Raw genomic sequence first — 55,621 nt, 5'->3', positions numbered from 1 at the left:
AGGGCCTGCTCGCGCTGCTCGGCCCGCTGGCGCCCAACCTGGCGGTCAACAACGGGCTGAACCCGGCCTGGGTGTCGCGCGATCCGGCGGTGGTTGCCGCCTATGTCGAGGACCCGCTGGTGCACGACCGCGTGACGCCGCGCCTGGCACGCTTCATCGTCGATGGCGGCGAGGTCGTGCGCGCGGCCGCACCCCGCTGGACGCTGCCGACGGCACTGCTGTACGCCGGCGCCGACCGTTGCGTCGCGCCGCGCGGCAGCGATGCCTTCGCCGCCGCCGCGCCGCGCGACGTGGTGTTCAGCAAGCGCTACGACGGCTTCTCGCACGAGATCTTCAACGAGCCCGAGCAACGCGAGGTGCTCGCCACGCTGTCGCGCTGGCTTGTCCCGCACGGTGCGCTCAATTCGTAGCCGGCCTAAACTCCGCGGTCCCCCGCCCAGTGGAGCCACAAGCACCATGAACGCCCGCGATCCGCAGCTGCCACTGCAGCCCGACGAAGCCCAGGCCCTCGGCCGATTCACAGAACGCCGCTGGGACGAAGCCATCGTCCCGGCGCTGACCGAGTACATCGGCATTCCGGCCAAGAGCCCGATGTTCGACAAGGAATGGCAGACCCGCGGCTACATCGACCGCGTGGTGCGCGACGCCGCCGCCTGGGTCGAGAGCCGCAAGGTGCCCGGCCTGACGCTCGAGGTCATCCGCCTCGAAGGCCGCACGCCGGTGATCTATTTCGAAGTGCCGGCGACCAAGGCCGGCTCGACCGACACGGTGGTGATGTACGGCCACCTCGACAAGCAGCCCGAATTCAACGGCTGGCGCAACGACCTCGGCCCCTGGACGCCGAAGTACGAGAACGGCCTGCTCTACGGCCGCGGCGGCGCCGACGACGGCTACGCGATCTATGCCGCGGTGACGGCGATCGAGGCGCTCGATGCGCAGGGCCTGCCGCGGCCGCGCATCGTCGGCCTGATCGAGAGCTGCGAGGAAAGCGGCTCGTTCGACCTGCCGGCCTACCTGGGCACGCTCAAAGCCCGGCTGGGCAATGTCAGCCTGGTCGTCTGCCTCGATTCGGGCGCCGGCAATTACGACCAGCTGTGGCTGACCACCAGCCTGCGCGGCATGGTCTCGGGCGTGCTGAAGGTCGAGATCCTGACCGAGGGCATCCACTCGGGCGACGCCAGCGGCGTCGTGCCGTCGAGCTTCCGCATCCTGCGCCAGGTGCTCGACCGGCTGGAAGACAGCCGCACCGGCCGGCTGCTGCCCGAGGGCTTCCATTGCCAGGTGCCGACCGAGCGGGTCGATCAGGCGCGCGCCGCGGCCGAGACGTTGGGCACCGAGGTCTGGAAGCGCTTCCCCTGGGCCTGCGGTGCCGACGGCGCCAGCGCGCTGCCGACGACGACCGATCCGGTCGAGGTGCTGCTGAACCGCACCTGGCGGCCGACGCTGTCGGTGGTCGGCGTGGACGGCTTCCCGGAGCTCGGCAACGCCGGCAACGTGCTGCGGCCGTACACCGCGTTCAAGCTCTCGCTGCGCCTGCCGCCGCTGGTCGACGGCCACGAGGCCTCGCTCAAGCTGAAGGCGCTGCTCGAAGACAACGCGCCGTACAACGCCAAGGTGGTGTTCCAGCCGGACGGCCGCGCCGGGGCGCTGGGCGCCACCGGCTGGAACGCGCCGTCACTGGCGCCGTGGCTCGAGGGCGCGCTGAATGCCGCGTCGAATGCGCACTACGGCGCGCCGGTCGGCTACATCGGCCAGGGCGGCACGATCCCGCTGATGAGCATGCTGCAGCAGGGCTTCCCGCAGGCGCAGATGATGGTCTGCGGCGTGCTCGGGCCGAAGAGCAATGCCCACGGCCCGAACGAATTCCTGCATGTGCCCTACGGCAAGCGGCTGACCGCGGCGGTCGCGCAGGTCATCGCGGCGCATCCCTGACGGTTTAGCGGCGCGCCAGGGTCGTCGTGTCGGCGGCGCGGCGCGACGAGGCGCGCGCCGCGCCATCGGCCGCTTCGCCCGCCGGCAGCAGCCCGCCTTCGGCGCGTGCGGTGAGCACGTCGGCCTTCACCGCGGAGCGCGCCAGCGCGAAGACCGGCCGTGCCGACGGCGACTTCGGCGCGCCTTCGCTCATGCCGGCGGGCAGCAGCTGGTGGTTGGCGCGGGCGATCAGCACCTCGGCCTTCACGTCGGCGCGGCTGTGCGTCGAGGCGGGAATCGAATACAGCGTCGGGTCGTCGGCCAGCGCGGCGCCGGAAGCCAGGGCGACGGCGGTGGCGATCAGCAGGGAGCGGGTGGTGGTCATGGTGAAACTCCTGTCGGTGGGGGCCGGGCGGGTTGCTTGCGTCGGCCTGGGTGCACTGTAGAAATCGGTCCCTGTTGCGACGAGTGAGTGCTCCGCTCTGTGCGGGTGACTTCGATCACTGTCTCGGATCGCGCCGGGGGGCCGGCATGGGTTGAACTGTAGGCATTCGCGTAACGCGAATAAATGCCTCCGCCAGCAACGCGCCATTGCCAATCCGCGAATAATCGGCCCATGGACCAGCTCAAGGCAATGCGGGTGTTCGCCCGCGTGATCGACGAAGGCGGCTTTGCCGCCGCGGCCCGTGCGCTCGACCTGGCGCCGGCGGTGGTCACCCGCCTGGTGGCCGACCTGGAGGCGCACCTGGGTGCGCGGCTGCTGAACCGCACCACGCGGCGCATCGCGCTGACCGAGGTCGGCGAGGCCTTCCTCGAGCGCACGCGCCGCATCCTCGGCGAGATCGAGGAAGCCGAGGCCCTGGCCGGTGCCGCGACCACCGACCCGCGCGGCCACCTGCGCGTGCTGGTGCCGCCCGCGCTGGCCGTGCACCAGCTCGCCAAGCACCTGCCGCGCTTTCACAGGCAGTACCCGCAGGTGACGGTCGAGCTGCATTCGCCGGGGCCGGTCGAGACGCTCGACGAGGCCTTCGACCTGACCCTCTTCAGCGCGCGTCAGCCGCTCGAAAGCGGTGATTTCGTCGCCCGCCGGCTGGCCCGCACCGAGGTGATCCTGTGCGCATCGCCCGAGTACCTCGACCGCCGTGGCCGGCCGCAGCATCCGAGCGAGCTGGCGCAGCACGACACGCTGCTGCCGCCGATTTCCGAGCTGCAGCGCGGCATCAGTTTTCACCGCGGCCATTGGGGCGACGACGAGCCGGCCGGCGAGATCGTCACGCTGGTGCCGCAGCGGCCGCTGCTGTCGACCTCGCACACCGACACGATGTACGCCGCCGCGCTGCACGGGCTGGGCATCGCCGGCTTGCCGTCGTTCCTGATCGAGGACGCGCTGCTCGAGCATGCGCTGGAGCGCATCCTGCCCGAATGGGGGCTGTTCTCGATGACGCTGTGGGCAGCGATGCCGACACGCAAGCACGTGCCGGCGCGCACGCGGGCGTTTCTCGATTTCCTGATTGGCGTCTTCGGCGGCGAGGACCGCGATCCGTGGCTGGCCGCGGCCGGCTGCGAGACGCGTTCCTGCGCCGGCTGCCCGATCGAGCAGGCCGCCGCCGTGCAGCCTCAGCCAGCGCCGCTCAACGCATCGTGAACCCGGTCGCCGTCAGCGGTCCGGTCATCGGCTCGAGCAGCGCAATCAACGGCTTGAGTTCCCGGTAGCGCAGTGCGACGCGCGTCGCATAGGCGAAGAAGCGGCCGAGGTCGGCGCTGTAGCGCGGCTTGCCGTCGCGGTGCTTCAGGCGGCAGAAGATGCCCAGCACCTTCAGGTGGCGCTGCAGGCCCATCCATTCGAGCGCGCGCCAGCACTCGCCGAAGTCATCGGCCATCGGGTGCTCGCCGAACACGCCCGCTGAGCGCGCCTGCTGCCACCAGCGCGCCGCCCAGTCGATCTCGCGCTCCTCGTCCCACGAGACGAAGGCATCGCGCAGCAGCGAGGCGATGTCGTAGGTCACCGGGCCGCGCACGGCGTCCTGGAAGTCGAGGATGCCCGGGTTCGGCTCGGCGACCATCAGGTTGCGCGGCATCCAGTCGCGGTGCACGGCGACCTGCGGCTGCGCCAGTGCGCTGCGCACCAGCAGCCCCGTCAGCCGGTTCCACTGCGCGCGTTGTGCGTCGTTCCAGGTGATGCCGTATTCGCGCTCGACGCACCAGTCGGGGAACAGCGCCATCTCGCGCTGCAGCAGCGCTTCGTCGTAGGCCGGCAGGCCGCCCGGGTCGACCTGGCGCTGGAACTGCACCAGCGCGGCCACGGCGCCGCGCATCAGCTGGTCCGCGGCCGGGGCATCGGCCTGTTGCAGCGCATCGAGGTAGAGCGTGCGGCCGAGGTCGGCCAGCAGCAGGAAGCCGGCGTCTGCGTCGCAGGCCAGCACAACGGGCGCATGCAGCCCGGCCGCGAGGATGCGCTGGGCGATGTCGACGAAGGGCCGCACGTCTTCCAGCGGCGGCGGGGCGTCCATCACGATCAGCGAGCGCTCGGGCCCGTGCAACCGGAAATAGCGGCGGAAGCTGGCATCCGCCGAGGCCGGCTCGAGGCTCGTGAGCTCGAGCCGGTGCTCGGCGCACAGCGGCGTGATCCAGCGCTGAAAGGCGGCTTCGCGGTCGGCGCTCGGCCAGGAAATCGGTGCAGGGGAAGCGGACATGCGGGGCACAACCGAGCGCTGAGGCCCTCGTGGATAATCGATCGATTCTACGAATCGGCCGCGCTGGGCCGCGCCGGGGCCACCCCCGACGCCCGCCGTCCGCCATCCCCCAACGCGCACTTTCACACGCGCAACTGCCGCGCCTTCCGGATCGTCTTGCCCGCCCGCATCCGTCCCTCGTTGCGCCGTTCCTGCCGCCTGAGCCTGCACGCCGTGCCGCTGGCGGTGCTGGCGCTGGCCGCCGCGGGCGCGCGCGCGCAAGCGCCGGTTCCGGTGCCGGCCCCATCGGCGCCGCTGGCGCCGATGGCGCTGAAGCCCTCGACTCAGCTCACACCGACACCGCGCGGCGACCAGGTGCGCCAGCGGCCGATCCTCCTGCAGGCCGACGAGCTGCGCGCCCGGCCCGACCTCGACGCCGTCGCCGAAGGCGACGTTCAGTTCCGCCGCGCCGGCACCTTCATCCGCGCCGACCGGCTGACCTACGACAGCCCGGAGGACCTGGCGGTCGCCCGCGGGCAGGTGCGCATCGAGCGCGAAGGCAGCATCTACCGCGGTCCCGAGCTGCAGCTGAAGGTGCAGCGCTTCGAAGGCTTTTTCCTGCAGCCGGAGTTCGAATTCCTGCAGCTCGGCTCGGGCGGGCGTGCCGATCGCGTCGACTTCATCGATTCGTCGCGCTCGCGGCTGACCAACGCGCTGTACTCGAGCTGCCCGCGCGACGGCTCGCAGGATCCCGACTGGCTGTTGACGACCAGCCGGATCCGGCTCGACATGGAGGCCAACGAGGGCCTGGCCGAAGGCGCGGTGCTGCGCTTCCTCGGCGTGCCGATCCTCGGCGCGCCGGTGCTGAGCTTTCCGCTCAGCGACGACCGCAAGACCGGCTGGCTGCCGCCCGACATCGGGCTGTCGAGCCGCAGCGGCTTCGAGTTCGGCGTGCCGTACTACTGGAACATCGCGCCCAACCGCGACGCCACCTTCACGCCGACGCTGCTGACCCGGCGTGGCCTCGCCGGCACGGCGCAGTTCCGCTACCTCGAGCTGCATGACAGCGGGCAGCTGCAGCTGCACCTGCTGCCGCGCGACCGCGTGGCAGAGCGCTCGCGGCACGCGTGGACCTTCGAACACGACGGCAACCGCGCCGACTGGCGCTACAAGGCCTTTCTGTTCCGCGTCTCCGACGACGCCTACTGGGAAGACTTCCCGAAGCAGATCCACAGCTTCACGCCGCGCCTGCTGCCACTGGACGTGCAGGGCGAGCGCGTGCTGCAGACGCCTTTCGGCCCGGGCCTGGCCTACGCGCGGCTGTTGAACTGGCAGGTGCTGACCGCCAAGGACCCCACCGCGGCGATCGTCGCGCCCTACCAGCGCAGCCCGCAGCTCGGGCTGCGGCTCGAGCCGACGCTGCCGGGTCGGCTGCACGGCGTGCTCGAAACCGAGCTCAACCGCTTCACCCGCCCGAGCGTCGGTGGCGTCAAGGACGATGCGCTGACCGGCTGGCGCGCGCATGCGCTGGGGCAGGTGAGCCGCCGCTTCGGCAGCGCCGGCTGGTGGCTGACGCCGAAGCTGACGCTGAACGCCGCGAGCTACGCGACCGACCAGCCGATGAGCGACGGCGCGAGACACGCGAGCCGCGTCATCCCGACCTACAGCACCGAGGGTGGCATGGTCTTCGAGCGGCCCAGCCGCTGGTTCGGTCAGGCGATGCGGCAGACGCTGGAGCCGCGGCTGCTGTACGCCAACACGCCCTACCGCGACCAGAGCCGGCTGCCGAACTTCGATTCCGCCGACCGCGACTTCAACGTCGTCACGCTGTTCGACGACAAGACCTTCTCCGGCATCGACCGTGTCGCCGATGCGCACCAGCTGACCGCAGGCGTCGTCACGCGCCTGGTGCATGCGGCCAGCGGCGCCGAGCTGCTGCGGCTCGGCCTGGCGCAGCGGCTGCTGTTCCGCGACCAGCGCGTCACCGTGCCGCCGGCCGGCCAGCCGCTGACGAGCCGCGTCTCGAACCTGCTGCTCGACGGCGCAACCTCGCTGCTGCCCGGTTGGACGCTCGATGCGGCGTTCGAATACAACCCCGATACGCGCCGCACCGTGCGTTCGAATGCCACGGTGCTGTACCAGCCGGGGCCGTTCCGCACGATCAGCGCGAACTACCTGCTGACGCGCGGGCTGTCCGAGCAGCTGGGCGTCGGCTGGCAATGGCCGATCTACCGCGGCACGGCGCGGCCGGTCGGTGCGTCCGGCGGCTGCGGCGGAACGCTGTATGCGGTCGGCCGCTTGAACTACAGCCTGCAGGACAGCCGCATGACGGGGCTGATCGCCGGTGTCGAGTACGACGCCGGCTGCTGGATCGGCCGCCTCGTCGCCGAACGGCAGTCGACCGCCCGCAACCGCGCAACCACGCAACTGTCCTTGCAACTCGAGCTGGTCGGGCTCTCCCGGCTGGGCTCCAATGCGCTGCAGGTGTTGAAGGACAATATCCCCGGGTACCGGCTGCTGCGCGATCCGCACGGCGTGCCGCCCCCGATCGCCGACCCGAGTGGTCCGTAAGGTATGAAACTGCATTCCCTTCTTCGAGCCGGGAGCCGCATCACGCTGGTCCTGGCCGCCGCCGCCGCGATGTTGCCGGCGCTGGCGCAGAGCGCGCGCGGCGCTTCCGCCCAGCGCAACGGCGATTACATCGTCGCAGTCATCAACTCCGAGCTGGTGACCGCCTTCGAGCTCGAGCAGCGCCTCGCGCGCACCCGCGCCGACGCCCAGCGCAGCGGCGCGCGGCTGCCGCCCGACGCCGAGCTGCGCCAGCAGGTGCTCGATGCGCTGATCGACGAGCGTGTGCAAAGCACCTACGCGCGCGAAAACGGGCCGAAGATCGACGACCAGGAGCTCGAACGTGCGGTGGTCAACGTCGCCTCCCAGAACCAGCTGACCCTGCCGCAGCTGCGCGAACGCATCCGCACCGAGGGCATGGACTTCACGCGCTTTCGCAACAATCTGCGCGACCAGATGCTGGTCGAGCGGGTGCGCGAGCGCGAGGTCACCGCGCGCATCCGCGTCTCGGATGCCGACATCGACCGTGCCGTCGACCAGCAGCGCAGCGAAGCGGCCGCCGACGTCGAGCTGAACCTGGCGCAGATCCTCGTCACGGTGCCCGAAGGCGCCAGCGAGGCGGTGGTCGCCGAACGGCGCGCGCGCATCGACCAGGCGGCCGCCCGCGTGCGCGCCGGCGAAGATTTCGCCAAGGTCGCGCGCGAGGTCTCCGAAGACAGCAACCGCGCCACTGGCGGCGTGATCGGCCGCCGCCCGGGGCGCCGGCTGCCGGACCTGTTCGTCGAGGCGACCAAGGGCGTGGCGGTCGGCCAGGTGACCGCGCAGCCAGTTCGCAGCGGCGCCGGTTTCCACCTGCTGAAGGTCATCGAGCGCTCGGAGGGCAACGCCTTCAAGGTCACGCAGACGCACGCTCGCCACATCCTGATGCGGGTCTCCGACCGCTCGTCGGCGCAGGCCGTCGCCAACCGGCTCGAACAGCTGCGGCGCCAGATCGAGCGCGGCGAGCGCAAGTTCGAGGACATCGCCAAGGAGCTCTCCGAGGACGGCAGCGCAGCGAACGGCGGCGATCTGGGCTGGACCTCGCCGGGCAACTTCGTGCCGGAGTTCGAGGAGGCGATGAACCGGCTGGCGATCAACGGACTGTCGGCGCCGGTCGTCTCGCGCTTCGGGGTGCACCTGATCCAGGTCGTCGCGCGCCGCGATGTCACGCTCGATCCGAAGGACGTTCGCGAGCAGGCCCGCAACATGCTGCGCGAACAGCGCTTCGAGCAGGCGTACCTCGATTGGACCAAGGACCTGCGGCTGCGGGCGTACATCGAAATGCGGGAACCTCCCCAGTGAGCGGTCCGACGCGCTGATGGCGCACCTGCCGCGCAAGCGTTTCGGCCAGCATTTCCTGGTCGATCACGGGTTGATCGACGCGATCGTGCGGGAGATCGCGCCGCGGCCCGGCCAGCCGCTGATCGAGATCGGCCCCGGCCTGGGCGCGTTGACTCAGCCGGTGCTGGAGCGCTGCGGCGCGCTGACGGTGATCGAGCTCGACCGCGATCTGGCAGCCCGCTGGCGGCAGCGCCAGGGCATCACCGTGATCGAGGCCGACGTGCTGACGGTCGACTTCGAGGCCCTGGCTGCAACGGCTGGCGCGCCGCTGCGGCTGGTCGGCAACCTGCCCTACAACATCTCGACGCCGATCCTGTTCCACCTGCTGCCCGTGGCCGGCCGCGTGCTCGACCAGCACTTCATGCTGCAGAAGGAAGTCGTCGAGCGCATGGCAGCGTCGCCCGGCGGCAAGGACTTCGGCCGGCTCTCGGTGATGCTGCAGTGGCGCTACACGATCGAGTCGGTGCTGGACGTGCCGCCCGAAGCCTTCGATCCGCCGCCGCGCGTCGATTCGGCGGTCGTGCGGATGGTGCCGCTGGCGACGCCGCCGGTGCTCGACGAGCATCGGCTGTCGGAGCTGGTCACGGTGGCCTTCTCGCAGCGCCGCAAGCTGCTGCGGCACACGCTCGGGCGCTGGCTCGAAGGCCGCGGCTTTGCCGGGACCTTCGACGTGCAGCGCCGCGCCGAGGAGGTGCCGGTGACCGAATACGTTGCGCTGGCGCAGGCGCTCTGACAAAGCAAAAGCGGCCCCAGGGGCCGCTTTGTCAGAGGCAAGGTCGGGCTGTCAGGCGGCGTTGAGCCACATCGCGGTATCGAACGCGCTGCTCATCATCGGCATGTTCATGCCGAAGTTCGGGTTGATGCCGTTCTTCGACACGGCCTTGGGCGCCGGCTTCTCTGCCGGGGCGACCTCGACCCGTTCCCAGGCGCTGGTTTCAGTGCTGCGCGCGACGGCGAACGAATAGAAGCAGCGGAACGCCACGCGGCGCTCGGCCCAGAAGTCGGCGGCGTCGCGGAAGACGTCGAGCAGTTGCTCGCGCGCTTCGCGGTCGAACTTCGCGCTGTCGGGCAGCTGCTCGAGCACGACGACGAAGCCCGGCTGCGAGCCGGCGCGGTGCACGAGGTCCGTCATGCAGTCGAACAGCGCGTCCAGGTTCTTGCCGAAATGCGTCGGGAAGAGGAAGGACTCGGCGATTTTCTCGAGCACGTCCTGCTTCGATTGCGCATCGACCAGGTTGGCGTAGAGAAAGTGCTGGCCGGCGCCTTCGGCGGCCTGCATCAGGTCTTCGACGCGGTAGGCGCGGATGGCCTGGACGATATTGGGACGGACGGTCTGCAGCAGCATGGTCGCGATCCTCCGGATGAACTTGGGTTCTGATCTCGACGATCACTGCGCGATGAGCCGGAAGCTCGCGTAGTGATCCTCGGTGTAATAACAGGCTTCAGGGTGGGTCGGTGGACTGCCGCCGCACACGATGCGCCGGGCGCCGCGATTGCGGGACCCGGGTGTTCGCACCGTGTATTCACGGTAGTAGCCCCGCTCGCGCCGCGGCAGCAGGCGTTCACGATTGCCGAAGACGGTGCCGTCCTTGCTGTAGGGGAACGGTCCGCCGGCGCGGATCAATCGATGCGTCTGCTGGGCCTCGGCCGGCAAGGCGAACACGGCGACCGCCGCCGTATCCTCCACCGGTTTTTTGGCTTGGACCATGCTGCCGGACAAAGCCGACAGCGCAATCATCGAAGCGAGCCCTAACCTTCCGACGGATGCTTGCAACGATGACCGGATGGTCCAACCCACGGGATTACCCTGAACTCTGAGGGCGTCATGGTACCGGAACGCCCCCGCGAACTCAAGCCGGCTGCCTCAAATTTGGGCAGTTCCCAGTGGAATTGAGTGGGTACTCACAAAGCGGCAAACGTCGGTGAAACTGGCGTTCACCGACTTGTCAAGAGCGATTTGGCGGAATGCTCGAAAACACCATCGCGAGAACCTGGGGGGTATGCACCGCGATGGTGCGGCGCTCGGCGTGAGCGCCATGCTGCAGCGCGTCAACGTGCCGCGTTGGCGTCGGCCACCGTCAGCGCGGTCATGTTGACGATGCGCCGAACCGTCGCCGAGGGCGTCAGGATATGCGCTGGCTTGGCCGCGCCGAGCAGCACCGGACCGATCGCGATGCCGCCGCCGGCGGCCGTCTTCAGCAGGTTGTAGGCGATGTTGGCGGCGTCGATGTTCGGCAGCACCAGCAGGTTCGCTTCGCCGGTCAGGGTCGAGCGCGGCATCAGCTCGGCGCGGTACTTGGCGTCGAGCGCGGCGTCGCCGTGCATTTCGCCGTCGACCTCCAGCCAGGGCGCCAGCTCGCGCACCAGGCCGAGCGCCTCGCGCATCTTCAGCGCCGAGGGCTTGTCGCTGGAACCGAAGTTCGAGTGCGACAGCAGGGCGGCCTTCGGCTGCACGCCGAAGCGCAGCATCTCCTCGGCGGCCAGCACGGTGATCTCGGCCAGCTGCTGCGCGCTCGGGTCGTAGTTGACATGCGTGTCGACGAGGAAGACCTGCCGGCCCGGCAGGATCAGTCCGTTCATGCAGGCGTAGGTGCAGACGCCGGCGCGGCGGCCGATCACCTGGTCGATGTGCGTCAGGTGCTGCTGCGTCGAGCCCCAGGTGCCGCAGATCATGCCGTCGACCTCGCCCATGTGCAGCAGCATGCTGGCGATCAGCGTCAGCCGGCGGCGCATCTCGATCTTCGCCAGCTGCTCGGTGACGCCCTTGCGCTCGGTCAGCTGGTGGTAGGTCTGCCAGTACTCCTTGTAGCGCGGGTCGTCGTCGATGTTGACGACCTCGTAGTCGCGGCCGCGTTGCAGCCGCAGGCCGTACTTCTCGATGCGCCGCTCGATGATCGGCGCGCGGCCGACCAGCCAGGGCCGCGCCAGCCCCTCGTCGACGACCACCTGCACCGCGCGCAGCACGCGCCGGTCCTCGCCTTCGGCGAACGCGATGTTCTTGCGCTCGGCCTTCTTCGCGACGCTGAAGATCGGCTTCATCGTCTGCCCGGAGGCGTAGACGAAGCTCTGCAGCTTGTCGCGGTAGGCGTCGTAATCGGTCACCGGCCGCAGCGCGACGCCGGACTCGACCGCCGCGCGGGCCACCGCCGGCGCGATCATCATCATCAGCCGCGGGTCGAAGGGCTTGGGGATCAGGTACTCGGGGCCGAAGCTCAGCGTCGCGCCGCCATAGGCATTGGCGACGACATCACTCTGCTCGGCCTGCGCCAGCTCGGCGATCGCGCGCACCGCGGCGATCTCCATCGCGTCGGTGATCGTCGTCGCGCCCGAATCGAGCGCGCCCCGGAAGATGTACGGGAAGCACAGGACGTTGTTGACCTGGTTCGGGTAATCGGTGCGGCCGGTGGCCATGATCGCGTCGTCGCGCACCGACTTGACGTCCTCCGGCATGATCTCCGGCGTCGGATTGGCCAGCGCGAAGATCAGCGGTTTGGTGGCCATCGACTTGACCATCGCGGGCTTCAGCACGCCGCCGGCCGACAGCCCGAGGAACACGTCGGCGCCATCCATCACCTCGGCCAGCGTGCGCTGCGAAGTCTCCTGCGCGAACTCGGCCTTGTCCGGGTCCATCAGCTCGGTGCGGCCTTGCCACACCACGCCGGCCAGGTCGGTGACCCAGATGTTCTTGCGCGGCAGGCCGAGCTTGAGCAGCAGATTGAGACACGCCAGCGCGGCGGCACCGGCGCCCGAGGTGACGAGCTTGATCTCGTCGATCTTCTTGCCGATGACCGTCAGCCCGTTCAGCAGCGCCGCGCCGACGACGATCGCCGTGCCGTGCTGGTCGTCGTGGAAGACGGGGATCTTCATGCGCTCGCGCAGCTTGCGCTCGACGTAGAAGCAGTCCGGCGCCTTGATGTCCTCGAGGTTGACGCCGCCGAAGGTCGGCTCGAGCGCGGCGATGATGTCGACCAGCTTGTCGACGTCCTTCTCGTTGACCTCGATGTCGAAGACGTCGATGCCGGCGAATTTCTTGAACAGCACCCCCTTGCCTTCCATCACCGGCTTCGAGGCCAGCGGGCCGATGTCGCCCAGGCCCAGCACGGCGGTGCCGTTGGTGATGACGGCGACGAGGTTGCCGCGCGCGGTGTAGCGGAAGGCGTTGGCCGGGTCGGCGACGATCTCCTCGCAGGCTGCGGCCACGCCCGGCGAATAGGCCAGCGCCAGGTCGCGCTGGTTCAGCATCTGCTTGGTCGCCGCGATCGCGATCTTGCCCGGGGTCGGGAATTCGTGGTACTCGAGCGCGGCACGGCGCAGCTCGGCGCGCTTTTCTTCGTAGTTGGTCATCGTCGGAGACTCCACGGGCGGGGACGGGATTCTAGGAGTGAGTGTCGCCCGCGCCCGATGACGGCCGCATGCGCGAAACTGCGTAGCGAAACCGGCTCGCCGCACCGCACACTGGAGCGACGATGAGGGACGACCTGCCGCGCAGCATGAGCTTCGGGGGCCGGCGCCGCTGGCGCCGCGCCTTGCTGTGGGCCGCGCTGGTGATGCTGATGCTGGTCGCGCAGACGCTGCTCGTCGCGCTGACCGTCAGCTACGAATCGAGCCGTGCGCAGGAGCAGGCCGAGGAGACCGCGACGCTGGTGGCGGCCGAGATCCGCCAGCGCGCGCAGCTCGTGCTGCAGGGCCTGCAGGCGCTGCACCGCCGGCACGGTGATCGGACGGCCTGGCAGACCGAAGCCTCGGCGCTGCTGCAGACGCACCGCGAGATGGTGCGCATCGAGCGGCGCGACACCGGCCTGCGCATCAACGATGCCGCCGATTCGCCGTACCGTGATCCCTTGTTCAGCCGCTGGCCGCGTGCCGAGATGGACCTCGAGACCGAGGTCGCCTGCGCTTCGGCGCGGCGCACGATGTCGCCGGTGTTCTCGCGCAGCCAGTTCGTGCCGCAGCACAACGGGCTCGGGCTCGAGGTCGTCGACGTCTGCGTGCCGCTGCAGGAAGCCGGCCAGCTGGTCGGCTTCGGCGTCGCCAGCATCGCGCTCACCGCGCTGCTCGACGAGTTGCGCGCGCCCGAGTTCACGCGCCGCCACGAGCTGTCCTTCGTCGAGGCCGACGGCACGCGGCTGGCGCGTTCGGGTGCCGTGCGCGGCGCCGGCGTCTACGTCGCCGATCGGGTCGTCGACCTGGCCGGCACCAGCCTGCAGCTGCGCGTCGACGCGGTCGATCGCCGGCCGAGCCTGATCCCGAACCTCGCCACTGCGCTCGTGCTCGGGCTGTCGCTCGGGCTCTTTGCCGTCGTGCTGCTGCTGGTGCGCGATGCGCGGCGGCGCGCGCGCGCCGAGGAGGCGCTGGCCGAGGCGCTGGCCTTCCGCCGCGCGATGGAGGATTCGCTGATCACCGGCCTGCGCGCGCGCGACCGCGACGGCCGCATCGTCTACGTCAACCCGGCGTTCTGCGCGATGGTCGGCTTCAGCATGCAGGAACTGCAGCAGGCCACCGAGCCGCCTTATTGGCCGCCCGAGCATGTGCCGCTGTATCGGCGCCGCCAGGCCGATCGCTTGTCGCCCGGCGCGATCGCCGAACCGGCCCGCGAAGGTTACGAGACGCTGTTCATGCGCAAGAACGGCGAGCGTTTCCCGGTGATGGTCTACGAGGCGCCGCTGGTCGATCGCAGCGGCCAGCACACCGGCTGGATGAGCGCGGTGGTCGACCTGTCGGCGCAGCGCAAGGTCGAGGACCTGTCGCGCCAGCAGCAGGAGCGCCTGCAGGCCACCGCGCGGCTGGCGTCGGTCGGCGAGATGGCCTCGCTGCTGTCGCACGAGCTGAACCAGCCGCTGGCGGCGATCGCCAGTTACGCCGCCGGCTCGCTGAACCTGCTCGACGACGCCCCGGCGCCCGATGCGCTGCCGCCCGACGAGCTCAACGGCATGCTGCGCCAGGGCCTGCAGCGCATCGCCGAACAGGCCGAGCGCGCCGGCCGCGTGATCAAGAGCGTGCACGACTTCGTGCGCCGGCGCCATCAGGCGCACGAGGTGATCGCCGCCGATGCGCTGATCGAATCGGTGCTGCCGCTGGTGCGGCTGCAGGCGCGCAAGAGCGGCGCGCGCATCGAGCTCGACGTCGTGCAGCCGGTGCCGCGCCTGAAGATCGATCGCACGATGGTCGAGCAGGTGCTGCTGAACCTGGCGCGCAATGGCCTGCAGGCGATGGAAAGCGACGCGACGCCGCTCGAGCGCCGCGTGCTGACGCTGCGCGTGCGCGTGGTGCAGGGGCGCTGGGCGGCGTTCTCGGTGATCGATGCCGGCCCGGGCATCGCGCCGGACATCGGCCAGAAGCTCTTCACGCCGTTCTTCACGACGCGCAGCGAAGGCATGGGGCTCGGGCTGTCGTTGTGCCGCACGGTGATCGAGCAGCACGGCGGCGCGATCGACTTCGAACCCCAGGGCGACGGCGGCACGGCCTTCCGCTTCACGCTGCCGCTGGCGCCGACGCGCGCCGAGGTGATGGCATGACGATGGATGTGCCGGGCCCGCGTGTACCATCGCCGGCCATGCAGCTGCAGCCCGGTTCTCCGCCGCTCGGCATCCCGATGGTCTACCTCGTCGACGACGAGGCCGTCGTGCGCGACGCGCTGGCCTGGCTGCTGCGTTCGCGCCGGCGCCTGTCCGAAGGTTTCGCGAATGCCGATGCCTTCGAAGCCTGGCTCGCAACGCGCGACATTGCCGGCGGCTGGCCCGATGCGCCCTCGTGCCTGCTGCTCGACGTGCGCATGCCGGGCACCAGCGGCCTGCAGCTGTTCGACCGGCTGGTCGAGCGCGGACTCATCGACCGGCTTCCGGTGATCTTCCTGACCGGCCATGGCGACGTGCCGACCGCGGTCGCCGCCGTCAAGCACGGCGCCTTCGATTTCGTCGAGAAGCCGTTCTCGGACAACGCGCTGGTCGACCGCGTCGAGCTGGCGCTGCAGGCCAGCGCCGAGGCGATCGGCCGGCTGCGCCAGCGCCAGCAGGTGGCGCGCGCGGTCGCCGAGCTGACCGACCGCGAGCGCGACGTGATGCAGCGCGTGATCGAAGGCCTGCCGAACAAGCTGATCGCCGACGCACTGGGCATCAGCGTGCGCACCGTCGAGGTCCATCGCGCGCGCATGTTCGACAAGATGAACGTGCGTTCGGCGGTCGAGCTCACCAATCTGCTGCGCGAGCACGGCACCGGCAACGGCTGAACCCGCTGCGACAATGCCGGGGATGGTCTGCCCCCAGCTCACTTCGTTCGCGGCCCCCGAGGGGCGCTCAGTGCCCTTCGGGCGGCCGGGCGGGCACTGATGTCCCTCGGCGAATTCGACCTGATCGCGAAGTACTTCCAGCGGCCGGCGCGCCATGCGCTGCTCGGCATCGGCGACGACTGCGCGCTGATCGCGCCGACACCGGGCATGCAGCTGGCGATCTCCTGCGACATGCTGGTCGAAGGCCGGCACTTCCTGTCGACGGTCGATCCCGAGCGGCTCGGCCACAAGGCGCTGGCGGTCAACCTGAGCGACCTGGCGGCCTGCGGCGCGCGGCCGCTGGCCTACACGCTGGCGCTGGCGCTGCCGCGCGTCGATGAAGGTTTCCTCGAAGGTTTCGCGCGCGGGCTGCATGCGCTGGCCGATGCGCAGGGCATCGAGCTGATCGGCGGCGACACCACCGCCGGGCCGCTCAATTTATGCGTTACGGTGTTCGGCGAGGTGCCGCCCGGCCGCGCGCTGCGGCGCGACGGCGCGCGGCCCGGCGAGGCGCTGTGGGTCAGCCATCCGCTGGGCGGCGGCATCGGCGATGCGCGGCTCGCCCTGGAAGTCTTCCGCGGCCGCCTGTCGCTGCCCGGCGAGGGCTTCGAGCGCGCGCGCGCGGCGATGGAGCTGCCGCAGCCGCGCGTGACGCTGGGCCTCGCGCTGCGCGGGCTGGCAACCAGCGCGATCGACCTGAGCGACGGCCTGGTGGGCGACCTCGGCCACGTGCTGCGGCGCTCCGGCGTCGGCGCGCGCATCGATGCCGACGCGCTGCCGCAGAGCGCGGTGCTGGCGGCGCAGCCGCTGCCCTGGCGCCGCGAATGCACGCTGGCCGGCGGCGACGATTACGAGCTGCTGTTCACCGCACCGGCCACGGCCGATGCCGCGGTGCGCGAGGCGGCACACGGCGCCGGCGTCGGCGTTACCCGCATCGGCCGCATCGAGGCCGAGCCGGGGCTGCGGGTGATCGACGATGCCGGCCAGGCGGTGGCCGTCGGCCAGGGCTTCGACCACTTCAAGTCATGACGGCCCAAGTCGCCACGGCCGGCTTCATGCTGCGCCACCCCGCGCACTGGATCGCACTGGGCTTCGGCAGCGGGCTGTCGCCGTGGGCGCCCGGCACCGTCGGCACCTTGTGGGCCTGGGTGGCTTTCCTGGTACTCGACCGCTGGCTCGACGACTTCGGCTGGGGCCTGCTGCTGATCGGCAGCCTGTTCGTCGGCTGGTGGGCCTGCACGCGCACCGCGCGCGACCTGGGCCTGTCCGACCCCGGCGCGATCGTCTGGGACGAGGTGCTCGCCTTCTGGCTCGTGTTGTGGCTGGTGATGCCGGCCGGCTTCGTCGGCCAGGCCATCGCGTTCGCGCTGTTCCGCCTGTTCGACGCCGCGAAGCCCGGCCCGGTCGGCTGGGCCGATCGGCTCTTCAAGCTGCGGCCGGGCACGGCGATCGGCTGGCGCGAGGGTTTCGGCATCCTGTTCGACGACCTGGTGGCGGCGCTGTGCACGCTGCTGCCGATCGCGCTGTGGCGGGCCGCATGAACGTCGTCGAGCACCTGGCCGAGCGACTGCGTGTGCACGGCTGGCGCCTGGCGACCGCCGAGAGCTGCACCGGCGGCCTGATCGCCGGCGCCTGCACCGAGCTGGCCGGCTCGAGCGACTGGTTCGAGCGCGGCTTCGTGACCTACAGCAACGCGGCGAAGAGCGAGCTGCTCGGCGTGGCGCCGGCGCTGATTGCCGCGCATGGCGCGGTCAGCGAGCCGGTCGCGCGGGCGATGGTCGAAGGTGCGCTGCAGCACTCCCCCGCCGACTGGGCCGTCGCGGTGACCGGCATCGCCGGCCCGGGGGGCGGCAGCTTGGACAAGCCGGTGGGGCTCGTCTGGCTGGCGTGGCTGCAGCGCGGCGGCGCGGCGCACGTGGAGCGCAAAGTCTTCGAAGGCGATCGTGCGGCGGTGCGCGCGGCAACCGTGGCCCTTGCGCTCGCCGGCCTGCTCGAAAGGATCGACCGTCGATGAACCTGCTGCTGGCCGGAACCTGGGACCCGGGCGAAGAAGCGGCGTGGGCGCAGGCGCTGCGCGCCGCATTGCCGGCTCATCGACTGCTGCTCGCGCGCGACGCCGTGACCCCCATCGACGCCGCGATCGTCGCCAATCCACCGCCCGGCAGCCTGCAGGGCCTGCCGGCGCTGAGATTGATCCAGTCGCTGTGGGCGGGTGTCGACCGCCTGCTCGGCGACGCCACGCTGCCCGATGGCGTGCCCGTCGCGCGCATGGTCGATCCGGCGATGAATGCGGCCATGGCCGAAACCGCGCTGTGGGCCGTGCTGGCGCTGCAGCGCGACTTCTTCCGCTATGCCGCGCAGCAGCGTGAACGGGTCTGGCACGTGCTGCCGCAGCGCCGTGCCGACGAGGTCACGGTGCTGGTGCTCGGCTGCGGCCAGATGGGGCGCGGCGCGGCGCGGCGGCTGCAGCAGCAGGGCTATCGCGTCGCCGCCTGGAGCCGCAACGCCGTCGCGGCCGAGCCGGGCGTCACGCTGTACTACGGGCGCGACGGCCTCGACGCCGCGCTGCCGCAGGCGCATATCGTGATCAACCTGCTGCCGCTGACGCCTGAAACGCGCGGCCTGCTGGACGCGAGCTTCTTCGCCGCCATGCCGGCCGGCGCCGGGGTGGTCAACCTGGCACGCGGCGCGCATCTGGTCGAAGCGCACCTGCTCGCCGCGCTGGCCAGCGGGCGCATCGCGCATGCGGTGCTCGACGTCTTCGCGCACGAGCCGCTGCCGCCGGAGCATCCGTTCTGGCGCCATGAGTACATCACCGTGCTGCCGCATGCCGCGGCGCAGACCGACCTGCGCAGCGCAGCGCGCATCGCCGCCGACAACATCGAGGCGCTCGCCGCCGGCCGGCCGCTCGCCAACCTCGTCGATCGAACTCGGGGCTATTGACTCGCCTGCTGACTCGGCTCGAGCGCCAGCCGCAGCAGCACCGGGGCGTGCCCGCGCCGGGGCGGCGGCGCGGCGACCGCCTGCGTCAGCAGCAGCGCCAGCCGGCGGATCGCCTCCCAGGGCTCGAGCGGCCACTGCGGATGCTTCAGGCCCTTGATCACGCCGTCGCAGGTGCTGGCGGCTTCGACCAGGTGGGCCAGCTGGTGCGCGCTGAGCAGCGGCAGCACGCGTTCGAAGAGCCGCTCCTTCAGGCCCCAGACACGCGCCTCGCGCAGCGCCACCGGCAGCGGCTTGCCGTCGCCGAGCGCGTCGTGCGCGGCCTTCAGCGCGAGGATGTCGCCGGCCAGCGTCCAGTGCACCAGCACCGTCGCCTCGCCTTCGGCGCGCAGGCCGTCGAGCATGCGCAGCACGCGCGCCGTCTGGCCGGCGAGCACCGCCTCGCCGAGCTTGAAGACGTCGTAGCGGGCGACGTTCAACACCGCCGATTCGACCTGCTCGAAGGCCAGCGTGCCGGCCGGGTACAGCAGCGCCAGCTTCTGCAGCTCCTGGTGCGCGGCCAGCAGGTTGCCTTCGACGCGGTCGGCGAAGAAGGCCAGCGTGCGCTGCCCCGGCTCGCCATCCTCGACGCGCTGCTGCTGCGCCGCCAGCCGCTGCGCCAGCCATTGCGGCAGCGCGCGGCGCTCGATCGGGTCGACGCGGATCGTCACGCCGGCTGAGTCGAGCGCCGTGAACCAGGCACCCTGCTGCTGCTGGCGATCGAGCTTGGGGCAGTGCACGATCGTCAGCACGTCCTCGTTGAGGCCGTCGCAATAACGCTTCAAGGCCTCGGAGCCGTCCTTGCCCGGCTTGCCGTTCGGAATCCGGATCTCGATCAGCTGGCGCTCGGCGAACAGGCTCATCGCCTGCGCCGCGCCGAGCAGACCCGACCAGTCGAAGTGCGCGCCACTGACGGTGAAGACCTTGCGTTCACCGTAGCCGGCGGCGCGTGCAGCGGCGCGGATCGCATCGCCGGCTTCCTGCGCCAGCAGCGGCTCGTCGCCGTGCACCGTGTAGATCGGCTTCAGGCCGCGGGCGAGGTGCGTCGATAGCTGATCGGAGCGCAGCTGCATCGGTTCAGGTTTTCTTGACTTCGGCCAGGCGCCGCATCAGCAGCAGCACGATGTCGGTCTGCAGCGCCGCGTAGAGCTGCTGCTCCTCCTGCTCCTTGGCGAGCGCGAAGGTCTCGCTGTAACTCATGTCGCGCGCCAGCTGCAGGGTGGTGTCGGGGATGTACTCGCGGCCGCCCGGCGTCGTCAACCGGAAGTCCAGCCGCACGCGCAGCTGCACGCCGCGCACCTGGCCGGCGGCGGTCAGCGCGGTGACGCTGCGCTCGCGCCGGTCGACCAGCGCCTGCAGCACCGCTTCGGCGCGGTTGACGCTCTCGACGACCTCGACCGTCGGCTCCAGCGTGCGCTTGAGCTCCTCGGCCAGCGGCGAACGCGGCGCGAAGCCGGCCAGCGCGAGGCGGCTGAACGGCAGCTCGGGCGCACGCCGCAGTTGGAAACCGCAGCCGGCGAGGGCGGCCGGCAGCAGCACGAGCAGCGAACGCCTCAACATGCGTCAGACGACGACGTTGACCAGCCGGCCCGGCACGACCACGACCTTCTTCGCCGGCTTGCCTTCGCCGAACTTCGCGAATTCGGGCGAGGCCAGCGCCGCTGCTTCGATCGCCGCCTTGTCGGCATTGGCCGGCACGCGGATCGTGCCGCGCGTCTTGCCGCCGATCTGCAGCACGAGCTCGATCTGGTCGAGCTTCAGCGCCGCCTCGTCGACCTGCGGCCACGGTGCATCGAGCAGCTCGCCCAGTTCGGCAGCAAAGCCGAGCTCGACCCACAGCCCCTGCGCGATGTGCGGGCAGGCCGGGTACAGCGTGCGCAGCAGCACCGAGGCGCCCTCGCGCAGCACCGCGTTCGCTGCCGCGCTGCCGTCGCCCTTGAAGCCTTCGAGCGCATTCAGCAGCTTCATCGCCCCCGAGACGACGGTGTTGTACTGCATGCGCTCGTAGTCGAAGCTGATCTGCTTGAGGACCGAGTGCACCTCGTGGCGCAGCGCCTTGGCGTCGTCCGGCAGTGCGGCCGGCATTGCAGCAGCATCGCGCAGCGCGTCGGCATGCTTGGCGCCGAACGCCCACACGCGGCGCAGGAAGCGGTGCGCACCCTCGACGCCGGCGTCGTTCCACTCCAGCGTCTGCTCGGGCGGCGACGCGAACATCACGAACAGGCGCGCAGTATCGGCGCCGTAGCGGTCGATCAGCTCCTGCGGGTCGACGCCGTTGTTCTTCGACTTCGACATCGTCGTCATCTCGTAGTCGAGCGGCGTGCCGTCGGCCTTCAGCTTGCCGCCGACCACCTGGCCATGCTCGTTGGTGATGACGTCGACCTCGTGCTCCCAGTGGTAGTGCTTGCCGCCCTCGGCGGGCTTGTGCGAGAAGGCGCCCTTCAGCACCATGCCCTGCGTCAGCAGCTTCGTGAAGGGTTCGCTGACCTGCACCAGGCCCAGGTCGCGCATCACCTTGGTCCAGAAGCGTGCGTACAGCAGGTGCAGGATCGCGTGCTCGATGCCGCCGATGTACTGGTCCATGCCCGGCCCGCCGGCCGGCGAGGCGACCGGCGGCATCCAGTACTGCGTGCCTTCGGCGACCATCACTTCAGCGTTCTGCGGATCGCAATAACGCATGAAGTACCACGACGAGTCGACGAAGGTGTCCATCGTGTCGGTCTCGCGGCGCGCCGCCTTGCCGCAGACCGGGCAGGACGCGGCCAGGAAGTCGGCGCGCTTGTTCAGCGGGTTGCCGCTGCCGTCCGGAATGCAGTCCTCCGGCAGCACGACCGGCAGGTCGGCTTCAGGCACCGGCACCGCGCCATGCTCGTCGCAGTGGATGATCGGGATCGGCGTGCCCCAGTAGCGCTGGCGGCTGACGCCCCAGTCGCGCAGGCGCCAGGTGGTCTTCTTCTCGCCCAGGCCCTGCGCCGCCAGCAGCTCGGCGATCTTGTCGACCGCGGCCTTGTAGTCCAGGCCATCGATGACGCCCGAATCCACGCAGCGGCCGCGCTGCTTGTCGGCATACCACTCGGCCCAGGCGTCGGTGCTGTAGGTCTCGCCGTCGACCGCGATGACCTGCCTGATCGGCAGACCGTACTTCTTCGCGAATGCGAAGTCGCGCTCGTCGTGCGCCGGCACGCCCATCACCGCGCCGTCGCCGTAGCTCATCAGCACGTAGTTGCCGACCCACACCTCGACCTGCGCGCCGGTCAGCGGGTGCGTGACGACGAGGCCGGTGGGCAGGCCCTTCTTTTCCTGCGTCGCCAGCTCGGCTTCGGTGTGGCCGCCGTGCTGGCATTCGGCGATGAAGGCGGCCAGCGCCGGGTTCGACGCCGCGGCATGGGCGGCCAGCGGATGCTCGGGCGCGACGGCGCAGAAGGTCACGCCCATGATCGTGTCGGCGCGCGTCGTGAAGACCCACAGCCGGCCGTCGTTGATCAATGCGCCGCTGCCATCGCGGATCGTGTGCGGGAAGGCGAAGCGCAGGCCCTCGCTCTTGCCGATCCAGTTCTCCTGCATCAGCCGCACGCGCTCGGGCCAGCCGGCCAGGTAGTGCGGGTCGTCGGGATTGGTCACCGCCGACAGCAGCTCGTCGGCGTAGCCGGTGATCTTCAGGTAGTAGCCGGGGATCTCGCGCTTCTCGATCAGCGCGCCCGAGCGCCAGCCGCGGCCATCGATGACCTGCTCGTTGGCCAGCACGGTCTGGTCGACCGGGTCCCAGTTCACGACCTGCGTGCGGCGCTCGGCGATGCCCTTGTCGAGCATCTTCAGGAACAGCCACTGGTTCCACTTGTAGTAGGTCGGGTCGCAGGTGGCGACCTCGCGCGACCAGTCGATCGCCAGGCCCATCGCCTGCATCTGGCCCTTCATGTGGGCGATGTTCGAATAGGTCCACTGCGCGGGCGGCACCTTGTTCTTCATCGCGGCGTTTTCCGCCGGCAGGCCGAACGCATCCCAGCCCATCGGCATCAACACGTTCATGCCCTTCATGCGCAGCTGGCGCGTGAGCATGTCGTTGATCGTGTAGTTGCGCACATGCCCCATGTGCAGCTTGCCGCTCGGGTACGGCAGCATCGAGCAGGCGTAGAACTTCGGCTTGGTCTGATCTTCGGTGACGCGGTAGGCGTCCGTCGCCGTCCAATGCGCCTGGGCGGCGGATTCGACTTCGGCGGGGGCGTATTTCTCGTTCATGGGGCGCGATTGTAGGGAGTGGGCCCCCCAGCGAAGGCCATTCGCGGGCCCCGACTACCTGGCTGGCGCGCTCGCTTCGGTGACGAAGCCGATGCGCACCAACCCGCCTTCGTGCACCAGGCCGATCAGCTCGGCGATGCGGCCGTAGGGCACGCTGCGGTCGGCGCGCAATTGCACCTCGGTGGTCGCGCTGCGCAGCGCGGCCTCGCGCACGCGCAGCTTCAGCTGCTCGGCGCTGATCGCTTCGTCGCCCCAGAACAGCTTGCCCTCGGCATCGACCGCGACGGTGACGTATTGCGCCGCGTCGCTCGGCCGCGCGCCCTCGGTCTTCGGCAGGTCGAGCTTCAGGCTCGAGGTCATCAGCGGCGCGGTGATCATGAAGATCACCAGCAGCACCAGCATCACGTCGATCAGCGGCGTCATGTTGATGTCGCTCATCGGTTTCGAGCCGCTGGCGCGTTCGAGGCGGCCGAAGGCCATGTTCAGGTTTCCCTGGAGGCCCGGCCTTCGAGTGCCATTTCGCGCAGGTCGTGCGCGAAGCCTTCGAGCTCGGCTTCGCAGGCGGCGACCCACTTGCCGAACAGGTTGTAGGCCAGCACCGCGGGGATCGCCACCGCCAGGCCGGCGGCGGTCATGATCAAGGCCTCGCCGACGGGTCCGGACACCTTCTCGATCGTGATCACACCGGCCGCCGAAATGCTGACCAGCGCGTGGTAGATGCCCCAGACGGTGCCGAAGAGCCCGATGAACGGCGCGGTGCTGCCGATCGAGGCCAGCAGCACCTGCCCGAACTGCAGGTGCGCGAGGCCGCGGTGCAGCGCATCACGCAGCCGGCGCGTCAGCTGGGAGGCCAGTGCGCCGTGGGTTTCGAGCGTGCCGCGCGCATCGTGCGGGGCGGTCGCCGCCAGCAGCGGCAGCAACACCTGTTCGCGGTCCAGCGCGGCCAGCCGCTGGCGGCCGGCATCGAGCGACGCGGCGGCCCAGAAGGCCGGCACCGCGCGGCCGATGTCGAAGCGGGCGCGATGCAGGATCCAGGCCTTCCACAGGATCACGACCCAGGCACTGATCGACATCACCAGCAGCAGCACCGCGACCGCACGGGCGATGCCGTCGCTCTGGGTCCAGAACTGGGCCAGGCCTTCCATGGGTCAGGTCAGGCCGAGCACGTCGTTCATCGTGAACAGGCCGTTGGGCTTGTCGGCCAGGAAACGCGCCCCGCGCAGCGCGCCCTGCGCATAGGCGACGCGGCTCGAGCTCTTGTGCGCGATCTCGATGCGCTCGCCGGTGCCGGCGAACAGCACCGTGTGATCGCCGATGATGTCGCCGCCGCGGATGGCAGCGAAACCGATCGTCGACGGGTCGCGCGGGCCGGTGAGACCTTCGCGCGCATAGACCGCGCAGTCCTTCAGATCGCGTCCGAGCGCCTGCGCCAGCACCTCGCCCATCTGCAGCGCGGTGCCGCTCGGCGCATCGACCTTGTGCCGGTGATGGGCCTCGATGACCTCGATGTCGTAGCCCTCGCTCAGCGCGCGCGCCGCCTGGTCGAGCAGCTTCATGACGACATTGACGCCGACGCTCATGTTGGGCGCCAGCATGATCGCGATGTGCTTCGCGTGCTCGGCGATCTGGGCCTTCTGCTCGGCGCTGAAGCCGGTGGTGCCGATCACCGCCTTGACGCCGTGCGCACGGCAGGCAGCGAGGTGCGCCAGCGTGCCCTCGGGCCGCGTGAAGTCGATCAGCACCTGCGCCGGGGCGAGCCCGGCCGCCAGGTCGGCGCTGATCGAGACGCCGGTGCTGCGGCCGAGCGGCGCGCCGGCATCCTGGCCGAGCGCCGCGCTGTCCGCCTGGTCGACCGCGCCGGCCAACCGGCAATCAGTCGTGCCGAGCACCGCTTCGATCAGCATGCGGCCCATGCGCCCGGAGGCGCCGCTGATCGCAATGCGCAGCGGCTCGTTCGCGCCGCTGGTCAAGACGGCTCCAGCGGCGGGTAGCTGCGCACCGCGCCGGCCGGCTCGACGGGAGGCGCCTCGCTGCGCGCCGGGCGCGGCAGCGCCGACTTCTGCGCGTCGGTCAGCTCGAGCACCGGTGTCTTGCCGGTGGCCTTGGTGCGGCTGATCGAAGCGACGAAATCGCGTTCCGACGGCAACGCCGGCGCATCGAGCTTCTTCAGTGCATTGCCTTCGAAGGTGGCGATCACCGAGCGTCGCTGCGGCTCGGTGCCGGGGCGCTTGATCGTGAAGACGTAGTCCCAGCGGTCGGCGTGGAAGATGTCGGTGAGCATCGGCGAGCCGAGGATGTCTCGCACCTGGTCGCGCGTCATGCCGGGCTTGATCTGCGCGACCTGCTCCTGCGTCACGACGTTACCCTGCACGATGTCGATGCGGTAGGGCGTGATGACGCCGAGGAAGTTGCTGTCCGACGACTGCAGCGACGAGCAGGCACCGAGCGCAAGCAGCGCGAACAACAAGAAGGGGCTGCCGAGGCGGCGAGCTGAGTTCAGTGGGGTCATGCGGAGCGCGCCCCAACGCGGCGGGCACGGCGCGGGCGTCTGGATATGATGCGGCGGATTCTAGCGACCTGCCCCGCGCGCCCCTCGCAGCACCTGACGCCATGTCCCACGCCGACGACCTCAAGAGCAGCGGCCTCAAGGCCACGCTGCCCCGCATCAAGATCCTCGAGGTCTTCCAGCGCAGCGAACAGCGCCACATGACCGCCGAGGACGTCTTCAAGGCGCTGCTGGCCGAAGGCGCGGACATCGGGCTGGCCACCGTCTACCGGGTGCTGATGCAGTTCGAGCAGGCGGGCCTGCTGTCGCGCAACCACTTCGAGTCCGGCAAGTCGGTGTTCGAGCTCAACGAGGGCCAGCATCACGACCACCTGGTGTGCCTGACCTGCGGCCGCGTCGAGGAGTTCTTCGACGCCGAGATCGAGAAGCGCCAGCGTGCCGTGGCGCAGACGCGCGGCTTCGACCTGCAGGATCACTCGCTGGCGTTGTACGCGGTGTGCAACAAGAGCCCGTGCCCGCACCGGCCCAAGTAGCCGTCACTCCTCGCCTTGTTCCATCGCGCGCTGGTGGCGTTCGATGAATTCCTGATAGGTGTCGATGCCGCGCAGCTGCAGGATCGTGTTGCGCACTGCCGCTTCGACCAGCACGGCCAGGTTGCGGCCGGCGTCGACGGTGATCACCACCTTGCGCACCGGCAGGCCGAGGATGTCCTCGTACAGCGGCTCGTAGGGCAGGCGCTCGAACTCGCGCTCCATCGTCTCCTTGCGCACCAGGTGGACGATCAGCTTCAGCCGCATCTTCCGGCGCACCGCCGTCTCGCCGAAGATCGCCTTGATGTCGAGCAGGCCGATGCCGCGCACTTCGAGCAGGTTCAGCAGCAGCTCGGGGCAGCGGCCTTCGAGCGAGCTCTGCGATACCTTGTAAAGATCGACCGCGTCGTCGGCGACCAGGCCGTGGCCGCGCGAGATCAGCTCCAGCCCGAGCTCGCTCTTGCCGAGACCGGACTCGCCGGTCAGCAGCACGCCGAGGCCCAGGATGTCCATGAACACGCCATGGCGCGTGATGCGGTCGGCGAACAGCTGCGCGAGGTAGGCGCGCACGATGTCGATGACCTGGCCGGCCGACTCGGAGGTGACGAAGAGCGGGATCTCCGCGCGGTCGCACATCGCCACCAGCCGGTCCGGCGGCGCCACGCCGTCGGCGCCGATCAGCACCGGCGGCTCGAGCGTGACGATGCGCGAGATGCGGCGCTCCTGGTCTTCGACCGTCGACGACGACAGGTAGGCCACCTCGCGGCGGCCGACGATCTGCACCCGGTAAGGGTGGATGTAGTTCAGGTAGCCGACCAGGTCGGCGGCGGATTGCGCGTCGCGCACCGCGGCTTCATCGAAGCGCCGCTCCGGATGGGCGTGGCCGGCGATCCACTCCCAGCGCAGGATCTCTCGATGGGCCTCGAACAGGGCCTCGGCGCTGATCGAGGTGGGTTTCACCGAGCGGTGGCCTCAGTCGGCGCCGGGCCGTTCCCAAGCCGACTGAGCGCCCCTCGGGGGCCGCGAACGAAGTGAGCTGGGGGCTGACATTCTTCAGGCGACCGACTTCAGCGGCGCCCAGTCGGAGATCAGCTTGTGCAGCGTTGCCGAATCCTCGGCGGCTTTCATGCGCTCGCGCAGCTCGCGGTCGGACAACAGCTCGGCAATCTCCGACAGGATCTCCAGGTGGCGTTGCGTCGCGGCTTCGGGCACCAGCAGGAAGATCAGCAGGCTGACCGGTTCGTCGTCGGGCGCGTCGAAGGGAATCGGCTGCTGCACGCGCAGCACCGCCGCCAGCGGGTTCTTCAGACCCTTGATGCGGCCGTGCGGAATGGCCACGCCATGGCCCAGGCCGGTGGAGCCGAGCCGCTCACGGGCAAAGAGGTTGTCGGTGACCGTCGCCCGTGCAATCGAGTGCAGGTTTTCGAACATCAGCCCCGCATGCTCGAAAGCCCGCTTCTTGCTGGTGGCGTCGACATTCACCAGCACATTGCTGGCGGGCAGGATGGCAGCGAGACGGTTCATGGCATTCCCCCCGGATCACGGCGGCTTCAGGCGAGGCGTAAACCGCAGGGCGTGTGACAGAGCAATGATTATAGAAATGCGCTGCCGCAGCGCCGGGTTGACAGCTCCCGCGACTGCGGGATGTTGTCACGGCGCTGCGCCGCGAAACGAAACGGCCCCGTAAGGGGGCCGTCAGCTTCGGACCGTGGCCGCCTGAAGCGGCCGCGCGGTGGGTCGATCAGACCGCGCCGGCGTCCATGCGCTTCGTGGATTGGTGGTGGTGGTTCTGTAGTCGGTCCTTGTGTCGGCACACCTGGCGATCGAGCTTGTCCATCAGCTGGTCGATCGCCGCATAAAGGTCTTCGTGCGACTGTTCGACGAAGATGTCCTTGCCCTTGACGTGGAGGGTGACCTCTGCCTTTTGCCTGCGTTCCTTTTCCGTCAGCTTCTCGACTGTCAGCAGGATGTTGATGTCAACCACCTGGTCGAAATGCCGGGTGACCCGGTCTAGCTTGGTGAGCACGTACTCTCGCAGAGCAGGTGTCACTTCGAGGTGGTGTCCGCTGATCGTCAGGTTCATTCAGAACCTCCTTTGCACGAGGGTTGGCCAAGTCGGGCAGCGGGCCTCAGGCGGGCGTCGAACGGCACACCGCCGCCCGTTGCGAGCCCAGTGTGCAACCGATGCGGCGCGTGTGACAAGTGCATGACCGGGTGTAGCATCCGATGGTTTTGCCGCGGTGGCCGACACCGCTCGCGGCCAGGCCGTGACGCACGAATGCGCCATCGTGCATGCGCAGTGCCGTGAACACACGGAAACGCGCTAAAGTGCGGAATCTGCAGTTAACGATTTGCGCCGACCGATGGCGCGGTCGCGATTGCCGCACCCATCACTCCACCTGAGCGAGCTCGATGAGAAAGAGCGCGACCAACGCCGATGTGCTGTCCACCCGCGAGGCCGCAGAGCGCCTCGGCGTGGCGCTGCGCACGGTGCAGTTGTGGGTCGAAGGCGGCGTGCTGCCGGCCTGGAAGACCGCCGGTGGCCACCGCCGCATCTCGCGCGCGGCCGTCGAGAAGCTGATTGCCGAACGCACCAGCGCGCTGCACGGCGCCGACGAGGCACCGTCGCCGACCGAGAGCGACGAGCGCCGGATGCGCATCCTCGTCGTCGAGGACGATCCCGATCTGCTGCGCCTGTTCTGCATGGTGATCGAAGGCTGGGACATGGCGGTCGAGCTCAGCACCGCCACCAATGGCTTCGAGGCGCTGCTGCGCATAGGCGATCGCTGCCCGGACCTGTTGTTGACCGACCTGAACATGCCGGGCATGGACGGCTTCCGGATGATCGACACGCTGAAGAAGCACCAGCAGGAGCGCGAACAGCTGCGCATCGTCGTCGTCACCGCGCTCGGACCCGCCGAGATCGCGCACCGCGGCGGCTTGCCCGAGGGGGTGAAGGTCTTCACCAAGCCGCTGCCGTTCGACGAGCTCGAAACGCTGGCGCGCGAGCAGTTCGCCCGGCTCGCAGCGCCGGAACTGCAGTAGCGGCGCCGGCGGCGCCTCCGAGCCTCCTGCGCGCTGGAGAAGCGGCATGCTGAACGTTTTCGTGCTGGCCAATGGCAGGCTGGTGCAGGAGGAGATCGAGGACGCCGCGGCGCTGGCACGCACGCAGCCGGTGTGGGTCGATCTCGAAACGCCCTCGCCGATCGAGAAGGGCTGGATCGCAGCCCGCTTCGGCGTCACGATCCCCGAGAACATCGTCGATGACGACCTCGAGGAGTCGGCGCGCTTCTACGAAGAGGACAACGGCGAGCTGCACATCCGCTCGGACTTCCTGATCGACGACGACGTCGCACCGCGCAACGTGCGCGTCGCGTTCATCCTGAAGGACGGTGTGCTGTTTTCGGTGCATGGCGAGGATCTGCCGGTGTTCCGGTTGCTGCGCCTGCGGGCGCGCCGCATTCCGGCACTGATCGGCGACGCGAAGGACGTGCTGCTGAAGCTCTACGACGCCGACGCCGAGTACTCCGCCGACGCGCTCGAAGGCATCTACGACAACCTCGAGCAGGTCAGCGCCCGCGTGCTGAAGCAGGACATCGATGACCAGGCCGCCGGCGCGGCGCTCGGGGCGATCGCCAAGGAGGAAGACCTGAACGGGCGCATCCGCCGCAACGTGATGGACACGCGCCGTGCCGTCAGCTTCATGATGCGCAGCCGCATGCTGAACGCCGAGCAGTTCGAGGAGGCGCGGCAGATCCTGCGCGACATCGACTCGCTCGACTCGCACACCGCATTCCTGTTCGACAAGATCAACTTCCTGATGGACGCCACCGTCGGCTTCATCAACATCAACCAAAACAAGATCATCAAGATCTTCTCGGTCGCGTCGGTTGCGCTGCTGCCGCCGACGCTGATCGCCAGCATTTACGGCATGAATTTCCAGCACATGCCGGAGCTCGGCCAGACCTGGGGCTACCCGTTCGCGCTGGGCCTGATGGTCGCCTCGGTCGCCGCGCCCATCATCTGGTTCCGGCGCAAGGGCTGGCTGCGCTGAGCTGCCGCGAAAGAAAAAGCGCGGTGAGGTGTCTCACCGCGCTTTGCCTTGTTGAAGAAGCCGTGCAGCGCCCTGACGCGAACGAGGGAGGGAGGGAGGAGGAGGAGAAGCGCCTCAGGGTTGCATCCGGTCGCCCGGAAGGCTGCACGGCTGAAAAACAGTCTCGATTCCCATGGGCAAAAAGCGTGCACAACGGAGAACCGATGCCGCATTGACACACGCCTTGGGGAAAAGGTTCCACAGCCTCCGGCAAAACCATCTGAATCCAAGGGCGACAAAGGCTGCGAGAAGAAAGCTCCGCGGGCCACAAAACCGTGCGAATAGCCTGAGAAAGAGCGCTGTAACCGTCGGCAGCCTAGAATCCGCTGTTCCACCCAGGAAGCGCCATGCTCTACCCCGAACTTTTCAAGCAACTCGAGTCCGTTCGCTGGAACATGGATTCCGATATCGGCTGGGACAAGTTCGATCCTGCACTGCTCAGCGAGGAGCAGGCGCAGACGGTGAAGATGAACGCCATCACCGAGTGGGCGGCCTTGCCGGCGACCGAGATGTTCCTGCGCGACAACCGCGACGACAGCGACTTCTCGGCCTTCATGAGCGTCTGGTTCTTCGAGGAGCAGAAGCATTCGCTGGTGCTGATGGAATACCTGCGGCGCTACCGTCCCGACCTGGTGCCGACCGAAGAAGAGCTGCACCAGGTGCGTTTCGAGTTCGACCCGGCGCCGGCCCTCGAAACGCTGATGCTGCACTTCTGCGGCGAGGTGCGGCTGAACCACTGGTACCGGCGCGCGGCCGAGTGGCACACCGAGCCGGTGATCAAGCAGATCTACGAAACCCTGGCGCGTGACGAAGCACGCCACGGCGGCGCCTACCTGCGCTACATGAAGCGCGCGATGACCAAGTTCGGCGACGAAGCGCGCGCCGCGTTCGCCAAGGTCGGCGTGCTGATGGCCAGCGCACGCCGCACGGCGCAGGCGCTGCACCCGACGAACCTGCACGTCAACGCGCAACTGTTTCCGCGTGACACGATCCAGAGCCGGCTGCCGGACCCCGCGTGGCTCGAAACCTGGCTCGACACGCAGATCCAGTTCGATGCGGTCTGGGAGAACAAGGTCGTCGAGCGCATCCTGCACAACATGAGCCTGTTGATGGAGCGCAGCTTCGCCAGCGTGCAGGAGCTGAACCGCTACCGCAAGGAGCTGACCGTCGCGTTGGCCAAGCGCGCCGCAGGCGGCGGCGCCGAGCCCCAGCCGGCCTGAGCACGCCCTAGCGCGCCGGTCGGTTGACCAGCGCGATGCCGACGGCGACCGCCGCGCAAGCGATCAGCAGGCGCGCGGTCAAGGGCTCGTGCAGCAGCCCGACGCCGGCCAGCAGCCCGAACAAGGGCGTCAGCAGCGTGAAGGCGGCCAGACGCGTCGCCGGGTAGTGCCGGATCAGCCAGAACCACAGCAGGTAGCTGGCGAAACAGACGATCACCGTCTGGTAGCCGAGCAGCGCCAGCGCCCCCGCGCCCCATTGCACGGGCCAGGCCTCGCCGGCGACCCACGCCGCCGCGCCGAGCGCGACGCCCGAGATCGCCAGCTGGTACAGCAGCGTCTGCTCCGGCGACGCCGTCGTCAGCCGGCTGCCGCGGATCACCAGCGTCGTGCCGCCCCACAGCAGCGCCGCGGCGACGCCGAGCGCATCGCCGAGCCATTGCCGGTCGCCGACGGTCGGCGACTGCCAGCCTTCGGCGAAGGCCCAGGCGACGCCGGCGAATGCAGCCCCCAGCCCGATCAGCTGCACCGCGTCCGGGCGCTCGCTCTTCGCCACCAGCGGCATGCCGAGCGCGACGACGAAGGGCGCGAGGTAGATGAAGACGATCATCCGCGACGCCGAGGTGTATTGCAGGCCGACGAAGATGCAGCCGAACTCGAGCGCGAACAGCAGCCCGGCCAGCACGCCGCCCTTCAGCGTGCCGTTGCCGACGCCCAGCAATATGCCGCGATGGCGCGCCCACAGCGCGACCAGCACCGCCGCGCCCAGCGAGCGCAGCGCCGCCTGCGTCAGCGGCGGCACGCTGGCCAGCGTCAGCTTGGTCGCGACCTGGTTCAGGCCCCACAGCGCGCAGCACAGCAGCAACAGGCCGATGGCCAGCGGATCGAGGTGCGTCTTGCGTTCGGTCATTGAGCCCCCCTACGGTGCTGCGCACCGGTCCCCCCAAGGGGGGTGAGCCCGGACGTCGGTCGTCCAGCGGACGAACGACGCCTGGCGAACGGCTGGCCCGCAAGGGCCAGCCTGTCCGAGCCAGCTTCGGGCGGCCGGGCGCTGGCTCATCGCCGGATCAGCAAAGCAGCACACAGCACGCCGGCCAGGCTGCCGCTGGCGTGCGCAGCGGGCGCGATCAGGATGTCCCAGCCCGGCACGGTGCGCAGCGGACCGCGCCAGGGCGCTTCGAACCAGACCTTGATCGCCAGTCCGGCCAGCAGCGCGACGCCGACCAGCGGCCGCAGCAACGGCTTCGAGCGCAGCAGCTGCCACGCGGCGACGGCGACACCCGCGTGCAGCACGCCCGACAGCCCGCCGTAGTGGTGCAGCGATGGCTGCAGCATGAGCGCGACGTGGGTCAATGGCCAGGCGATGAACCACGCCATCGCGGCGCGCTGGCCGCAGCCTGCTGCGCGGCCGAGCAAAGCGACCAGCAGCAGCCCGAGCAGGTTGGCACCGAGGTGCAGCCCGCTCCAGTGCACGAACGCAGCGGTCCACCAGCGCCAGGGCTGGCTTGCTGCGAGGCCGGGCTGCCAGTCCCAGCGCTGCGCCGGCAACCACCACACGACGAGGCTGCCGATCGCCAGCAGCGCCGCCAGCGCGGTCCAGGCCGCGGCTAGCCGAAAACGGCCTGCCACAGCGCGAGGATCGCGTCGCGTTCGGCGGCCAGCAAGGGCGCGGCGAATTGCGTCGTCTGTTCGTCCAGCCGCGCGCGGTGCTGCGCGCGGCGCAGCTCGCGGTAGGCGTTGGCCGCGGCCAGCCCGATGCCGGCGGGCAGCAGACCGGCGGCTTCGGCGCGCTGCAGCAGTGCGATGTTGCCGGCGTTGTCGAGCAGCGGCGGCTGCGTCACGCCAAACGCGAGCACCAGGTACTGGACGACGAATTCGGCGTCCATCATGCCGCCCGGGCTGTGCTTGACGTCGAAGAGCGCGGGTTTCACCGGCCGCGCGTGCCGCACCTTGTCGCGCATGCCGACGACCTCGCGCTCGAGCGCTTCGATGTCGCGCGGCGCGGCCAGCACCTGGCGGCGCACCGCCTCGAAACGTTCGGCGAGGTCGGGTGAGCCGGCGCAGAAGCGCGCTCGCGTCAGCGCCTGGTGCTCCCAGGTCCACGCCGTGTTGCCGCCGCGGCCGATCTGGTAGCGCTCGAAGGCGGCGATGGAGGTCACCAGCAGCCCCGAGTTGCCATTCGGTCGCAGGGCGGTGTCGATGTCGAACAGCTCGCCGGCGCCGGTGCGCAAGGTCAGCCAGGTGATCAGCTTGCGCACGCAGTGGCCGTAGACCTCCTGCGCGCGGTCGGCGTCGGGCTCGTCGGCATCGTCGTAGAGGAAGACGACGTCGAGATCGCTGCCGTAGCCGAGCTCCTTGCCGCCGAGCTTGCCGTAGGCGATCACCGCGAAGCGCGGTGACTCGCGGTGGCGTTGCTTCAGGCGCGGCCAGGCCCAGCGCAGCGTGATGTCGACGGTGGCATCGGCCAGCGCCGACAGGTCGTCGGCGACCTGCTCGACGGTGATCAGGCCTTCGACGTCGCGCACCAGCGTGCGGAAGACCTCGGCGTGGTGTGCGTGGCGCACCGTGTCGAGCAGCGATTCTTCGTCGGCCTGGCCGCTGCGCTCCCACGCCGCATGGCGTTCCTCGAGCGAGGCGACGTACTCGGCGCGGTCGAAGCGGCCATGCAGCAGCCGCGAGTCGGCCAGCTCGTCGATCACGCCGGGGTGGCGCATCAGGTAGCGCATCGGCCAGCGCGCCAGGCCGAGCAGGCGCAGCAGGCGCTTCAGCACCGCCGGGCGTTCGACCAGCAGCGCGAGGTAGCTGTCGCGGCGCAGCAGCGGCTCGAGCCAGTCGATGAAGCGCAGCGCGGCGTCGAGCGTGCACGAGCCCTCGTCGACGCAGGCAGCGGCGCGTTGCACCAGCTTGCCCAGGCGCAGCTTGCCGTCGTCGCGCAGGTTCTGCACGCGCGGCTGCGCGCACCACTGGCGCACGCGCTCGGCGAGCTCGGGCGGCAGCTTCTCGGCCAGCGCTTCGTTGTCCAGCGGCAGCGGGCCGCTGCCGCACTGCCGGCAGCCGTTCTTGCCGCCGTTGGGCGCCGGTGCCTGGCCGTCGTGCAGCAGCGCGTCGAACTCGGTCGCCACCAGCTCGCGGATCTCGCACAGCCGGTCGAGCAGCTCGCAGGCATCGGGGCGGCAGGCGGCCAGGCCCATCGATCGGGCGATCCAGGTCAGGTCGCCGTCCTGCGTCGGCAGCAGGTGGGTCTGCTGGTCGTCGAGGTACTGGATGCGGTGCTCGACGCGGCGCAGGAAGGTGTAGCCGGCGGCCAGCTTGTCGGCGGTCTCGGGCTTCATCAGTCCGCGTGCGGTCAGCCGTCCCAGCGCCTTCAGCGTCGAGCGGGTGCGGATCTCGGGGTACTGGCCGCCGCGCACGACGAGCAGCAGCTGCACGATGAACTCGATCTCGCGGATCCCGCCGCGCGACAGCTTGACGTCGTTGGCGCGCTCGGGCCGGCCGGCGGCGCGGCGCTGCGCTTCCTCGCGGATCTTGCGATGCAGCTGGCGCAAGCCCTCGAAGATGCCGTAGTCGAGGTAGCGCCGGTAGACGAAGGCGGTGACCAGCGAGCGCAACGGCAGCGCGCGGCCGCTGGTCACTGCGCTGCGCGGCGCGACGACGCGGCTCTTGAGCCACGCGAAGCGCTCCCATTCGCGGCCCTGGACCTGGAAATACTCCTCCAGCATCGCCATGCTGACGACCGGCGGGCCGGAGTTGCCGTTGGGCCGCAGCGCCAGGTCGACGCGGAACACGAAGCCGTCGTCGGTGTTCTCGCCGATCAGCGTGTACAGCCGCTTGGCGACCGCCGAGAAGTATTCGTGCGCGCTGCGGCCGGGCACGCCGTTGAGGCCGGGCGTCTGGCCGTCGTCCTCGTAGACGTAGATCAGGTCGATGTCGGACGAGACGTTCAGCTCGCGCGCGCCGAGCTTGCCCATGCCGATGATCCAGAAGTCGATCGGCTGGCCATCGGCATCGAGCGGCGCACCGCTGCGCTCATCCTCGTCGGTGCGCGCCTGCGCCAGCGCGCGCTCGAGCGTCGCTTCGGCCAGCGCGGTCATCGACGCGGTGATGTCGGCCAGCGTCGCCTGCTGCTCGACGTCGAGCACCGCCAGCCGCTCGAGCACCAGCTGGCGCGCGACGCGCAGCGCCGAGGCCAGCGTGCGGCCATCGGCATGCAGCCGCTCGACCAGCGTGGTGATGATCGCCGCATCGGGCAAACCCGCAGGCAGCATGTCGAGCTCGGCCGCGTAGCGGCGCCGGATGCGCTGCACGTAGCGGCTGTGTTGGGCCGAGGCGGCCAACGGAAGTTCGGAGAGGTCGGAACCCATCGATTGCGCCGAAGTCTGTGTGCTAGATTGCCCCGATCGCCGGGGCGCTCCGGCGGCTCGATTGCTTCGTCAGCAGGCGTCGCTGCGTTCTACAACCGACTGCGTGCTGCTGATCCCTCATTCATGTCTTCCTCGCCGTTCGCCGCCGACACGCCGGCTCGTCCACCGGCTCGCGCATGGCGCTGGTGGCGTGCCGGCTTGCGGTGGGGGGCCTGGGGCCTGTTTGCGGCCTGGAGCTTATGCCTCGTCGCGTGGCTGACTCTGCATTGGGGGATTCTGCCTCGCCTGGACGACTGGCGTCCGCGCATCGAGGCGCAGGCCAGCCGCGCGCTGGGGGCACCGGTCGAGATCGGCCGCATCGAGGTGCGCTCGTCGGGCTGGGTGCCGGCCTTCGAGCTGAAGGACGTGATCCTGCGAGACCGCAAGGGGCGCGAGGCGCTGCGGCTGCCGCGCATCGCTGCCGCGCTGTCGGTGCCGGCGATGCTCGGGTTGCACCTGCGCTTCGAGCAGCTGCTGATCGACGATGCGCGGCTCGAGGTGCGGCGCGATGCGCAGGGCCGCATCCATGTCGCCGGCATGGATGTCGAGGGGGAGTCGGTCGGCGACGGCCAGCAATTCGCCGACTGGGTCTTCGAGCAGCATGAGTTCGTGATCCGCCGCGGCACGCTGCGCTGGATCGACGAGCAGCGCGCGGCACCGGCGCTGGCCTTGTCCGACGTGCAGCTGGTGCTGCGCAACCGCGCCCGCACGCACGAGCTGCGGCTCGATGCCACGCCGCCGCTGGCCTGGGGTGAGCGCTTCCACCTCGTCGCGCAGGCGCGCCGGCCGCTGTTCGCGCGCGCCGGCGACTGGCAGCGCTGGCGCGGCACGCTGCATGCCGACCTGCCGCAGGCGAGCTTCACCGAGCTGCGCCGCCACGTCGACCTGCCGTTCGAGCTGTCGCAAGGCAGCGGCGCCCTGCGCGCCTGGGTCGACTTCGACCAGGGCCTGGCGCGCGGCGCGACGCTCGATGTCGCGCTGAACGATGTCTCGGTGCGGCTCGGCCGCGGCCTGCCGCCGCTGGCCCTGGCACAGGCGAGCGGCCGGCTGGTGGCCGAGCGCCAGCCCGAGGGCGTTCGCTTGCTCGCCAGCGGTTTCGCCTTCACCACCGCCGAGGGCCAGGTCTGGCCGGCGGGCAACCTGTCGCTGTCGTGGCGCCAACGCCAGCCGCAGCGTGCCGGCGAGACGGCGGCCGACCATCCGATCACCGGCGGCGAGCTGGCGATCGACCATGCCGACCTGGCGGTGACCGCCGAGCTGGCCGAACGGCTGCCGCTGGGCGCGGGCGTGCGCAAGCTGCTGGCCGAGCTGGCGCCGCAAGGCCAGGCCAGCGGGCTCGCCGGCAGCTGGCAGGGACCGCTCGACGCGCCCGAGCGCTACCAGGTCAAGGCCAGCGTCAAGGCGATGTCGATCGCCGCGGCGGCGTCGTCGCCGGGGGTGGTCGGGCGGCCCGGCTGGCGCGGCGCGGAGGTCGAGTTGAGCGCCAGCGAAAGCGGCGGCCAGGCCAAGCTGGCGCTGGCCGACGGCGCGCTCGAGTTCCCCGGCGTCTTCGAGCAGCCGGTGGTGCCACTGCAGCGTTTCGCCGCGCAGCTGCAGTGGCGCATCGAGCCGCCAGCTTCGGGCGACGGCGCGCGGCGCATCAGCCTGAAGGTCGACAATGCGCGCTTCGAGAACGCCGACGCGCAGGGCGAGCTCAGCGCCAGCTGGCGCACCGGCGCCGGCGCGGGCTTCGGCCGCGGCGCGCGGCTGCCCGGCGTGCTCGAGATGACCGGCAAGCTGACGCAGGGCCGCGCCACCAGCGTCGTGCGCTACCTGCCGCTCGGCCTCGGGCCCGGCGCGCGCGATTACGTCGGCCGCGCGGTGCAGGCCGGGCGCATCACGTCGGCGAGCTTCCGCGTCAAGGGCGACCTGTCGGACTTTCCGTACCTGAACCGCAAGGACGGCGAGTTCCGCGTCACCGGCCAAGTGCAGGGCGTCACGCTGGCCTACGTGCCCGCGGCCCCGGGCGCGGCGCCGGCGTGGCCGGCGTTCACCGACCTGAGCGGCGAGCTGGTGTTCGAGCGCGCCGGCATGTTGATCCGCCAGGCACGCGGCAGGCTGTGGGGCCTGGAGCTGCACGACGTCAATGGCGCGATCGCGGAGCTGGGAAGCGAGCAGCGCACGCTGGTGATCGACGGCAAGGTGCGGGGCCCGGCCGCTGATTTCCTGCGTTATGTCAACGCGACACCGGTGGGCGACTGGACCGAGCGCGCGTTGGCGAGCTCCAGCATCGGCGGCGCCGCGGAGCTGCAGCTGGCGCTGAACCTGCCGCTGACCCACCTCGACCGCTCGACCGTCAAGGGCAGCGTGATGCTGCAAGGCGGCGACGTGCGCGTGCGGCCGGAGTCGCCGCTGCTCGCCGCGGCGCGCGGCCGCATCGACTTCACGCACAAGGGCGTGCAGGTCATCGGCGCCACCGCGCGCCTGTATGGCGGCGACGCGGTGATCGATGGCGGCACGCAGCCCGACGGCAGCCTGCGCTTCACCGCCAGCGGCCAGGCCAGCGCCGAAGGCCTGCGCCGTGCGCCCGAGCTGGCCAGCTACGCCCGCTGGACCGCGCGGCTGCAGGGCCAGGCCGCCTACCGCGCGCAGCTGGCCATCGTGCATGGCCATCCGGAGCTGCAGATCAGCAGCCCGCTCGCCGGGCTGGCGGTCGATCTGCCGCCGCCGCTGCGCAAGCCCGCCGATGCGAGCTGGCCGCTGAAGCTGCAGACGGTGCTGACGCCCGAAACACGCGGCCAGGCCGGCGTGCCGGCGCGTGACGTGCTGCGTGTCGAGCTCGGCAGCGTGCTGCAGGCGCACTACCTGCGCGATGTCTCGAAAGACTCGCCGCAGGTGCTGCGCGGCGCGCTGGCCGTGCAGGCCCCACTGCCGGAGATGGTGCCGGGCGGGCGTGCGGTGCTCGAGCCCGGCGCGCTGAACGCCGACACCTGGCAGGCGCTGCTGGGTGCGTCGGGCGCTGCCGGCGCCGCGGGCGCGGTCGACGGCGCCTACCTGCCGCAGTCGGTGCAGCTGAAGACACCCGAGCTGGTTTTCGGCGGCCGCAAGCTGACGCAGCTGACGCTCGGCCTGACGCGCCACGGCAGCGGCGCCGACGAAGCCTGGCGCGCGGTGGTCAGTGCCGACCAGGTGCAGGGCGAGATCGACTACCGCGAGCCGCGCGGACCGGCCAGCGCCGGCCGCATCCACGCGCGGCTGGCGCGGCTGTCGCTGCCGAAGGCCGATGCCGAGGGCGTCGAGCGGCTGCTCGAGCAGGCGCCCGCCAGCGTGCCGGCGCTCGACATCCAGGTCGAGGACTTCGAGCTGCGCGGCAAGAAGCTCGGCAAGCTGGTCGTCGAGGCGGTCAACCGCGGCGCCAGCGGCGTCGAGTCGGCGCGCGAGTGGCGGCTCAACAACCTCAGCCTGCACACGCCCGAGGGCCAGCTCTCGGCCACCGGCCAATGGGGCTACGTGATGGGCGCGCCGCAGCGCCGACGCATGGCCATGGACTTCCGGCTCGACATCGCCGACGGCGGCGGCCTGCTCGAGCGGCTCGGCTTCGGCCGCGTGGTGCGCGGCGGCAAGGGCCGGCTGCAGGGGCAGCTCGGCTGGGCCGGCTCGCCGCTCGACTTCGACGTGCCGACGCTCGACGGCCAGATGACGCTGACGCTCGACGCCGGGCAGTTCCTCAAGGCCGAGCCCGGCGTCGGCCGCCTGCTCGGCGTGTTGAGCCTGCAGGCGCTGCCGCGCCGGCTGGCGCTGGATTTCCGCGATGTCTTCGAAGAAGGTTTTGCCTTCGACAACGCGAGCGGCGACCTGCGGCTCGAACGCGGCATCGCGCGCACCAACAACCTGCGCCTGCGCGGCGTGCAGGCCGCCGTGCTGATGGAAGGCTCGGCCGACGTGATGCGCGAGACGCAGGACCTGCGCGTGATCGTCGTGCCGGAGATCAATGCCGGCACCGCGTCGCTGGCCTATGCGGCGATTCATCCTGCGATCGGGCTCGGCACCTTCCTCGGCCAGTGGTTGCTGCGCGGGCCGCTGGCGGAGGCCAATACGCGCGAGTTCCGCATCAGCGGCTCGTGGGACGATCCGAAGGTGATCAAGATCGAGCGCAAGCCCGGCGAGCCGGCACCGGTGATTCCGCCCATCCCCGCCGCCGCCGCCGCTTCGGTGCCGCCGCGCAATCCCTGACCTCGACCCGCCACGCCACGACCCGATGAAGATCGCCGCCCTGCAGATGGTCTCGACACCCGATGTCGAGCGCAACCTCGCCGCCGCCGCGCGGCTCGCGGCCGAGGCCGCCGCGGCCGGCGCGCAACTCATCGCGCTACCCGAATACTTCTGCCTGATGGGCCGCAACGACCGCGACAAGCTCGGCATCGCCGAGCGCCTCGGCGAAGGCCCGATCCAGGCCGCGCTGGCGACGATCGCACGCGAGCACCGGCTGTGGCTGATCGGCGGCACGTTACCGCTGCGCACTGCAGACCCCGAGCGCGTGCGCAACAGCAGCCTGGTCTTCGCGCCCGACGGCACGCGCGTGGCGCACTACGACAAGATGCATCTGTTCGCGTTCGACAACGGCCGCGAGCGCTACGACGAGGGCCGCGTGCTCGAAGCCGGCAGCGCGCCGGTGGCCTTCGACGCCGGCGGCTGGCGCGTCGGGCTGTCGGTCTGCTATGACCTGCGATTCCCCGAGCTGTACCGCGCGCTGATGCACCCGCCCTGCGACCTGATCGCCGTGCCGTCGGCCTTCACCTACCCGACCGGCGAGGCGCACTGGGAGCTGCTGCTGCGCGCCCGCGCAGTCGAGAACCAGTGTTACGTGATCGCGCCGGCGCAGGGCGGCCGCCACGAGAACGGCCGCCGCACCTGGGGCCACAGCCTGATCGCCGATCCCTGGGGCCAGGTGCTCGCCTGCCGCGACGAGGGCGAGGGCATCGTGCTGGCCGAGCTTCACCGGCAGCGCCTGGCCGAGGTGCGGCAGCAGCTGCCGGCGCTGGCGCACCGGCGGCTGTAGCGTCCTTTGTGCGTTAGCGCGGCGGCAGCTCGCCGCGCCGCGGCAGGTCCGCACCGCGGCGCGAGCAGGTGATCGCCGCCGCTTGCACCGCAAAACGCAGCGCGGCGTCCAGCTCGGCGTCGCCGAGGCCGGCGAGACCCGCCGGCGTCGCCCGGTCGTGCTCGGCCAGCCAGGTGAGTAGCGCGGCCTGGAACGTATCGCCGGCGCCGACGGTGTCGACCAGCGCGACCGGCGCCGGCGCGGCCGCGACCGTGTCGCGCGCGGTGAAGCCCACAGCGCCATCGCCGCCGCGCGTGACCACCACCAGCGCGACGCCGGCGGCCAGCGCCTCGCGCGCAAAGTCCTCGGCCGCGCGCCCCGGGTAGAGCAGCGCGAGGTCCTCGTCGCTCAACTTGAGCAGGTGGGTGCGCGGCAGCATCCACTGCAGCGTCGCGCGCCAGACGGCCAGGTCGGGCTCGACGTTGCTGCGGATGTTCGGATCGAAGCTGATCAGGCTGCGCCGGTGTTCGCGCTCGACCAGCAGCCGCTGCGTCGAGCCGGTCGGCTCGACCACCATCGCATACGAGCCGAAGTGGAAGGCGCGCGCCTGCGCCGGCACGGCCGCCAGGTGCTCCGGGCGCAGCAGCCGGTCGGCAGCGCCGTGGCCGTAGAACGCGTACGAGGGCACGCCGTGCGCATCGAGCCCGACCAGGCTCAGCGTCGTCGGCGCGTCGATGCGGGCGACGCAGCCGGTGTTGATGCCTTCGTCGGCGAAGGCACGCAGCAGGCGCTCCCCGGCGAAACCGCTGCCGATGCCGCCGAGGAAACCGACCGGCTGCCCGAGCCGGGCCAGGCCAAGCGCGACATTGAACGGCGAGCCGCCAATCCGGCCGTCGAAGCCGATGCCGGTGGGCGTGTCGCCGGTGGCGAAGACATCGAACAGCGCTTCTCCGCAGACGATGAACATGGTCGGAACTCCTGGAAAACCATTAATCAATCAACTTGATTTATTAAAGCACAGCGCCAACAATTCAGGCAACCCGTAGCAACCCCGACGCTGCCCTCCAGGAGACCCGACCATGCAAGCCTTCTTCACTGCCTCGCTGCTGGCGCTCGCCGCTGGCGCCGCCGTTGCCGCCGACGCCCCGGTGATCGGCCTGATCACGAAGACCGAGACCAACCCGTTCTTCGTCAAGATGAAGGAGGGCGCCGCCGAAGCCGCGAAGGCCAAGGGCGCCAAGCTGCTGTCCGGCGCCGGCAAGGCCGACGGCGACAACGCCGGCCAGATCACCGCGATCGAGAACATGATCGCCGCCGGCGCGAAGACGATCCTGATCACGCCGAGCGATTCGAAGGCCATCGTGCCGGCGATCAAGAAGGCGCGGGCCTTGGGCGTGATGGTCATCGCGCTCGACAGCCCGACCGATCCGGCCGAAGCCACCGACGCGCTGTTCGCCACCGACAACTACCGCGCCGGCGTGTTGATCGGCCAGTACGCCAAGGCCGCACTCGGCGGCAAGCCGGCGAAGATCGTGATGCTCGACCTGTTCCCCGGCCACCCGGTCGGCGCGCAGCGCCACAACGGCTTCCTGAAGGGCTTCGGCCTCGCCGCGCCGGATGCGAAGAGCAACGAGCTCGGCAAGGCGCCGGAGATCGTCTGCATGGCCGACAGCTTCGGCGACCAGGCCAAGGGCCAGACGGCGATGGAGAACTGCCTGCAGAAGGCGCCCGAGGTCACTGTCGTCTACACGATCAACGAGCCGGCCGCCGCAGGCGCCTTCAACGCGCTGAAGAAGGCCGGCAAGGAGCAGGGCGCGATCATCGTCTCGGTCGACGGCGGCTGCCAGGGCATCAAGGACGTCGGCGCCGGCAAGATCGCCGCCACCTCGCAGCAGTACCCGCTGAAGATGGCGGCGATGGGCGTCGAGGCCGGCGTCGAGTACGCCAAGAGCGGCAAGAAGGTCGCCGGCTACACCGACACCGGCGTGACCTTGATCGCCGCGAAGGCGGTGGGCGGCGTCGACAGCAAGGACGTCGCGGCCGGCACGTCGCTGTGCTGGGGCAAGAAGTGATCGGGCGGCGATGATGAGCACCACCACCTTGTCCCCGCCCGCCGTCACCACCATGCGCGCCCTCCACGACAAGCTGCCCCCGCTCGGCACCTTGGGCCCGCTGGTCGCGCTGCTCGCCGCCTGCGTCTTCTTCGCGACGCAGAGCGACCGCTTCCTGACCGGCGCCAACCTGTCGCTGGTGCTGCAGCAGGTGATGGTCGTCGGCGTCATCGCGATCGGCCAGACGCTGATCATCCTGACCGCCGGCATCGACCTGTCCTGCGGCATGGTGATGGCGCTCGGCGGCATCGTGATGAGCAAGTTCGCGACCGAACTCGGCCTGCCGCCGGCGTTGGCGATCGCCTGCGGCATCGCCGTGACCACGCTGTTCGGCCTGATCAACGGGCTGCTGGTCACGCGCATCAAGCTGCCGCCCTTCATCGTCACGCTGGGCACGCTGAACATCGCCTTCGCGATCACGCAGCTGTATTCGAACTCGCAGACGGTGACCGAGCTGCCGCCGGCGTTGACGGCGCTGGGCAATACCTTCACGTTCGCCGGCACCGAGGTGGCATGGGGCGCGCTGCTGATGCTCGCGCTGTTCGGCCTCGCCTGGTTCGTGCTGCGCGAGACGGCGGCCGGCCGGCACGTCTACGCCGTCGGCAACAACGCCGAAGCGACGCGGCTGGTCGGCATCCCGACGCAGCGGGTGCTGCTCGGCGTCTACGTGATCGCCGGGTTGTTCTACGGCATCGCATCGCTGCTGTCGGTGGCGCGCACCGGCGTCGGCGATCCGAACGCCGGGCAGACCGAGAACCTCGATGCGATCACCGCGGTCGTGCTCGGCGGCACCAGCCTGTTCGGCGGCCGCGGCGTCGTGCTCGGCACGCTGGTCGGCGCGCTGATCGTCGGCGTGTTCCGCAACGGGCTGACGCTGATGGGCGTGTCGTCGATCTACCAGGTGCTGGTGACCGGCGTTCTGGTGATCCTGGCGGTGGCCGCCGACCAACTCTCACGCAAGGGAGCCCGATGATGATGTCTGCTGCCCCGCAGATCGTGATGCAGGCCAAGGGCCTGGTGAAGCGCTACGGCCAGGTCACTGCACTCGATGGCGCCGACTTCGAGCTGCGCGCCGGCGAGATTCTGGCGGTGATCGGCGACAACGGCGCCGGCAAGTCGACGCTGATCAAGGCGCTGTCCGGCGCGCTGGTGCCCGACGACGGCGAGATCCGCCTCGACGGCCAGCCGATCCGCTTCAAGAGCCCGATCGACGCGCGCCGCGCCGGCATCGAGACCGTCTACCAGGACCTGGCGGTGGCGCCGGCGATGACCATCGCCGAGAACCTGTTCCTCGGCCGCGAGCTGCGCCGCGACGGTCTGCTCGGCCGCGTCTTTCGGATGTTGGACAAGAAGCGCATGCTGCGCCTGAGCATCGAGCGCATGCAAGACCTGAAGGTTGGCATCCGCTCGATGACGCAGGCCGTCGAGACGCTGTCGGGCGGGCAGCGGCAATGCGTCGCGGTGGCACGCGCGGCGGCCTTTGCCCAGCACGTGGTCATCATGGACGAGCCTACCGCCGCACTCGGCGTCAAGGAAGGCAACATGGTGCTCGAGCTGATCCGCCGCGTGCGCGACCAGGGGCTGCCGGTGGTGCTGATCTCGCACAACATGCCGCATGTGTTCGAGGTCGCCGACCGCATCCACGTCGCGCGGCTGGGCAAGCGGGCGGCGGTGCTCGACCCGAAGCGCGTCAGCATGAGCGACACCGTCGCGGTGATGACCGGCGCGCTGCTGCCGGAAGACCTGCCTGCCGGGAGCCTGGCCCATTGAACCCGCAGACCGCATGGACCCCGTCGTAACGCCGGATCCTCACCTGCGCCCGCGCGGCTCGAGCCAGGGCGGCTTGCGCCAGTACAACGAGCGCGTCGTGCTGCAGGCGATCCGCCTGCACGGCGCGCTCCCGGGCGCCGAGCTGGCCCGGCTGACGCAGCTGACGGCGCAGACGATCTCGCTGATCACGAAGCGGCTGCTCGACGACGGCCTGCTGCGCAAGGGCGAGCCGCAGCGCGGCAAGGTCGGCCAGCCCTCGGTGCCGCTGGCGCTGAACCCCGATGGCGCCTACGCGGTCGGGATCAAGGTCGGCCGGCGCAGCCTCGACGTGCTGCTGGTCGACTTCGTCGGTGCGGTGCGCCGGCGCTGGTCGCTCGACTACCGCTATCCGGAGCCGCAGGCGCTGCTGGCCGAGATCGGCCGCCGCCTGCAAGACATCCGCGCCGGGCTCGATGCCGAGGCCATCGCGCGCGTGCAGGGCGTGGGCATCGCGGTGCCGCTGTCGCTCGGCGGCTGGCAGACGCTGCTCGACATGCCGCCGGACGTCGCCGCGCGCTGGCCCGAGACCGACCTGCGCACCGAGGTCGCCGCGCTCGCCGAGTGGCCGGTGCACCTGCTGAAGGACACCGCCGCGGCCTGCGTCGCCGAGCTGGTGGCCGGGCACGGCCGCAGCACGCCGAGCTTCCTGTACGTCTTCGTCGACACCTTCATCGGCGGCGGGCTGGTGCTCGACAGCCACCTGCGCGCCGGCCTGCACGGCAACGCCGGCGCGATCGGCTCGCTGCCGCTGGCCCCGGCCGCCAACGGTGCGGCGCCGGCGCAGCTGCTCAGCATTGCGTCGCTGGTCAACCTGGAGCGGCTGTACGCGGCGGCCGGGCTGGACCTCGGCGCGGTGGCCGACGAACGTGCGCTCGAACCGCCGTGGGCGCCGTGGACCGAGCGCTGGCTGGCCGAGGCGGCGACGGCGATCGCCTTCGCGATCGACAGCGCGGCCTGCCTGCTCGACCTCGACAGCGTGATCCTCGACGGCTCGTTCAGCCGTGCGCTGCAGGCGGCGCTGCTGGCCGCTATCGAGCGTGCGCTCGACCGCCACGACTGGGAAGGCGCCAATCGCCCGCCGCTGCAGGCCGGCCGCATCGGCCCCGATGCGCGGGCGATCGGCGGCGCGCTGCTGCCGCTGTACGCCAACTTCGCGCCCGACCGCGAGCTGTTCCTGAAGATCGCGGCCGAGTAAGGCGCTGGCGGATCAGCGCCGCCCGAACATCATCCGCCGCGCGAGCAGCGATTTCAGCGGCGGCAGCGCCTGCAGTGCGGCGAGGCTCAAGCCCCGCGCGGCCGGCAGCCCCGGCCAGCGCCAGGTGAAGCTGCGGGCGAGGAAATCGGTCGCCGCGATCATCGCCCAGCGGTCCGGCGCGCGCGACCACTCGACGCGCCGCAGCGCGGCGCCGACGCTCGGGGCATCACGCAGCGCGAGCACCAGCTCGAACGCATCGCGCAGGCCCAGGTTCAGGCCCTGGCCGGCGACCGGGTGCAGCGTTTGCGCGGCATTGCCGATGCGCACCGTCGCGCCGTCGACCAGCGTGCGTTCGGCATTCAGCCCGAGCGGGAAGGCCTTCAGCGCGCTGATCGCCACGGGGCGGCCGGCGGCCTCGGGCAACTGGCTTTCGAGCACGACCAGGCGCTGTGCATCGTCGAGCTCGCGCACCGGGTCGTCGTCGCTCGGTACGCACCAGACCAGCGCGGCGCGCAGCGGGCCGCTGGCCGGGTGGGCGGCGCTCACCGGCGCCAGCGGCCGCAGCGGCAGCACCGCCAGCGGTCCGTGGCGCGTGAAGCGTTCGACCGCCAGGCCGCGTGTGCCGCCGGCGAGCTCCAGCGTGCCGACCCAGGCGGTCTGGCGGTAGTCGTGGCGCAGCGGCTCGCGTTGCCGCGGCGCGAGCGCGCGGCCCGGGCTCTCAGCGAACACGCCGCCTTCGGCGATGACGGCCAGGTCGAAACGCTCGGCCACGCCGGCATCGATCTCGACGCCGCTGGCGAGCGGCTTCAGCGCGGTCACCGGCTGGCCGAAGCGTGTCGACAGCCGCTCGGGATGCTGCGCAGCGAGCTCCAGCCAGGCCTGCTGCAGCGGCGCGACCAGCCGCCCGTAGCTCAGCACCGCGCCGAGCATGCGCACCGCCTCGTCGATCGCGCGGATGCGTACGGCGCTGTCGGCGGCGAGCGTTGGCGGTGCCTGCGAGACATGCACCTCGAGGATCGGCTCGGCATCGGCCGCCGGCCAGGCCTGCAGCCGCTGCAGCAGCTGCACGCTGCCGAGCGACAGCGCCAGCGTACGCGGGTCGGCGGAGACGTCCTTGTCGAGCGGGCGGGCGTCGAAGAGGCTGATGCGGCTGGCCGGCAGCGTGCGCGCCGCGTGCAGTGCGAGCGCCAGTCCGACCGGGCCGGCGCCGATGACGGCAATGTTCAAGGCTGGGGGCATCGCGGTTCCTCGGGGGGAACGTATTATTCGCCGGCACCCCTTTCTCTCGGGTGTTCTTGCAAGGAGCGCTGCCATGGGCCTGATGGACTTCATCAAGAAACAGTTCATCGACATCCTCGAATGGACCGAGAGCCAGGATGGCGTGATCGCCTGGCGCTTCCCGATGGCGCAGAACGAGATCCAGTACGGCGCCTCGCTGACGGTGCGCGAGAGCCAGATGGCCGTCTTCGTCAACGAGGGCAAGGTGGCCGATGTCTTCGGCCCCGGCATGTACAAGCTGACGACGCAGACGCTGCCGGTGCTGACGTATCTCAAGAACTGGGACAAGCTGTTCGAGAGCCCGTTCAAGAGCGACGTGATCTTCTTCAGCGCGCGCCAGCAGATCGACCAGCGCTGGGGCACGCAGCAGCCGGTGACGATCCGCGACAAGGACTTCGGCGCGGTGCGCCTGCGCGCCTTCGGCAACTACGCCTACCGCGTCGCCGACCCGAAGAAGTTCTACACCGAGATCTCCGGCACGCGCGAGGTCTACACGGTGGCCGATCTCGACGGCCAGCTGCGCGGCCTGATGCTGCAGCACATCAGCGATGCGGTGGCGCGCAGCGGCATCCCGTTCCTCGACCTGGCGGCCAACCAGATCGAGTTCGCCAAGCAGATCCGCGAGGCGACCTCACCGTCGTTCGAGGCCATCGGGCTCAAGCTCGAAGGTGTCACGGTGCAGAACGTCTCGCTGCCCGAGGAGCTGCAGAAGATCCTCGACCAGAAGATCGGCATGGGCATGGTCGGCAACGACATGGGCAAGTTCATGCAGTACCAGACCGCGCAGGCGATGCCCGAGCTGGCCAAGAGCGCCGGCGACGGCGGCGGCAGCATGGCCGGCAGCGCGATGGGGCTGGGTGCCGGCGTGGCGCTCGGCCAGGTGATGGCGCAGAACCTGGCGGCCGGATTGCAGACGAGCCAGCCGGCCGCCGCCGCCGCGCCGCCGGCGGCAATCCGGCCCGACGAGGTGATGGCCACGCTCGAAAAGCTGGCCGACCTGAAGTCCAAGGGCATCCTGACCGAGGACGAGTTCAACGCCAAGAAGGCCGAGTTGCTGAAGAAGCTGGTATAAGCCCGCGCCATCTTGGCCACCGGATCGCAGCGCGTCTGGCGCGCGGCGTGCCCCAACTGCGGCGCGCCGGTCGAGTTCGCCTCCGCCGCCTCGGCCAGCGCGGTCTGCAGCTTCTGCCGCTCGACGCTGCTGCGCGACGGCGAGGCGCTCAAGCGCATCGGCCAGAGCGCCGAGCTGTTCGACGACCACTCGCCGCTGCAGCTCGGCGCCTCGGGCAAGCACGAGGGTGCAGCGTTCACGATCGTCGGCCGGCAGCAGATCGGCTACGAGGGCGGCAGCTGGAACGAGTGGCACATCCTCTTCAATGACCGCAGCGCGTGGTTGTCCGAGGACAACGGCGCCTACGTCATTGCGGTCGACGCCCCGCTGACCGGCCCGGTCCCAGAGCCGGGTGAGCTGTTCCCCGGCCAGCGCCGTGTCGTCAGCGGCGCGATCTGGGATGTCGCGTCGGTGCAGCAGGCCAAGGTGCTGGCGGCCGAGGGCGAGCTGCCGCTGCCGCCGCGGCTCGATGGCGGCGAATTCGCCGTGGCCGACCTGCGCAACCAGCAGGACGAGGTCGGCACGCTCGACTGGCGCGATGCGCAGCGGCCGAGCTGGTCGGTCGGCCGATCGGTGCGGCTGGTCGACCTGGCACTGACCGGCCTGCGCGGCGAAAGCGAGAAGACGCTGCGCAGCCAGGCGATGAACTGCCCGAACTGCGGCGCATCGCTCGAGCCGAAGCTTGACAGCACGAAGTCGATCGTCTGCGGCCAGTGCGACGCGGTGGTCGACATCTCGAAGGGCCCCGGCGCCGACCTCACGCACTACCAGCAGCAGGCCGCCGGCACGCCGCCGCTGATCCCGCTCGGCCGCTCGGGCAAGCTGGCGCTCGGCGCGAAGGGCACGCCGGCGATCGACTGGCAGGTGGTCGGCTACGTCGAGCGCATCGAGGTCGACGTCGAGGCCGGCGAAGACCAGCCGACCTGGCGCGAGTACCTGCTCTACAACCGCAGCGAAGGCTTCGCCTTCCTCGTCGATGCCGAGGACGGCTGGAGTTATGCGCGGCCGATCACCGGGGTGCCGAAGATCAAGGACCAGCGCGTCGACTACCAGGGCAAGACCTACCAGCAGCTCTACAGCTACTCCGGCGCGGTGACCCACGTGCTGGGCGAGTTCTACTGGCGCCTGGCACGCGGCGAGAAGACCCGCAACACCGACTTCGCCGCCGGCGAGCTGCGGCTGAACCGCGAGCAGACGGGCAAGGAAGTGACCTGGTCGGCCGGCGCCGCGCTCGACTCGGACGCGGTCGCCACCGCCTTCGGCCTCGGCACCAGCGAGGCGCTGGCGATGCGCCGCGATGCCAAGGCCTTCGGAGGCGGCACGGGCCGCGGCGGTGTCAAGACCTGGCTGATCGTGCTGGTCGTCGCCGTCGTGCTGATCTCGATCGTCTCGAGCTGCGGCGATAGCGACGACTGCCAGCCGCTGCGCCAGAGCTTCGGCGAAGCCAGCGCCGAGTACCAGCAATGCCTGCGCAGCCAGCGCTCGGGCAGCGCTTTCCGCACCGGCGGCGGCGCGTTCGGCGGCTTCAGTTCAGGCGGCGGCCACAAGTAGCGGCGTGAAGCGCAACACAAGGAGCGAAGAAGATGGGATTCGAATGGCTCAAGCCCGGCGTCGTGCTGGGATCGATCCTCTACGCCTTCATCGGCGTCGCGGTGCTGTGGCTCAGCTTCGTGATCATCGACAAGATCACGCCGTACAGCCTGTGGGAGGAAATCTGCGAGAAGAAGAACATGGCGCTGGCGATCGTCGTCGGCGCGATGTTCATCGCGATCGGGCAGATCGTCGCCGCGGCGATCCACGGCTAGGTTGAATGGGTCCCCGGCCGCCGGGCGGCCGGGGCCGTGAACTACCTTCCGATGTGCTCGGCCAGGAAGGCCTCCAGCTCGCGGAAGAACTGCGTGCGGTGCGCCTGGTTGCTCAGGTGGTGGTCGCCTTCTTCCTGCTTGACGAAGCGGTGCGGCTTGCCGGCATCCTTCAGCGCATCGGCCATCATGTCGCTGTGCTCGAACGGCACGCTGCGATCCAGCGTGCCGTGCACCAGCAGCACCGGGGCTTTGAACTGCGCGGCCAGGCGGCGCGGTGACGTCGCTTTCAGGCGCTCGCTGTCGTCCCAGGTCGAGCCGACCTGGCGCTCGAACACTGCCGCGCCGTTGACGAAGCCGCGCTGGTGCGCACCGAGCGCCATCAGATCACTCACCCCGGCGAAGCTGACGACGCAGCGATAGAGCTCCGGCGTCTTCGCCGCGCCCATCAGCGCCGCATAGCCGCCATAGCTGCCGCCGACGATGCACACCCGCGACGGATCGGCCGCGCCGCTCTTCGTCAACCACTGCACCGCATCGCTCAGGTCGTCCTGCATGTCCAGCCCCCAGCGCTTCAGCCCGGCGCGCATGTGCTCGTGGCCGAAGCCCCAGGAGCCGCGGAAGTTGACCTGCAGCACCGCGTAGCCCCGGTCGGCCAGGAACTGCACCCAGGGGTCGAAGTCGATCGTGTCGTTGCTGATCGGACCACCGTGCGGCAGGATCACCGCCGGCAGCATCCGCGGCGGGTCGCGGCCCGGCGGCAGCGTCAGGTACGAGGGCAGCGCGGTGCCGTCGCGGGCGCTGATCGTCAGGGCGCGCTTGCGCGCCAGCGGCTTGTCGACGAGTTGCGGATAGGTGCCGGCCAGCAGCGCCAGCGTACCGCCTTCGCGCAGGCCGACGTAGTACTCGCCCGGCACGCCGTTGCCGGTCGAGTACAGCAGGTAGCGCGAGCCGTCGGCGCTGAATTGCAGCAGCCGGTTGCGGCGCTCGGGCAGCGCGCGGTCGATCGCCTGCAGCAAGCCCTTGGTATCGGCGTCCCAGAAGCCGGCCGCGGCATCACCGAGCAGGTTGACGCGCACGCCGATCGCCTGGCCCGTCTTCGGCGCGGTCATCAGCTCGCCGCCGAGGTCGAAGCGCGGGTGGCTCACCAGCAGCTTGCGCGGCAGGTCGGCTTGGCTCAGGTCGACTTCGAACACCGCGCGGCGACCCTCGTGGTCGGCCTGCACGATCAGCCGGTTCGGGTCGGCGCGGAAGCCGATCGGCCACACCGCGTCGCGATCGAAGACGTCGAACGACCACGCCGTGCGCCAGCGCTGGCCCTCCGGATCGCTGACCAGGATCTCGACCTTCGCGTCGCGTTGCTTGATGCCGACGCGCACGCGATGGCTGCCGTCGGTGATCCAGCGCCGCACGTCGCTGCGCGCGCCATGCACCGGCGTGCGGCGACCCGTCTCGACATCCACCCGAAAGACCAGCGGATCGAGGCCGCTGTCGTCGACCAGCTGCAGCAACACGTGGCGACCATCATCGGGCAACCAATCGATCACCTGGTCCTGGAATTGCGCGTGCTGCGATCGGTCGAAGGCGGCCCGGCGCACCAGGTTGACGATGCCCGTGCCGTCATGCTTGATCGAAACCAGCCGAGTCTCGGAAATCTCGACCCAGCCATGGCGGCTCGGATAGCGCACGCTGACGACCAGGCGCTCGTTGTTGACCCAGCGGATCCACCCGAAGCGGAACTGCCGGTTGTCGGTCTTCAGCAGCGAGCGCAGCGGCACGCCGCCGGCGACCTCGCGCGTGGCCAGCAGCGTGTCGTCGCCACGGTTCATCAGTGCCGCGAAACGCTTGCCGTCCGGCGACAGCACGACGTCCTGCACCAGCGGCAGGTTCGCGAAGGCCTGCAGCGGCAGCGGTGCCGGTGCCGTGGTGTCAGCGGCGTGTGCGGCGGCGCAGCACAGCGCCAGGAGCAGGGCGCGCAAGGTCGCCGGCATGTTGTGTCCTCCCGAGGTCATCCCGACCGGGATGATAGAGACCCCGCCTGCTACGCTCGCGCCAGCCATGTCCGCTCCGATCGCTGCCGAATCCCCGCCGTCGACGCCCGGCATCGCGCCGGCCGAGCTCGCGCTGCTGGCGTCGGTGTTCGTCGTCGCTGCCTGCGGCCTGGTCTACGAGCTTGCCGCCGGCGCGCTGGCGAGCTACCTGCTCGGCGATTCGGTGCTGCAGTTCTCCACCGTCATCGGCAGTTATCTGTTCGCGATGGGCGTCGGCTCGTGGCTGTCGCGGCACATCGAGCACCAGCTGGTGGCGCAGTTCCTGCGCATCGAGCTGCTGGTCGGCCTGGTCGGCGGGCTGATGCCGGCGGCGCTGTTCGCCGCACACAGCCTGCTGCCGGCCGGCCATGCGCTGTCGTTCCGGCTGCTGCTGTACGGGCTGGTGCTGGTGGTCGGCATCCTGGTCGGGCTCGAGATCCCGCTGGTGATGCGCATCCTGAAGCGCCATTTCCAGCAACGTTACGCACTGAAGGAGCTGGTGTCGCAGGTGCTGACCTTCGACTACCTCGGCGCGCTGGCGGTGTCGGTGGCCTTCCCGCTGCTGCTGGTGCCGCATCTGGGGCTGGTGCGCACGGGGGTCTTCTTCGGCCTGCTGAATGCCGCGGTCGCGGTGTGGGCGCTGTGGCTCTTTCGCGGCGAGCTGCGCACGCTGCGCGCGCATGCGCTGGCCTGCGCCTTCGTCATCGGCGTGCTGCTCGCCGCGCTGGCCGGCGCCGACCGGCTGACCAGCTGGGCCGAGGACCGCTTCTACGGCGACCGCGTCGTGCTGCGCGAATCGAGCGCCTACCAGCGCATCGTCGTCACCGCCGGTCCGGCGGGCGTGCGGCTCTTCCTCAACGGCAACCTGCAGTTCCACTCGCGCGACGAGTACCGCTACCACGAGGCGCTGGTGCACCCGGCGATGGCGGCGCACGGTGCGCCCAAGCGCGTGCTGGTGCTCGGCGGCGGCGACGGCATGGCCGTGCGCGAGGTGCTGAAGTACCCGGGCGTCGAGCGCGTGACGCTGGTCGAGCTCGATCCGCACATCACGCGGCTCTTTGCCGAGCTGCCGCTGCTGCGCACGCTGAATGCCGATGCGCTGCGCTCGCCGAAGCTGACCATCGTCAACACCGATGCCTTCGGGTGGCTCGAACAGCAGCGCGAGGTGTTCGACGTCATCGTCGTCGACTTCCCCGATCCCAGCAATTTCTCGCTCGGCAAGCTCTATTCGACGACCTTCTACCAGCGCCTCGACCAGCACCTGGCCGCCGGCGGCTACGCGGTGGTGCAGACCACCTCGCCGCTGATCGCGCGCAAGAGCTTCTGGACCGTCGCGACGACGATCGAAGCGGCCGGCCTCACCGCGACGCCGTACCACGCGCACGTGCCGAGCTTCGGCGAGTGGGGCTTCATCCTCGCCAGCCACCGGCCCTGGCGCGTGCCGGATGCGCTGCCGCCGGGGCTGCGTTTCCTCGGCCCGGACACCGCGTGGGCGGCGCTGTTCAGCTTCCCGCCCGACATGGCGCGCGTACCGGCCGAGCCGAACCGGCTGTCGAACCAGACGCTGGTGCACACCTTCGAGGCCGAGTGGGGCAAGGTGCACGAGTGAGTTGGCGTCGCCGCAGCGTGCTGGCGGCCGGCGTGGCGCTTGTGGCCGGCTGCGAGCAGCGCCCGGCGACCCATCCGGCGGTGGCCGGCGCGCAATGGCTGGGCGCCGCGCATGCGCGCGGCCATCGCCTGCGCACCGCGCGCAGCGGTGCACCGCCGGCCCCCGCCGTGCAGCGCCGCACCGACGTGCTGGTGATCGGCGCCGGCATCGCCGGACTCGCCGCGGCGCGCGCGCTGCAGCGTGAAGGCGTCGGCGACCTCGCGCTGCTGGAGTTGGAAGACCAGCCCGGCGGCAACAGCCGCGGCCACGCGCTCGGGGGCTTGAGTTGCCCGCTGGGCGCGCACTACCTGCCGGTGCCGGGCGACGCGGCGCACGAGGTGCGCGACTGGCTGCAGCAGATCGGCCTGATGTCGCTGCGCGCCGGCCGCTGGGTCGCCGACGAGCGGCACCTGTGCCACAGCCCGCAGGAGCGCTTGTTCTTCGACGGTGCCTGGCACGAGGGCCTGCTGCCGCCGGCCGAGCCGGGCTCGGCGACGCTCGAGCAGTACCGCGCCTTCGCGCAGCGCGTGGCCGCGGCGCAGCGGCTCGGCTTCGCACTGCCGACGCAACGCGCGCGCTGGACCGCCGAGCATGCGGCGCTCGATGCCGTGACCTTTGTCGACTGGCTAACGCGCGAAAGACTCGTCGACGAGCGGCTGCGCTGGTACCTCGACTACGCCTGCCGAGACGACTACGGTGCCGGCCTCGGCGAGGTCTCGGCCTGGGCCGGGCTGCACTACTTCGCGAGTCGCCACGGCTTCGATGCGCCGGGGGATGGCGATGGCGCGCGCGACGCGGTGTTCACCTGGCCCGAGGGCAACGCCTGGTTGGTCGAGCGGCTGGCGGCACCGCTGCGCGATCGGCTGCATGGCGGCCGCACGGTGCTGCGCATGGCGCAGACGCGCGACGGCGTCGACGCGCTGGCCTGGGACGAATCGAGCGGCCGCGCCGAGGCCTGGCACGCACGGGCCGTGCTGCTGTGCGTGCCGCTCTTCGTCGCCGCGCGCCTGATCGACCAGCCATCCGACGCCCTGCGTGCCGCGGCCGCGCAGCAGCCGCACGCGCCGTGGCTGGTCGCCAATCTGCAACTGCGCGCGCCGCTGCTCGACCGCGGTATCGGCGCGCCAGCGGCCTGGGACAACGTGCGCTACGGCGGCGGTGCGCTCGGGTATGTCGATGCCGGTCACCAGCGCCTGAGCCCGTTGCCGCAGCCCACGGTGCTCACCACCTACTGGGCATTGCCGCGCGCGCAGCGGGGCGCGCTGCTCGACGGCAGCGCAGCAAGCTGGGCGCAGCAGGTCGTGGACGAGCTGCTGCCGCTGCATCCGGACCTGCCGGAGAAGCTCGAACGCATCGTGCTGATGCGCTACGGCCATGCGATGAGCATCCCGGTGCCGGGGCTGCGCTCGTCGCCCGCATTGGCGGCGCTGGCGCGCAGCGACGGCCGCGTCCGTTTCGCGCACAGCGACCTGTCGGCGTACTCGATCTTCGAAGAAGCCTTCACGCACGGCGACAGCGCCGGCACGCGGCTCGCACGCTGGCTGCGGGCGGCGGCATAAGCCCCGCGCCGATGCGGGCCGGCCCGCGCTTGTTACCCTGCGGCCCCTTCGATCAACCGCTCAACCCCCACATGCGATACCGCCGCCTCGGCCATGCCGGCCTGCGTGTCAGCGAGCTCTCGCTCGGCTCCTGGGTCACGTACCACAACCAGGTCGACGTCAACGCCGCGGTCGAGATGCTCGCCGCCGCGCTGGACGCCGGCATCAACTTCTTCGACAACGCCGAGGCCTATGCCGGTGGCCACAGCGAAGAGGTGATGGGCCAGGCGCTGAAGCGCCTGAACAAGCCGCGCCTGCACTACGTC

49 protein-coding genes (2 of these 49 cut by a window edge) are annotated in these 55,621 nt (G+C 70.4%); 28 read left to right on the top strand and 21 right to left on the bottom strand.

Annotated features, from left to right (window positions below; genetic code table 11):
• Positions 1–410 carry the end of an alpha/beta hydrolase gene (locus HLB44_RS04665; RefSeq protein ID WP_173121046.1) on the top strand. 457 nt of this gene lie to the left of the window's left edge, so 410 of the gene's 867 nt are visible here — the last part of the coding sequence; its start codon lies off the left edge, out of view; it ends in the stop codon at positions 408–410.
• 46 nt (positions 411–456) lie between these two features.
• Positions 457–1,932, top strand: coding sequence for a M20 family metallopeptidase (locus tag HLB44_RS04660; protein ID WP_173121044.1), 1,476 nt, complete (start codon positions 457–459; stop codon positions 1,930–1,932).
• Positions 1,933–1,936: 4 nt separating this feature from the next.
• On the opposite strand, the gene HLB44_RS04655 is transcribed toward HLB44_RS04660, so the two are convergent.
• Complete coding sequence (locus HLB44_RS04655) at positions 1,937–2,296, bottom strand: hypothetical protein (RefSeq protein WP_173121042.1); 360 nt, start codon at positions 2,294–2,296, stop codon at positions 1,937–1,939.
• Positions 2,297–2,527: 231 nt separating this feature from the next.
• Between HLB44_RS04655 and HLB44_RS04650 the strand changes: the two genes are divergently transcribed.
• Entirely contained in the window at positions 2,528–3,556 is a 1,029-nt protein-coding gene (locus tag HLB44_RS04650; RefSeq protein WP_173121040.1) for a LysR family transcriptional regulator, read from the top strand.
• Here the strand turns inward: HLB44_RS04650 and HLB44_RS04645 are convergent.
• Entirely contained in the window at positions 3,543–4,604 is a 1,062-nt protein-coding gene (locus HLB44_RS04645) for an aminoglycoside phosphotransferase family protein (RefSeq protein WP_173121038.1), read from the bottom strand. The two genes, HLB44_RS04650 and HLB44_RS04645, sit on opposite strands and share 14 nt — an antisense overlap.
• Before the next feature lie 180 nt (positions 4,605–4,784).
• Here HLB44_RS04645 and HLB44_RS04640 point away from each other — a divergent pair, with 180 nt between their 5' ends.
• From HLB44_RS04640 to rsmA, 3 genes are read left to right on the top strand one after another with little or no spacing between them, the layout of a single operon-like run.
• Positions 4,785–7,154 carry an LPS-assembly protein LptD gene (locus HLB44_RS04640; RefSeq protein WP_246312033.1) on the top strand — a complete coding sequence of 790 codons (2,370 nt, stop codon included), beginning with the start codon at positions 4,785–4,787 and terminating at the stop codon, positions 7,152–7,154.
• Between the two features lie 3 nt (positions 7,155–7,157).
• Entirely contained in the window at positions 7,158–8,492 is a 1,335-nt protein-coding gene (locus tag HLB44_RS04635; protein WP_173121036.1) for a peptidylprolyl isomerase, read from the top strand.
• A 16-nt stretch (positions 8,493–8,508) separates the two neighbouring features.
• The gene (rsmA, locus tag HLB44_RS04630) at positions 8,509–9,264 is read left to right on the top strand and encodes a 16S rRNA (adenine(1518)-N(6)/adenine(1519)-N(6))-dimethyltransferase RsmA (protein ID WP_173121034.1); all 756 of its coding nucleotides are present in this window, start codon (positions 8,509–8,511) and stop codon (positions 9,262–9,264) included.
• Between the two features lie 51 nt (positions 9,265–9,315).
• Here rsmA and HLB44_RS04625 read toward each other — a convergent pair whose 3' ends face one another.
• From HLB44_RS04625 to HLB44_RS04615, 3 genes are all read right to left on the bottom strand, one after another.
• On the bottom strand, positions 9,316–9,876 hold the full coding sequence (locus HLB44_RS04625) for a barstar family protein (RefSeq protein ID WP_173121032.1): 561 nt from the start codon (positions 9,874–9,876) through the stop codon (positions 9,316–9,318).
• A gap of 42 nt (positions 9,877–9,918) precedes the next feature.
• Positions 9,919–10,269, bottom strand: coding sequence for a ribonuclease domain-containing protein (locus HLB44_RS04620; RefSeq protein ID WP_173121030.1), 351 nt, complete (start codon positions 10,267–10,269; stop codon positions 9,919–9,921).
• A gap of 311 nt (positions 10,270–10,580) precedes the next feature.
• Positions 10,581–12,875, bottom strand: a complete 2,295-nt coding sequence (locus tag HLB44_RS04615) for an NADP-dependent malic enzyme (RefSeq protein WP_173121028.1) — start codon at positions 12,873–12,875, stop codon at positions 10,581–10,583.
• Positions 12,876–12,997: 122 nt separating this feature from the next.
• On the opposite strand from HLB44_RS04615, the gene HLB44_RS04610 reads away from it, so the two are divergent.
• The 6 genes from HLB44_RS04610 (at position 12,998) to HLB44_RS04585 (ending at position 18,738) form a co-directional block, all read left to right on the top strand.
• Positions 12,998–15,046 carry a sensor histidine kinase gene (locus HLB44_RS04610; protein ID WP_173121025.1) on the top strand — a complete coding sequence of 683 codons (2,049 nt, stop codon included), beginning with the start codon at positions 12,998–13,000 and terminating at the stop codon, positions 15,044–15,046.
• Between the two features lie 38 nt (positions 15,047–15,084).
• On the top strand, positions 15,085–15,756 hold the full coding sequence (locus tag HLB44_RS04605) for a response regulator transcription factor (RefSeq protein ID WP_246312032.1): 672 nt from the start codon (positions 15,085–15,087) through the stop codon (positions 15,754–15,756).
• Positions 15,757–15,855: 99 nt separating this feature from the next.
• Positions 15,856–16,824 carry a thiamine-phosphate kinase gene (thiL, locus tag HLB44_RS04600; RefSeq protein WP_173121023.1) on the top strand — a complete coding sequence of 323 codons (969 nt, stop codon included), beginning with the start codon at positions 15,856–15,858 and terminating at the stop codon, positions 16,822–16,824.
• A complete protein-coding gene (locus HLB44_RS04595; RefSeq protein ID WP_173121021.1) occupies positions 16,821–17,336 on the top strand; it encodes a phosphatidylglycerophosphatase A family protein in 516 nt (171 codons plus the stop codon). The genes thiL and HLB44_RS04595 overlap by 4 nt, the downstream gene beginning before the upstream one ends.
• Positions 17,333–17,809, top strand: a complete 477-nt coding sequence (locus tag HLB44_RS04590; RefSeq protein ID WP_173121019.1) for a CinA family protein — start codon at positions 17,333–17,335, stop codon at positions 17,807–17,809. Before HLB44_RS04595 ends, HLB44_RS04590 begins: the two co-directional genes overlap by 4 nt.
• The gene (locus HLB44_RS04585) at positions 17,806–18,738 is read left to right on the top strand and encodes a 2-hydroxyacid dehydrogenase (RefSeq protein ID WP_173121017.1); all 933 of its coding nucleotides are present in this window, start codon (positions 17,806–17,808) and stop codon (positions 18,736–18,738) included. The genes HLB44_RS04590 and HLB44_RS04585 overlap by 4 nt, the downstream gene beginning before the upstream one ends.
• Here the strand turns inward: HLB44_RS04585 and holA are convergent.
• From holA to HLB44_RS04550, 7 genes are read right to left on the bottom strand one after another with little or no spacing between them, the layout of a single operon-like run.
• Complete coding sequence (gene holA / locus HLB44_RS04580) at positions 18,732–19,847, bottom strand: DNA polymerase III subunit delta (RefSeq protein ID WP_173121015.1); 1,116 nt, start codon at positions 19,845–19,847, stop codon at positions 18,732–18,734. The genes HLB44_RS04585 and holA overlap by 7 nt on opposite strands.
• A gap of 4 nt (positions 19,848–19,851) precedes the next feature.
• Positions 19,852–20,334: an LPS-assembly lipoprotein LptE gene (locus HLB44_RS04575; RefSeq protein ID WP_173121013.1), complete on the bottom strand. Its 483-nt coding sequence runs from the start codon at positions 20,332–20,334 to the stop codon at positions 19,852–19,854.
• A gap of 3 nt (positions 20,335–20,337) precedes the next feature.
• Positions 20,338–23,010 (bottom strand): leucine--tRNA ligase, encoded by a 2,673-nt coding sequence (gene leuS / locus HLB44_RS04570; RefSeq protein ID WP_173121011.1) that lies wholly within the window; start codon positions 23,008–23,010, stop codon positions 20,338–20,340.
• 54 nt (positions 23,011–23,064) lie between these two features.
• On the bottom strand, positions 23,065–23,490 hold the full coding sequence (locus tag HLB44_RS04565; protein ID WP_173121009.1) for an ExbD/TolR family protein: 426 nt from the start codon (positions 23,488–23,490) through the stop codon (positions 23,065–23,067).
• Between the two features lie 2 nt (positions 23,491–23,492).
• Positions 23,493–24,155, bottom strand: coding sequence for a MotA/TolQ/ExbB proton channel family protein (locus HLB44_RS04560; RefSeq protein ID WP_173121007.1), 663 nt, complete (start codon positions 24,153–24,155; stop codon positions 23,493–23,495).
• A 3-nt stretch (positions 24,156–24,158) separates the two neighbouring features.
• Positions 24,159–24,980 (bottom strand): 4-hydroxy-tetrahydrodipicolinate reductase, encoded by an 822-nt coding sequence (gene dapB / locus HLB44_RS04555; protein WP_281375105.1) that lies wholly within the window; start codon positions 24,978–24,980, stop codon positions 24,159–24,161.
• Positions 24,977–25,519 (bottom strand): outer membrane protein assembly factor BamE, encoded by a 543-nt coding sequence (locus HLB44_RS04550; protein WP_173121005.1) that lies wholly within the window; start codon positions 25,517–25,519, stop codon positions 24,977–24,979. The genes dapB and HLB44_RS04550 overlap by 4 nt, the downstream gene beginning before the upstream one ends.
• A 101-nt stretch (positions 25,520–25,620) precedes the next feature.
• Between HLB44_RS04550 and fur the strand changes: the two genes are divergently transcribed.
• On the top strand, positions 25,621–26,049 hold the full coding sequence (gene fur / locus HLB44_RS04545; protein ID WP_173121003.1) for a ferric iron uptake transcriptional regulator: 429 nt from the start codon (positions 25,621–25,623) through the stop codon (positions 26,047–26,049).
• A gap of 3 nt (positions 26,050–26,052) precedes the next feature.
• Here fur and hprK read toward each other — a convergent pair whose 3' ends face one another.
• The 3 genes from hprK to hpf form a co-directional block, all read right to left on the bottom strand.
• Complete coding sequence (gene hprK / locus HLB44_RS04540; RefSeq protein ID WP_173121001.1) at positions 26,053–27,006, bottom strand: HPr(Ser) kinase/phosphatase; 954 nt, start codon at positions 27,004–27,006, stop codon at positions 26,053–26,055.
• Positions 27,007–27,099: 93 nt separating this feature from the next.
• Complete coding sequence (locus tag HLB44_RS04535; RefSeq protein WP_173120999.1) at positions 27,100–27,570, bottom strand: PTS sugar transporter subunit IIA; 471 nt, start codon at positions 27,568–27,570, stop codon at positions 27,100–27,102.
• 217 nt (positions 27,571–27,787) lie between these two features.
• Entirely contained in the window at positions 27,788–28,129 is a 342-nt protein-coding gene (hpf, locus tag HLB44_RS04530) for a ribosome hibernation-promoting factor, HPF/YfiA family (protein WP_173120997.1), read from the bottom strand.
• A gap of 329 nt (positions 28,130–28,458) precedes the next feature.
• Between hpf and HLB44_RS04525 the strand changes: the two genes are divergently transcribed.
• From HLB44_RS04525 to HLB44_RS04515, 3 genes are all read left to right on the top strand, one after another.
• A complete protein-coding gene (locus HLB44_RS04525) occupies positions 28,459–29,091 on the top strand; it encodes a response regulator (RefSeq protein WP_173120995.1) in 633 nt (210 codons plus the stop codon).
• Positions 29,092–29,137: 46 nt separating this feature from the next.
• Positions 29,138–30,100, top strand: a complete 963-nt coding sequence (gene corA / locus HLB44_RS04520) for a magnesium/cobalt transporter CorA (RefSeq protein WP_173120993.1) — start codon at positions 29,138–29,140, stop codon at positions 30,098–30,100.
• A 386-nt stretch (positions 30,101–30,486) separates the two neighbouring features.
• Entirely contained in the window at positions 30,487–31,359 is an 873-nt protein-coding gene (locus HLB44_RS04515; protein ID WP_173120991.1) for a ferritin family protein, read from the top strand.
• Between the two features lie 7 nt (positions 31,360–31,366).
• Here HLB44_RS04515 and HLB44_RS04510 read toward each other — a convergent pair whose 3' ends face one another.
• The 3 genes from HLB44_RS04510 to glnE all read right to left on the bottom strand — a co-directional run bounded on the left by HLB44_RS04510 (position 31,367) and on the right by glnE (position 35,717).
• Entirely contained in the window at positions 31,367–32,266 is a 900-nt protein-coding gene (locus HLB44_RS04510; protein WP_173120989.1) for a DMT family transporter, read from the bottom strand.
• 146 nt (positions 32,267–32,412) lie between these two features.
• Entirely contained in the window at positions 32,413–32,985 is a 573-nt protein-coding gene (gene rrtA / locus HLB44_RS04505; RefSeq protein ID WP_173120987.1) for a rhombosortase, read from the bottom strand.
• Positions 32,964–35,717, bottom strand: a complete 2,754-nt coding sequence (gene glnE / locus HLB44_RS04500; protein WP_173120985.1) for a bifunctional [glutamate--ammonia ligase]-adenylyl-L-tyrosine phosphorylase/[glutamate--ammonia-ligase] adenylyltransferase — start codon at positions 35,715–35,717, stop codon at positions 32,964–32,966. Before glnE ends, rrtA begins: the two co-directional genes overlap by 22 nt.
• Positions 35,718–35,840: 123 nt before the next feature.
• Here glnE and HLB44_RS04495 point away from each other — a divergent pair, with 123 nt between their 5' ends.
• The gene (locus HLB44_RS04495; protein WP_173120983.1) at positions 35,841–39,968 is read left to right on the top strand and encodes a YhdP family protein; all 4,128 of its coding nucleotides are present in this window, start codon (positions 35,841–35,843) and stop codon (positions 39,966–39,968) included.
• Positions 39,969–39,993: 25 nt separating this feature from the next.
• Complete coding sequence (locus tag HLB44_RS04490) at positions 39,994–40,794, top strand: carbon-nitrogen hydrolase family protein (protein ID WP_173120981.1); 801 nt, start codon at positions 39,994–39,996, stop codon at positions 40,792–40,794.
• A gap of 13 nt (positions 40,795–40,807) precedes the next feature.
• Here HLB44_RS04490 and HLB44_RS04485 read toward each other — a convergent pair whose 3' ends face one another.
• On the bottom strand, positions 40,808–41,740 hold the full coding sequence (locus HLB44_RS04485) for a carbohydrate kinase family protein (protein ID WP_173120979.1): 933 nt from the start codon (positions 41,738–41,740) through the stop codon (positions 40,808–40,810).
• A gap of 112 nt (positions 41,741–41,852) precedes the next feature.
• On the opposite strand from HLB44_RS04485, the gene HLB44_RS04480 reads away from it, so the two are divergent.
• The 4 genes from HLB44_RS04480 to HLB44_RS04465 are packed head-to-tail and all read left to right on the top strand — an operon-like array spanning position 41,853 to position 45,888.
• Positions 41,853–42,845: a sugar ABC transporter substrate-binding protein gene (locus HLB44_RS04480; RefSeq protein ID WP_173120977.1), complete on the top strand. Its 993-nt coding sequence runs from the start codon at positions 41,853–41,855 to the stop codon at positions 42,843–42,845.
• Between the two features lie 52 nt (positions 42,846–42,897).
• A complete protein-coding gene (locus HLB44_RS04475) occupies positions 42,898–43,857 on the top strand; it encodes an ABC transporter permease (RefSeq protein ID WP_246312085.1) in 960 nt (319 codons plus the stop codon).
• A 2-nt stretch (positions 43,858–43,859) separates the two neighbouring features.
• Positions 43,860–44,654 carry an ATP-binding cassette domain-containing protein gene (locus tag HLB44_RS04470; RefSeq protein WP_425500765.1) on the top strand — a complete coding sequence of 265 codons (795 nt, stop codon included), beginning with the start codon at positions 43,860–43,862 and terminating at the stop codon, positions 44,652–44,654.
• A gap of 13 nt (positions 44,655–44,667) precedes the next feature.
• The gene (locus HLB44_RS04465) at positions 44,668–45,888 is read left to right on the top strand and encodes an ROK family transcriptional regulator (RefSeq protein ID WP_173120971.1); all 1,221 of its coding nucleotides are present in this window, start codon (positions 44,668–44,670) and stop codon (positions 45,886–45,888) included.
• A 12-nt stretch (positions 45,889–45,900) separates the two neighbouring features.
• Here the strand turns inward: HLB44_RS04465 and HLB44_RS04460 are convergent, their stop codons facing one another.
• Positions 45,901–47,127: an FAD-dependent monooxygenase gene (locus HLB44_RS04460; protein ID WP_173120969.1), complete on the bottom strand. Its 1,227-nt coding sequence runs from the start codon at positions 47,125–47,127 to the stop codon at positions 45,901–45,903.
• Between the two features lie 73 nt (positions 47,128–47,200).
• Here HLB44_RS04460 and HLB44_RS04455 point away from each other — a divergent pair, with 73 nt between their 5' ends.
• The 3 genes from HLB44_RS04455 to HLB44_RS04445 are packed head-to-tail and all read left to right on the top strand — an operon-like array spanning position 47,201 to position 50,082.
• Positions 47,201–48,238 (top strand): SPFH domain-containing protein, encoded by a 1,038-nt coding sequence (locus tag HLB44_RS04455; protein ID WP_173120967.1) that lies wholly within the window; start codon positions 47,201–47,203, stop codon positions 48,236–48,238.
• 12 nt (positions 48,239–48,250) lie between these two features.
• Positions 48,251–49,828 (top strand): DUF4178 domain-containing protein, encoded by a 1,578-nt coding sequence (locus HLB44_RS04450; RefSeq protein ID WP_173120965.1) that lies wholly within the window; start codon positions 48,251–48,253, stop codon positions 49,826–49,828.
• A gap of 32 nt (positions 49,829–49,860) precedes the next feature.
• Positions 49,861–50,082 (top strand): DUF350 domain-containing protein, encoded by a 222-nt coding sequence (locus HLB44_RS04445; RefSeq protein ID WP_173120963.1) that lies wholly within the window; start codon positions 49,861–49,863, stop codon positions 50,080–50,082.
• A 41-nt stretch (positions 50,083–50,123) separates the two neighbouring features.
• Here HLB44_RS04445 and HLB44_RS04440 read toward each other — a convergent pair whose 3' ends face one another.
• Positions 50,124–52,070, bottom strand: coding sequence for an alpha/beta hydrolase family protein (locus HLB44_RS04440; protein ID WP_173120961.1), 1,947 nt, complete (start codon positions 52,068–52,070; stop codon positions 50,124–50,126).
• A gap of 67 nt (positions 52,071–52,137) precedes the next feature.
• On the opposite strand from HLB44_RS04440, the gene HLB44_RS04435 reads away from it, so the two are divergent.
• From HLB44_RS04435 to HLB44_RS04425, 3 genes are all read left to right on the top strand, one after another.
• Positions 52,138–53,718 carry a polyamine aminopropyltransferase gene (locus HLB44_RS04435; RefSeq protein ID WP_173120959.1) on the top strand — a complete coding sequence of 527 codons (1,581 nt, stop codon included), beginning with the start codon at positions 52,138–52,140 and terminating at the stop codon, positions 53,716–53,718.
• The gene (locus tag HLB44_RS04430) at positions 53,715–55,316 is read left to right on the top strand and encodes an FAD-dependent oxidoreductase (RefSeq protein ID WP_343051220.1); all 1,602 of its coding nucleotides are present in this window, start codon (positions 53,715–53,717) and stop codon (positions 55,314–55,316) included. Before HLB44_RS04435 ends, HLB44_RS04430 begins: the two co-directional genes overlap by 4 nt.
• A gap of 71 nt (positions 55,317–55,387) precedes the next feature.
• Positions 55,388–55,621, top strand: the beginning of a protein-coding gene (locus HLB44_RS04425) for a potassium channel beta subunit family protein (protein ID WP_173120954.1). 750 nt of this gene lie beyond the right edge of the window; the window shows 234 of its 984 coding nt (coding positions 1–234); it begins with the start codon at positions 55,388–55,390; its stop codon lies beyond the right edge, outside the window.

The sequence above is a fragment of the Pseudaquabacterium terrae genome (assembly GCF_013266755.1).
Lineage (GTDB): Bacteria > Pseudomonadota > Gammaproteobacteria > Burkholderiales > Burkholderiaceae_C > Pseudaquabacterium > Pseudaquabacterium terrae.
This window is presented reverse-complemented; position numbering and strand designations above follow the sequence as displayed.

Excerpts from the sequence above, each read along its gene's own strand:
- hpf (WP_173120997.1), bottom strand. The coding sequence starts at position 28,129 with ATGAACCTGACGATCAGCGGACACCACCTCGAAGTGACACCTGCTCTG.
- HLB44_RS04440 (WP_173120961.1), bottom strand. The coding sequence starts at position 52,070 with ATGCCGGCGACCTTGCGCGCCCTGCTCCTGGCGCTGTGCTGCGCCGCC.
- HLB44_RS04645 (WP_173121038.1), bottom strand. The coding sequence starts at position 4,604 with ATGTCCGCTTCCCCTGCACCGATTTCCTGGCCGAGCGCCGACCGCGAA.
- HLB44_RS04465 (WP_173120971.1), top strand. The coding sequence starts at position 44,668 with ATGGACCCCGTCGTAACGCCGGATCCTCACCTGCGCCCGCGCGGCTCG.
- HLB44_RS04620 (WP_173121030.1), bottom strand. The coding sequence starts at position 10,269 with ATGATTGCGCTGTCGGCTTTGTCCGGCAGCATGGTCCAAGCCAAAAAA.
- HLB44_RS04445 (WP_173120963.1), top strand. The coding sequence starts at position 49,861 with ATGGGATTCGAATGGCTCAAGCCCGGCGTCGTGCTGGGATCGATCCTC.
- HLB44_RS04575 (WP_173121013.1), bottom strand. The coding sequence starts at position 20,334 with ATGTTGAGGCGTTCGCTGCTCGTGCTGCTGCCGGCCGCCCTCGCCGGC.
- HLB44_RS04470 (WP_425500765.1), top strand. The coding sequence starts at position 43,860 with ATGTCTGCTGCCCCGCAGATCGTGATGCAGGCCAAGGGCCTGGTGAAG.
- HLB44_RS04490 (WP_173120981.1), top strand. The coding sequence starts at position 39,994 with ATGAAGATCGCCGCCCTGCAGATGGTCTCGACACCCGATGTCGAGCGC.
- leuS (WP_173121011.1), bottom strand. The coding sequence starts at position 23,010 with ATGAACGAGAAATACGCCCCCGCCGAAGTCGAATCCGCCGCCCAGGCG.
- HLB44_RS04595 (WP_173121021.1), top strand. The coding sequence starts at position 16,821 with ATGACGGCCCAAGTCGCCACGGCCGGCTTCATGCTGCGCCACCCCGCG.
- HLB44_RS04495 (WP_173120983.1), top strand. The coding sequence starts at position 35,841 with ATGTCTTCCTCGCCGTTCGCCGCCGACACGCCGGCTCGTCCACCGGCT.
- HLB44_RS04590 (WP_173121019.1), top strand. The coding sequence starts at position 17,333 with ATGAACGTCGTCGAGCACCTGGCCGAGCGACTGCGTGTGCACGGCTGG.
- HLB44_RS04435 (WP_173120959.1), top strand. The coding sequence starts at position 52,138 with ATGTCCGCTCCGATCGCTGCCGAATCCCCGCCGTCGACGCCCGGCATC.
- HLB44_RS04510 (WP_173120989.1), bottom strand. The coding sequence starts at position 32,266 with ATGACCGAACGCAAGACGCACCTCGATCCGCTGGCCATCGGCCTGTTG.
- HLB44_RS04560 (WP_173121007.1), bottom strand. The coding sequence starts at position 24,155 with ATGGAAGGCCTGGCCCAGTTCTGGACCCAGAGCGACGGCATCGCCCGT.
- HLB44_RS04525 (WP_173120995.1), top strand. The coding sequence starts at position 28,459 with ATGAGAAAGAGCGCGACCAACGCCGATGTGCTGTCCACCCGCGAGGCC.
- holA (WP_173121015.1), bottom strand. The coding sequence starts at position 19,847 with ATGCAGCTGCGCTCCGATCAGCTATCGACGCACCTCGCCCGCGGCCTG.
- HLB44_RS04615 (WP_173121028.1), bottom strand. The coding sequence starts at position 12,875 with ATGACCAACTACGAAGAAAAGCGCGCCGAGCTGCGCCGTGCCGCGCTC.
- HLB44_RS04605 (WP_246312032.1), top strand. The coding sequence starts at position 15,085 with ATGCAGCTGCAGCCCGGTTCTCCGCCGCTCGGCATCCCGATGGTCTAC.
- glnE (WP_173120985.1), bottom strand. The coding sequence starts at position 35,717 with ATGGGTTCCGACCTCTCCGAACTTCCGTTGGCCGCCTCGGCCCAACAC.
- HLB44_RS04485 (WP_173120979.1), bottom strand. The coding sequence starts at position 41,740 with ATGTTCATCGTCTGCGGAGAAGCGCTGTTCGATGTCTTCGCCACCGGC.
- thiL (WP_173121023.1), top strand. The coding sequence starts at position 15,856 with ATGTCCCTCGGCGAATTCGACCTGATCGCGAAGTACTTCCAGCGGCCG.
- HLB44_RS04480 (WP_173120977.1), top strand. The coding sequence starts at position 41,853 with ATGCAAGCCTTCTTCACTGCCTCGCTGCTGGCGCTCGCCGCTGGCGCC.
- HLB44_RS04585 (WP_173121017.1), top strand. The coding sequence starts at position 17,806 with ATGAACCTGCTGCTGGCCGGAACCTGGGACCCGGGCGAAGAAGCGGCG.
- HLB44_RS04610 (WP_173121025.1), top strand. The coding sequence starts at position 12,998 with ATGAGGGACGACCTGCCGCGCAGCATGAGCTTCGGGGGCCGGCGCCGC.
- HLB44_RS04550 (WP_173121005.1), bottom strand. The coding sequence starts at position 25,519 with ATGACCCCACTGAACTCAGCTCGCCGCCTCGGCAGCCCCTTCTTGTTG.
- HLB44_RS04460 (WP_173120969.1), bottom strand. The coding sequence starts at position 47,127 with ATGCCCCCAGCCTTGAACATTGCCGTCATCGGCGCCGGCCCGGTCGGA.
- fur (WP_173121003.1), top strand. The coding sequence starts at position 25,621 with ATGTCCCACGCCGACGACCTCAAGAGCAGCGGCCTCAAGGCCACGCTG.
- HLB44_RS04625 (WP_173121032.1), bottom strand. The coding sequence starts at position 9,876 with ATGCTGCTGCAGACCGTCCGTCCCAATATCGTCCAGGCCATCCGCGCC.
- rsmA (WP_173121034.1), top strand. The coding sequence starts at position 8,509 with ATGGCGCACCTGCCGCGCAAGCGTTTCGGCCAGCATTTCCTGGTCGAT.
- HLB44_RS04655 (WP_173121042.1), bottom strand. The coding sequence starts at position 2,296 with ATGACCACCACCCGCTCCCTGCTGATCGCCACCGCCGTCGCCCTGGCT.
- HLB44_RS04535 (WP_173120999.1), bottom strand. The coding sequence starts at position 27,570 with ATGAACCGTCTCGCTGCCATCCTGCCCGCCAGCAATGTGCTGGTGAAT.
- corA (WP_173120993.1), top strand. The coding sequence starts at position 29,138 with ATGCTGAACGTTTTCGTGCTGGCCAATGGCAGGCTGGTGCAGGAGGAG.
- HLB44_RS04660 (WP_173121044.1), top strand. The coding sequence starts at position 457 with ATGAACGCCCGCGATCCGCAGCTGCCACTGCAGCCCGACGAAGCCCAG.
- HLB44_RS04650 (WP_173121040.1), top strand. The coding sequence starts at position 2,528 with ATGGACCAGCTCAAGGCAATGCGGGTGTTCGCCCGCGTGATCGACGAA.
- HLB44_RS04565 (WP_173121009.1), bottom strand. The coding sequence starts at position 23,490 with ATGGCCTTCGGCCGCCTCGAACGCGCCAGCGGCTCGAAACCGATGAGC.
- HLB44_RS04635 (WP_173121036.1), top strand. The coding sequence starts at position 7,158 with ATGAAACTGCATTCCCTTCTTCGAGCCGGGAGCCGCATCACGCTGGTC.
- HLB44_RS04475 (WP_246312085.1), top strand. The coding sequence starts at position 42,898 with ATGCGCGCCCTCCACGACAAGCTGCCCCCGCTCGGCACCTTGGGCCCG.
- HLB44_RS04515 (WP_173120991.1), top strand. The coding sequence starts at position 30,487 with ATGCTCTACCCCGAACTTTTCAAGCAACTCGAGTCCGTTCGCTGGAAC.
- HLB44_RS04455 (WP_173120967.1), top strand. The coding sequence starts at position 47,201 with ATGGGCCTGATGGACTTCATCAAGAAACAGTTCATCGACATCCTCGAA.